46 protein-coding genes and 2 pseudogenes (1 of these 48 only partly in view) are annotated in these 57,671 nt (G+C 45.4%); 27 read left to right on the top strand and 21 right to left on the bottom strand.

From position 1 onward, the window contains the following. Positions 1-84: 84 nt before the first annotated feature. The 7 genes and pseudogenes from BIZ39_RS02505 to BIZ39_RS02475 form a co-directional block, all read right to left on the bottom strand. Positions 85-414, bottom strand: a pseudogene (locus BIZ39_RS02505) (helix-turn-helix domain-containing protein); the annotation flags it as partial. 127 nt (positions 415-541) lie between these two features. Next, positions 542-1,912 (bottom strand): tyrosine-type recombinase/integrase, encoded by a 1,371-nt coding sequence (locus tag BIZ39_RS02500; protein WP_222936428.1) that lies wholly within the window; start codon positions 1,910-1,912, stop codon positions 542-544. Then, on the bottom strand, positions 1,909-2,439 hold the full coding sequence (locus BIZ39_RS02495; protein WP_187446258.1) for a hypothetical protein: 531 nt from the start codon (positions 2,437-2,439) through the stop codon (positions 1,909-1,911). Before BIZ39_RS02495 ends, BIZ39_RS02500 begins: the two co-directional genes overlap by 4 nt. A gap of 11 nt (positions 2,440-2,450) precedes the next feature. Then, positions 2,451-4,862 carry an integrase gene (locus tag BIZ39_RS02490; protein WP_187446257.1) on the bottom strand — a complete coding sequence of 804 codons (2,412 nt, stop codon included), beginning with the start codon at positions 4,860-4,862 and terminating at the stop codon, positions 2,451-2,453. Beyond that, positions 4,856-7,198: a hypothetical protein gene (locus tag BIZ39_RS02485; protein WP_187446256.1), complete on the bottom strand. Its 2,343-nt coding sequence runs from the start codon at positions 7,196-7,198 to the stop codon at positions 4,856-4,858. The genes BIZ39_RS02490 and BIZ39_RS02485 overlap by 7 nt, the downstream gene beginning before the upstream one ends. Before the next feature lie 150 nt (positions 7,199-7,348). Further along, positions 7,349-8,260: pseudogene (locus tag BIZ39_RS02480) on the bottom strand (YifB family Mg chelatase-like AAA ATPase); the annotation flags it as partial. A gap of 226 nt (positions 8,261-8,486) precedes the next feature. Then, the gene (locus tag BIZ39_RS02475; RefSeq protein WP_014951393.1) at positions 8,487-9,104 is read right to left on the bottom strand and encodes a trimeric intracellular cation channel family protein; all 618 of its coding nucleotides are present in this window, start codon (positions 9,102-9,104) and stop codon (positions 8,487-8,489) included. A gap of 442 nt (positions 9,105-9,546) precedes the next feature. On the opposite strand from BIZ39_RS02475, the gene ilvD reads away from it, so the two are divergent. Beyond that, positions 9,547-11,397 carry a dihydroxy-acid dehydratase gene (gene ilvD, locus BIZ39_RS02470; RefSeq protein ID WP_014977810.1) on the top strand — a complete coding sequence of 617 codons (1,851 nt, stop codon included), beginning with the start codon at positions 9,547-9,549 and terminating at the stop codon, positions 11,395-11,397. Then, positions 11,397-12,950: a threonine ammonia-lyase, biosynthetic gene (ilvA, locus tag BIZ39_RS02465; RefSeq protein WP_014977809.1), complete on the top strand. Its 1,554-nt coding sequence runs from the start codon at positions 11,397-11,399 to the stop codon at positions 12,948-12,950. The genes ilvD and ilvA overlap by 1 nt, the downstream gene beginning before the upstream one ends. Positions 12,951-13,195: 245 nt before the next feature. On the opposite strand, the gene plsB is transcribed toward ilvA, so the two are convergent. Next, positions 13,196-15,649 (bottom strand): glycerol-3-phosphate 1-O-acyltransferase PlsB, encoded by a 2,454-nt coding sequence (gene plsB / locus BIZ39_RS02460; protein ID WP_014951390.1) that lies wholly within the window; start codon positions 15,647-15,649, stop codon positions 13,196-13,198. Between the two features lie 267 nt (positions 15,650-15,916). On the opposite strand from plsB, the gene BIZ39_RS02455 reads away from it, so the two are divergent. The 7 genes from BIZ39_RS02455 to BIZ39_RS02425 all read left to right on the top strand — a co-directional run bounded on the left by BIZ39_RS02455 (position 15,917) and on the right by BIZ39_RS02425 (position 27,710). Then, on the top strand, positions 15,917-18,202 hold the full coding sequence (locus tag BIZ39_RS02455) for a diguanylate cyclase (RefSeq protein WP_187446255.1): 2,286 nt from the start codon (positions 15,917-15,919) through the stop codon (positions 18,200-18,202). Positions 18,203-18,374: 172 nt separating this feature from the next. Beyond that, positions 18,375-21,935: a hypothetical protein gene (locus BIZ39_RS02450; RefSeq protein ID WP_187446254.1), complete on the top strand. Its 3,561-nt coding sequence runs from the start codon at positions 18,375-18,377 to the stop codon at positions 21,933-21,935. Positions 21,936-22,047: 112 nt separating this feature from the next. Further along, on the top strand, positions 22,048-22,674 hold the full coding sequence (gene lexA / locus BIZ39_RS02445; protein WP_014951387.1) for a transcriptional repressor LexA: 627 nt from the start codon (positions 22,048-22,050) through the stop codon (positions 22,672-22,674). A gap of 582 nt (positions 22,675-23,256) precedes the next feature. Then, positions 23,257-24,420 (top strand): cytochrome c oxidase subunit II, encoded by a 1,164-nt coding sequence (coxB, locus tag BIZ39_RS02440; RefSeq protein WP_014951386.1) that lies wholly within the window; start codon positions 23,257-23,259, stop codon positions 24,418-24,420. Between the two features lie 9 nt (positions 24,421-24,429). Continuing rightward, the gene (ctaD, locus tag BIZ39_RS02435; protein ID WP_187446253.1) at positions 24,430-26,058 is read left to right on the top strand and encodes a cytochrome c oxidase subunit I; all 1,629 of its coding nucleotides are present in this window, start codon (positions 24,430-24,432) and stop codon (positions 26,056-26,058) included. Between the two features lie 147 nt (positions 26,059-26,205). After that, entirely contained in the window at positions 26,206-26,793 is a 588-nt protein-coding gene (locus BIZ39_RS02430) for a cytochrome c oxidase assembly protein (RefSeq protein WP_014951384.1), read from the top strand. 23 nt (positions 26,794-26,816) lie between these two features. After that, positions 26,817-27,710 carry a cytochrome c oxidase subunit 3 gene (locus BIZ39_RS02425; protein WP_014951383.1) on the top strand — a complete coding sequence of 298 codons (894 nt, stop codon included), beginning with the start codon at positions 26,817-26,819 and terminating at the stop codon, positions 27,708-27,710. Between the two features lie 15 nt (positions 27,711-27,725). Here the strand turns inward: BIZ39_RS02425 and BIZ39_RS02420 are convergent, their stop codons facing one another. Beyond that, positions 27,726-27,935 carry a DUF2909 domain-containing protein gene (locus BIZ39_RS02420; protein WP_039221374.1) on the bottom strand — a complete coding sequence of 70 codons (210 nt, stop codon included), beginning with the start codon at positions 27,933-27,935 and terminating at the stop codon, positions 27,726-27,728. Between the two features lie 45 nt (positions 27,936-27,980). On the opposite strand from BIZ39_RS02420, the gene BIZ39_RS02415 reads away from it, so the two are divergent. The 6 genes from BIZ39_RS02415 to BIZ39_RS02390 are packed head-to-tail and all read left to right on the top strand — an operon-like array spanning position 27,981 to position 32,580. Then, a complete protein-coding gene (locus tag BIZ39_RS02415; protein WP_061096216.1) occupies positions 27,981-28,685 on the top strand; it encodes an SURF1 family protein in 705 nt (234 codons plus the stop codon). After that, complete coding sequence (locus tag BIZ39_RS02410) at positions 28,678-29,217, top strand: hypothetical protein (RefSeq protein ID WP_187446252.1); 540 nt, start codon at positions 28,678-28,680, stop codon at positions 29,215-29,217. The genes BIZ39_RS02415 and BIZ39_RS02410 overlap by 8 nt, the downstream gene beginning before the upstream one ends. A gap of 5 nt (positions 29,218-29,222) precedes the next feature. Beyond that, positions 29,223-30,440, top strand: a complete 1,218-nt coding sequence (locus BIZ39_RS02405; protein WP_187446251.1) for a COX15/CtaA family protein — start codon at positions 29,223-29,225, stop codon at positions 30,438-30,440. Continuing rightward, a complete protein-coding gene (cyoE, locus tag BIZ39_RS02400) occupies positions 30,433-31,350 on the top strand; it encodes a heme o synthase (RefSeq protein ID WP_014980735.1) in 918 nt (305 codons plus the stop codon). Before BIZ39_RS02405 ends, cyoE begins: the two co-directional genes overlap by 8 nt. Continuing rightward, positions 31,347-31,991 (top strand): SCO family protein, encoded by a 645-nt coding sequence (locus tag BIZ39_RS02395; RefSeq protein WP_049588448.1) that lies wholly within the window; start codon positions 31,347-31,349, stop codon positions 31,989-31,991. The genes cyoE and BIZ39_RS02395 overlap by 4 nt, the downstream gene beginning before the upstream one ends. A 1-nt stretch (position 31,992) precedes the next feature. After that, positions 31,993-32,580 (top strand): GNAT family N-acetyltransferase, encoded by a 588-nt coding sequence (locus tag BIZ39_RS02390; protein WP_014951376.1) that lies wholly within the window; start codon positions 31,993-31,995, stop codon positions 32,578-32,580. A 79-nt stretch (positions 32,581-32,659) separates the two neighbouring features. On the opposite strand, the gene BIZ39_RS02385 is transcribed toward BIZ39_RS02390, so the two are convergent. After that, positions 32,660-33,886 (bottom strand): polysaccharide deacetylase family protein, encoded by a 1,227-nt coding sequence (locus BIZ39_RS02385; protein WP_187446250.1) that lies wholly within the window; start codon positions 33,884-33,886, stop codon positions 32,660-32,662. 121 nt (positions 33,887-34,007) lie between these two features. On the opposite strand from BIZ39_RS02385, the gene BIZ39_RS02380 reads away from it, so the two are divergent. After that, positions 34,008-35,354, top strand: a complete 1,347-nt coding sequence (locus BIZ39_RS02380) for an MATE family efflux transporter (protein WP_061096212.1) — start codon at positions 34,008-34,010, stop codon at positions 35,352-35,354. A 98-nt stretch (positions 35,355-35,452) separates the two neighbouring features. Here BIZ39_RS02380 and BIZ39_RS02375 read toward each other — a convergent pair whose 3' ends face one another. From BIZ39_RS02375 to nfuA, 4 genes are all read right to left on the bottom strand, one after another. Next, positions 35,453-36,151: a class I SAM-dependent DNA methyltransferase gene (locus BIZ39_RS02375; RefSeq protein ID WP_187446249.1), complete on the bottom strand. Its 699-nt coding sequence runs from the start codon at positions 36,149-36,151 to the stop codon at positions 35,453-35,455. Between the two features lie 271 nt (positions 36,152-36,422). Further along, positions 36,423-36,806: a VOC family protein gene (locus tag BIZ39_RS02370; RefSeq protein WP_014980729.1), complete on the bottom strand. Its 384-nt coding sequence runs from the start codon at positions 36,804-36,806 to the stop codon at positions 36,423-36,425. Between the two features lie 87 nt (positions 36,807-36,893). Then, positions 36,894-37,598 (bottom strand): aspartate/glutamate racemase family protein, encoded by a 705-nt coding sequence (locus tag BIZ39_RS02365; RefSeq protein WP_187446248.1) that lies wholly within the window; start codon positions 37,596-37,598, stop codon positions 36,894-36,896. Between the two features lie 473 nt (positions 37,599-38,071). Then, positions 38,072-38,650: a Fe-S biogenesis protein NfuA gene (nfuA, locus tag BIZ39_RS02360; protein WP_014951369.1), complete on the bottom strand. Its 579-nt coding sequence runs from the start codon at positions 38,648-38,650 to the stop codon at positions 38,072-38,074. A gap of 160 nt (positions 38,651-38,810) precedes the next feature. On the opposite strand from nfuA, the gene BIZ39_RS02355 reads away from it, so the two are divergent. Continuing rightward, positions 38,811-41,468, top strand: a complete 2,658-nt coding sequence (locus BIZ39_RS02355; RefSeq protein ID WP_187446247.1) for a M14 family zinc carboxypeptidase — start codon at positions 38,811-38,813, stop codon at positions 41,466-41,468. Between the two features lie 56 nt (positions 41,469-41,524). On the opposite strand, the gene BIZ39_RS02350 is transcribed toward BIZ39_RS02355, so the two are convergent. Continuing rightward, the gene (locus BIZ39_RS02350; RefSeq protein ID WP_014980725.1) at positions 41,525-42,238 is read right to left on the bottom strand and encodes a ComF family protein; all 714 of its coding nucleotides are present in this window, start codon (positions 42,236-42,238) and stop codon (positions 41,525-41,527) included. A 98-nt stretch (positions 42,239-42,336) separates the two neighbouring features. Here BIZ39_RS02350 and bioH point away from each other — a divergent pair, with 98 nt between their 5' ends. From bioH to BIZ39_RS02335, 3 genes are all read left to right on the top strand, one after another. After that, positions 42,337-43,146: a pimeloyl-ACP methyl ester esterase BioH gene (gene bioH / locus BIZ39_RS02345; protein WP_014980724.1), complete on the top strand. Its 810-nt coding sequence runs from the start codon at positions 42,337-42,339 to the stop codon at positions 43,144-43,146. A gap of 177 nt (positions 43,147-43,323) precedes the next feature. Then, complete coding sequence (locus tag BIZ39_RS02340) at positions 43,324-43,641, top strand: hypothetical protein (RefSeq protein WP_014980723.1); 318 nt, start codon at positions 43,324-43,326, stop codon at positions 43,639-43,641. A 14-nt stretch (positions 43,642-43,655) separates the two neighbouring features. Next, positions 43,656-44,582, top strand: coding sequence for a putative metalloprotease CJM1_0395 family protein (locus tag BIZ39_RS02335; RefSeq protein WP_187446246.1), 927 nt, complete (start codon positions 43,656-43,658; stop codon positions 44,580-44,582). Between the two features lie 121 nt (positions 44,583-44,703). Here BIZ39_RS02335 and BIZ39_RS02330 read toward each other — a convergent pair whose 3' ends face one another. The 3 genes from BIZ39_RS02330 to greB form a co-directional block, all read right to left on the bottom strand. Beyond that, positions 44,704-46,482 (bottom strand): C1 family peptidase, encoded by a 1,779-nt coding sequence (locus BIZ39_RS02330; protein WP_187446245.1) that lies wholly within the window; start codon positions 46,480-46,482, stop codon positions 44,704-44,706. 436 nt (positions 46,483-46,918) lie between these two features. Further along, the gene (locus BIZ39_RS02325; protein WP_187446244.1) at positions 46,919-49,267 is read right to left on the bottom strand and encodes a Tex family protein; all 2,349 of its coding nucleotides are present in this window, start codon (positions 49,265-49,267) and stop codon (positions 46,919-46,921) included. A 178-nt stretch (positions 49,268-49,445) separates the two neighbouring features. Continuing rightward, positions 49,446-49,931 carry a transcription elongation factor GreB gene (gene greB, locus BIZ39_RS02320; protein ID WP_187446243.1) on the bottom strand — a complete coding sequence of 162 codons (486 nt, stop codon included), beginning with the start codon at positions 49,929-49,931 and terminating at the stop codon, positions 49,446-49,448. A gap of 174 nt (positions 49,932-50,105) precedes the next feature. On the opposite strand from greB, the gene BIZ39_RS02315 reads away from it, so the two are divergent. Beyond that, complete coding sequence (locus BIZ39_RS02315; RefSeq protein WP_170826521.1) at positions 50,106-50,375, top strand: hypothetical protein; 270 nt, start codon at positions 50,106-50,108, stop codon at positions 50,373-50,375. A gap of 272 nt (positions 50,376-50,647) precedes the next feature. On the opposite strand, the gene fkpA is transcribed toward BIZ39_RS02315, so the two are convergent. Then, entirely contained in the window at positions 50,648-51,433 is a 786-nt protein-coding gene (fkpA, locus tag BIZ39_RS02310; RefSeq protein WP_014951335.1) for an FKBP-type peptidyl-prolyl cis-trans isomerase, read from the bottom strand. Between the two features lie 197 nt (positions 51,434-51,630). Here fkpA and BIZ39_RS02305 point away from each other — a divergent pair, with 197 nt between their 5' ends. The 3 genes from BIZ39_RS02305 (at position 51,631) to BIZ39_RS02295 (ending at position 53,263) form a co-directional block, all read left to right on the top strand. Further along, positions 51,631-52,563 (top strand): WD40 repeat domain-containing protein, encoded by a 933-nt coding sequence (locus BIZ39_RS02305; RefSeq protein ID WP_187446260.1) that lies wholly within the window; start codon positions 51,631-51,633, stop codon positions 52,561-52,563. Positions 52,564-52,572: 9 nt separating this feature from the next. Next, the gene (locus tag BIZ39_RS02300; RefSeq protein WP_156079025.1) at positions 52,573-52,821 is read left to right on the top strand and encodes a SlyX family protein; all 249 of its coding nucleotides are present in this window, start codon (positions 52,573-52,575) and stop codon (positions 52,819-52,821) included. 283 nt (positions 52,822-53,104) lie between these two features. Next, complete coding sequence (locus BIZ39_RS02295) at positions 53,105-53,263, top strand: hypothetical protein (protein ID WP_012520154.1); 159 nt, start codon at positions 53,105-53,107, stop codon at positions 53,261-53,263. A gap of 22 nt (positions 53,264-53,285) precedes the next feature. Here BIZ39_RS02295 and BIZ39_RS02290 read toward each other — a convergent pair whose 3' ends face one another. Continuing rightward, on the bottom strand, positions 53,286-54,398 hold the full coding sequence (locus BIZ39_RS02290; RefSeq protein ID WP_187446242.1) for a DUF748 domain-containing protein: 1,113 nt from the start codon (positions 54,396-54,398) through the stop codon (positions 53,286-53,288). Positions 54,399-54,576: 178 nt separating this feature from the next. Then, complete coding sequence (locus BIZ39_RS02285) at positions 54,577-54,783, bottom strand: YheV family putative zinc ribbon protein (protein ID WP_012520152.1); 207 nt, start codon at positions 54,781-54,783, stop codon at positions 54,577-54,579. A gap of 118 nt (positions 54,784-54,901) precedes the next feature. On the opposite strand from BIZ39_RS02285, the gene BIZ39_RS02280 reads away from it, so the two are divergent. The 3 genes in view from BIZ39_RS02280 to BIZ39_RS02270 are tightly spaced (at most 20 nt apart) and all read left to right on the top strand, a layout consistent with a single transcriptional unit that may run on beyond the window. Next, entirely contained in the window at positions 54,902-56,854 is a 1,953-nt protein-coding gene (locus BIZ39_RS02280) for an ATP-binding cassette domain-containing protein (RefSeq protein ID WP_187446241.1), read from the top strand. Further along, entirely contained in the window at positions 56,835-57,344 is a 510-nt protein-coding gene (locus tag BIZ39_RS02275; RefSeq protein ID WP_231513130.1) for a TIGR02444 family protein, read from the top strand. Before BIZ39_RS02280 ends, BIZ39_RS02275 begins: the two co-directional genes overlap by 20 nt. Positions 57,345-57,364: 20 nt before the next feature. Next, positions 57,365-57,671, top strand: partial view of a hydrolase gene (locus BIZ39_RS02270; protein WP_014951329.1) — the beginning only. The gene runs 728 nt beyond the window's last position; 307 of the gene's 1,035 nt are visible here — the first part of the coding sequence; it begins with the start codon at positions 57,365-57,367; its stop codon lies beyond the right edge, outside the window.

The raw sequence follows: 57,671 nt of genomic DNA, 5'->3' as shown, positions 1-57,671 counted from the left end.
AAAACTGGCAGGGACGAAAAAGAAGATGAAAAAGTGATCGGATAAAACCGAAACGACCGATCGGATTCACCGAAATACGCATACGGCTCGGTAGTGCTTTAACCCACCATTTCTTTTTACTTCACGGCTAATTGTAGATGGTGCTCTGGACAAACGTCTGGCAATTTCTCGAATGGATTGTTTACCGACTAAGCATCTTGATATTTCTTCTCTTTCATCAAGCGAGAGAGACTGTGGATGTCTTTTTCGTTCTGGTGGCCGATACCCACCAGTTTGATAAATAGTTGGCATAATAGAAGAGTGAAAGCGATCAAACATTCTAGCGATATCATGCAGCGAATCACCTCGCTTATATCTGTCCCAAATAAGTGCTTTCTGTTCTGGTGAGTAATAGATACGTTTTCTTTGTTTCATGGCAACATTCCTCCTTTAATAAGGATAGCGTTGCACTCACCAATTGAACTCAAGGCACAGAGCCGACCTTCGGCTCTGAATTGTTTTTGTCCAAAAACGAGTTACATGAACGCTTGATGATGAGCTTTTACTGTGACGAAGATAAAATGCTTTTATCTATATTAGCTTGAAAAGCACCCAATAGTTTCTTCATTTCACCGAGCGCTGCGGTAGGTGTTAACTCCTTCTTTGCTATTTGTTCTTCTAACAACTCAATCTGACGTTTTGCCAAGTCAACACTCGACTTTAGGGATACTGCATTATAAACCTCTGTGTAGCCGTGGATATCTGCAAATGCAAGGTCAATATAAGTATCCAAAGAGCTAAGGTTTGTGTGACCAGACCATTGCTGTAACTGCATTTTAAACGTTTCTGTATGAAGTAGATGCTTTCGGAAGTCGTCCTTATCATTTACTTCTTTAGTGACAAGAATAAGCTCTTTAAGCTTATCTGTTATGAATGCGTGTCTCCACAAGTGTGGGTGCAATTCTCCCTCGATACCAAGCTCTTTTTTCCATGAGTTCATATACGTTGTCCATGAATCGGCAGATAGACGTAGACCTGTTTTTAAGCCGATAAATAGGTAATCATGCTGGACTTTTTTCTTTCTCATGACTTTTTTGCGAACTTTGATGTAATCCGCAATCACTGATAATAAAAGGTGTGAGACAGGTATTTTTCGAGTGGTGTTATCGTCTTTGCGTTTCAAATTGGTAAGAGTAAGCGAACTTGTGCGTCTAGCTTCCTCGTAATCGGACATTTTAATCAAATGAAGCTCGGTCACTCGACCACCTAACTGCTCCATTGCAGTATATAGCGCCATGTCTCTTCTGCGTTTATCTTTGTTTTGCTGGGTCTTTATGTGCTCCCACACACGCAATGCATTATCAGAAGAAACTGGGTGACGCTTCTTGATCTCATCTTTTGTCGGTATAGCAGTGTGCGTAATTTTAGTGCCTTCAATGAACCCTCTATAGCCTTCCTGTTTGCGCTTGTAATGTTTTTCAAGTATCTGAATTGAATTGCCTTTATCCTTGCCAATAAAAGAACTCAAATCATGAAAGTGTTGGATAAACTGCAAAAAATCTAGGCAGGTATGTGCAATCTTTATAACTGAGTTATTCTTGCGTTTTAGTTCGCCAAGCGGTGTTCTCTCTGCCTGTAGAGACTGAACGAAAAGGGTGAATGTTGCGTCGGTAAGCTGGTTGAATTGACTCAATAGTGGCTGTTTTTCAATAAAGTGAACCAAGTGGATGATATCGTGGGCATACCCTCGAATAGTGGCACTTTTTAAGTTTCTCGCCATCAAACTATGGATGTAAGCATTAGCTTCATAGCAAGGAGTATGATTACTGTAGGTGACGAAAGGAATATCCAGTGGTTTACGAAAGACAAGCTTGCCATCAAACCCAAGGTGACTCCATTGCTCAAAATCTTTAAGCTTTCGAACCGCCATCATACCTCTCCATTCAAAGTGAAATTCATCTGTGCTTCAATTTTCCGATTGTGCTCCCGATAAAGCTCCTGTCGCTCTTCTGTTGTTCCTTCATGGTTCGCAAGTTGCTTTAGTCTAGAGCGCAGCTCTGAGACCATAACGGTGAGTAAAGCATTGCTGCGCTGTGCTGCATTTAGCTCTGATTCGAGAGCGGCTACTTTGTGTTTTAAACCCGCTGAGGTTTGCTTGTTGCCTTTTGAAGCTTTTTCATCGAGATGTGCAGCCTCTATCGCCAATTTTGCGTTAATACGAAGTTCATCTAAGGATAAGAAGCCTCTTTCCAGAAGTGCTTCTGAGATGCTTTTGACTGTGTTTAATGAGCATGATGTGATATTACGCTCATGATCCTGATATTTAGCGATACCCGATTGTGATTTCAGGGCCTTCATAAGCACTTCATCATCTTTAAATTCATCAGGGGTGGTGATGATTTCCCTTAAAAGCTTCTCTGTTTCAAGTACCTTGGTTTGGTTTTTCTCTAAAACTTTCATTAGCATAATCCTCAATCAAGGTCTTTGATTTTTAAAATGAGATTAAAGGTTTGCGTTGTATTCCCATCATCATCTTCGATGGTAAAGAACTCTGGCTCAAGCGTGACTCGACCTTCTTCTAAAAGCTGAATAACCTCTGTTTCAATGCTCTGCTCTTTTTGAAGTTGGCTTATATGAGGGATGGTTAGATAAGACTCATCATCGTAATCTTCTGCCGCTTCACTCACAGATTCTATCGTGATTGGTGTTGAGTTATTACCTGTCAGACGTTCCGCAATGATTTTACGAACCTCTTCTATCCCTTCGAGCTTCGCAAGCTCAGAGGTAGAATCAACCACACCACGAACAATCACACTCGCTTTAGCCCCGTTTAGTACCGAACCAGTTTCCGATTCAGAGATATAGTGATATAGGTGTTCCATGTCTGAATGTCCGAGCATCCAGCGCAGTGAATCCATGCCATCAAAACCCTTAGACCAGAAAAATACCATAGCAAAGAAACGTCTCAATTGGTGTTGACGAACATAATTACGTCGGTACTCACCGTTGTCGTATTCTACCAAGTCCGTTTCTAAGTAATCACACACAGCATCAAGGTGCGCATTATAAACCTTGGAATTAACTTGACTTACCTGAATACGACTTGAGTTTAAATTGTTAAACAGAGACAATTCTCCTTTAGATAGATTTAACTCACTTGCTTTGATGTTAAATTGCTCCAGTTGCCAGATGAACCTTGCGATAGATAAGGGAATTGGTCTTTCTATTGTGGCGTTTACCCCTTTTGAGCCAGTTTTTTTTACCTTAAATATCAGGTTGTACTCTGTTTTTGCACCTTCTTCAGAAAAGGGGCTTACATTAGGTGATAGGTTTCCATGTGGCTTCAACTTGATTAATTCATCTTGTCTTCGAGCCATGATTGCACCCACCAAAACTTGTATTGCACCTTGCAGCACAGAGAACAAATCAAACAGGCTCTCATTAGCTCGAATCCTTTCGTGTCGATTTTCAATGCTATCAGCAAAGCCTTGAACCTGCTTTATCCCTTTTTTAAGGTATTCACTACTCAGGCAATTGATTGCATCCGTCTGAAGCCAATACCCGCGCTCAGAGCTAGACATATCTCGATGAAGTTCCTCATCCCACTTGGGACTATCTGGGTGTGGACGATTACTGTTGGAGTTTTTCAAAGTAGATTTGCTTGTTGCATTAGTCAGCAGCGTTAATGTTTCATTCAGTAAAGTAACAGCACCTTCCTCTGTAGGTAGATGCTCTTTGGTAAACTCATAGCACTGACGGATTAAATTAAACACGAACTTAGGCGGTAAAGTGCGAGTACGCCCTACTTTTTTTAAGCTAACTAACTGACTAATATGACTAGAGCTGACACGCTCGGACAATATTGAAGGACTTGCAGCATCTACATGTTCAAGGTTGGTATAAATCAATCGAATTGCTTCAATGTATTTCGAGATATTCTGTTGACTCGTGCCTGTTGAGGAGTCATTATTCTCAACCGCACGATACTCTGAGTTTCGCTTTGGTGCTTTGAGATGAAGTTCTGTGTAGTTGGGGAGGTTAAGGTCGTGATAAAGCATCTTACCTTTAAATAACAACTCACCTAGCATAGCACTTGTGCCAGTGTATTTTATGCGCTCTCCAATGTGATAATAGCCTTGCTCAAAGAGCCAAGCGCACGACTTTTCTCTCTCCGCCAATAATAAGAAACAATCATCTTGCGCAATGTCTCGTGTAACGTAGGGGAACTCCTCTTTAAACGTTTGTGCGTCTGTATCAGAAACACTCTGAGAAGCGTTATCAAGTAATGCCTGAGTACGCTTGTCAATTTCATACACACCTTGAAAATTTCCGTGCTCGGCGTATTTCGCCAAGATGTTCAACCAGAAGTCATCATTCACATTCAGAAGGTGGTATTTTGCCAGCTTTAGCCCCTTCGAGTGCAGCAAGATAGCATTGATGAGGGCGATAACTCTGATAACTTTGTGATAAGCCGTTATTGGACTAATAATCTTCCCACCGTTTTCAAGTGGGTTATCTGCCGCTGTGATCCAGTATTTGAAACTGTTTAATAATTTTTGATGTTTTGTGTCGGTGAGTTTCTTACCATCATCCAAGTAAACCGTATCCCAATGTATCGTTTTTGGGGCTTTACCAAATGTTAGTACCCATTTGTTTGCGGGAAAACTGGACTCTAACCATTCGGGCTGTCTGTCATCGTAACCGTAGATGCCTGTATGGATATTAGTGATGACATCTAAAGCTCGATAGTCATCATTTATTACTGAGAAATTGATAATTTCCTCAAGAGTATCGGCACTCAGACCATTCAAAATTGAGTGGTCTAGCACGATGCTTTCAATGAGATTAGCAATAGAGGAATTGTCGATAGCAACACTTAACATAGCAGCGCTCCTTTAACTAAATCAGCATCAAGCTTGTTATTAGTCGCAATATCAAGCATTTCCATCAAATCGTCATCCGCACTGTGCTTGTCTGAATTAAGGGTATCCAAGACAAACACTGCTGACTGATACCAGTGAGTCACAATATCTAAAAAAGATTCCCGATCACCACTGCTCTCAACAACAAGACGTATCGCCATTAATAACTGCAAAAGAGATGTCGAAATCGTGTATGTCAATTGATCAAATGCTAATGACTCAGAAACTTCATTATCATTAGTCGTCTGCTGAACAAAACCATGTTCGAAATACTCTGGTATGTTGCTTATGCCGTGGTTATTCAAGAACTCTTCAATGTCTTGAGCGCTCATGTTCACAGCATCAAGTCGATGCACTGAATCTTTCATGGCTTCGAGTAAAATAGCGTTCTGAAACTGACGTATCCAACGTGCATTAAAGAAGTCCATGAGTGGTTTAGGAAGGTAAGAGGTCAGTAAATTTACATCTTTCTTTTCATGTCCAAGCGCCTCGCTAACGGCATCCATTGAACGTGTTTCCAAGTAAATTTGAAAGCCTCTGTGCCGTCTGATTGAACGTAATGTATGAATTTCAGAAATGGCTTTGGCGTCTTTCAAGGTGATATCGCTGTTCATATCAAAGAGTGATTTATCCTGAAGCCAATCATAAAAATCATTTGCTGAGTGAAGAGTAGTATTGAGACTATCTGGGTGTCTCACATTGATACAGGTTGCAGTCAAAATCATCCTTCGCCAATTCACATCCCCTTTCTGCTTCAGGTGCTCACGGCTCATGCGAGTATGCTGTATCAGGAATTCAACTATAGATTTAGAAAATTCATTGAGCACCACTTCTTGCTGTGCATTGGTCGCTCCTTTGCGTGATTTGTAACTGACAGCAATGTGTTGATTACCAACTTGCTTATAGCCCACCATATTGCCATTTACATCAAATAAGTCCCATTTTGCCAACCAACTAGGCGTTATTAGAGGGTGTTCCATCACAAGAAGCGTCAAAAGAACATTCAGTGTTGATTTGGTTGGTAAGTTTAACTCTGTGATGAGTTGGTTAGCATTACCACTAAACCCCAAAAAATTTAAATAGGAAGTGTCTATTGCAGCGATGCCATGCGCATAAAAGGTTGCTACTGTATTGTCTAGCTTATCTGCACCGACAAAGTTTATATATTGTGTATAACCTCTCGTACCGCTCAATGGTTTAACTAAGCCTGCACTCTGAAAAGTTTTATTTCTATCCTCTCGCCCTAAAAGCTCCTCAAATTTCAAGAGACACACATGCTTGATATGCGCCATGTCTCTTTCTACACGTTGCTGAATAATTGAAACTGCCTCCTCATCTTTAATTTTAAGTGGGATGTTAGCAAACCATCTAAGGTTTTCTGACGGCGTAGTATTGCCGCTAATTGAAAAGGTGGGCGCTGCATCTTTTGGGTCTTTCCAGCTTGGAGCGATGAATGGTTTGTGAGGCTCAGCAAAAACACCTGGGTTGATAAAGCATTCGGTGTAATAGTTAATGGCAACTCGCCATTGAGTATGAAAACTCTTTGGGCAGTGCTGAGCGGCTTGGGAGCGCACAAATAGTGCTTTAAACACCTTGTGGAAGAATAACTGCACATGATTACGACTTAGAAGGGTTTCTATTGGTAGGCTATCTTTTTCGTTATAAACAGTGGAGATACCCACAAAAAGTTTTCTGAGCCCTTGTAATGCCTGAATCAGAGATGATGATTTTTGTGTATTAGCATAATTTTTTAGAGCAAGATGAACCTTGTTTGTAAACGCTTCGCCAAAATTAACATAAAGCGTATCAATATGAACCTCATATTCTTTGCCTTCTTTTGATACCACCTGCCAACCATTAAGGTAGTCAGCTTTTGTTTTATCTATATTAAGCTTTCGGAATTGGGCTAGACAGTTCGAAACATTTACTGTGATTTTATTGTGCGAAAGCTTTACTTCAGTGAGGATTAAATGCTTATCTTGCGCAATGTAACGAAAAAGGGTTTTGAGTTGATGACCTAAACCTCGTTTGTTCGAGATAGTGATATAATTCCTGCTATAAACAAAGCCAATGAGCGACTGGAAGTGTGCATTAAGTGAATTTGAATCATTTAGTATTTCCAGTGCACTGTAGTTGCCTTGTCCAACTAGGTAGCAGTAGGCTGCATAAAAATTTAATACGGACTGTATTTTTTCGGGGTGGATTGAGGATTCAGCAGCAAGGGTTATGTAGTTAGAGTATTCCGCTGACAGTGCAGTTTTTAGTAAAGAAAGTTTATTTAATGATTTAATATTCACAACCAAGCCTCGTACACTGACAACCAATAACTACCTTAGTTATCATAGTGATAGTTGTCAATGTTGCTTGGTGGTGTTGGGAAGAGCCAAGTCACCATTGTATATAGCATTGCTCCATTGTTGATAAATTATCATTGTTAGGATTAGTACAAGTTCGTCTAGAAACAAAATACCATTATGAGCCAGCGATATTTCACCCGGTACAGGGTTTGAGCCACCGCCAGTAAGCGCCACCGCAGAGCTAGTATGATGGGGCGAGCGGAGGTGGCGAGTTAGAAAACGCTCTGCATGCAGTTTTTCGCCTTTCACAGAGTGAATGGCAGCCACTTCCAACGCTTCTTCCTCGCTCATATCGGGTAATAGCGATAGCATTCGGCTGGCGAGCAGGCTTTTACCTGTGCCAGGAGGGCCCACCATAAGTAAATTGTGTGCTCCACTTGCTGCGATAACAAGCGCTCGTTTGGCTTGCTCTTGGCCGATAATGTCATCCCACCCTGAAAGGGGGCTGTTAAGTGCTCGCGAGGTAAACGGTTGGCCTTTAGCAAGTTTTTTGTTGCCGGCAAGGTGTTCATAAACAGACTGTAAATCGAAAGCAGGATAGCGTGTTGCGTGAGAAACCAATGCAGCCTCTACGTCATTATCACCCGGGTATACGAGCGCAATGTCTTCGTGTGCAGCTGCCATTACCACAGGAATTAGCCCGTTTACTGGTTTTATTTCGCCGTTTAATGCAAGCTCGCCCACAAAGGCAATGTTGAGCAGGCTAATGTCTGAGATGTAGCCCGACGCAGCTAAAATGCCTACGGCGATGGGAAGGTCGAACCGCCCGCCAAACTTGGGAATATCTGCCGGCGCTAAATTAACGGTTATTCGTTTTGCGGGAAACTCAAAACCACTGTTAATGAGGGCGCTGCGTACCCGCTCTCGCGCTTCTTTAACGCTGGTTTCTGCCATACCGACCAGTTGAAAAGCAGGTAAACCATTAGCTAGGTGAATCTCTACACTTACCTCTGGCGCTGCCACGCCCTGCCCTGCAAAGGTTTTAACAACAGCCATTCCCATAATCTAAACAACCTCCTTTCGCTGAATACTTATGATTCGTGGTTTTGAAACGCAAACGTGTCAGCGCGGTAAAAATGTAAGCCTACGCAGTCGGCGTAAACTTTAGAGAGAGTCGGGATAAGATGTAACTGTACTAACGATGGGATCTACTGAGAGTGCATAAAACGCTTGGCATGTAATGATCCTGCTCAGCAAACTTAGGCTAGTGCTAGTGCTAGTGCTAGTGCTAGTGGTGGTCGTTGTAGAAAACAGGCAGCTGCCAATGCCAGCGCATGGCGCCAAGCCTAAACAGTACGGTTGTGACAAGGGCCGCAATACCACACCACTGTGTGGCGAGTTCCATTTGCATGCCTATTCCATAAACCACGCCCCCTGCAATACAGGTCATTGCATACAGTTCGCCGTTGAGTACCAGCGGTACCTCTCGGCAAATAACGTCCCGTAACAGACCGCCAAACACGCCGGTAATGGTGCCCATGGCAACCGCCACGGCCATGCCTGTGTCGTTGGCTAAGGCTTTCTCTATGCCAACTACGTTAAAAAGCGCGAGCCCGAAAGCATCGGCGATCAATAAATAGTGAAAAGGAAAGCGTGGGCTAATACGCAGCCAGATAATGGGTATAAAGGCGGCTATCAGTGTGGTGTATAAATAATCGGTATCGGCAATCCAGAAGACCGGGACATCTAACATGACATCACGTAGTGTTCCGCCGCCAATGGCGGTAGCGCTGGCAAGCACGACCACGCCAAATCCATCCATACGCTTTTGATAGGCCATCAGGGTGCCGGAAATTGCGCACACTGCAACCCCCGCTAAGTTTAACCAATGAAACCAATCAAACATCTTCTTGTACCCTTTTACTACCCTTAAAAACTCGCCATTCCTACCGCAAAATACTTGATCAGGCCTTATGTTTCATGCTATTTCTTTGCCCAATATCGAAACGTACTGTTGAGATTACGGTTCGTGATATTGAGTGATGAGGTAAAGCCATAACCTCTAACGAACAACATTTCATAACTACAATGCCAATGGATATAGGTATTGTATGTCAAATATATCATATAAAACAAAGCGCTACTGATGTGTTAGCAGTTAGGCTTTGTTGCTCCTCGCTTTGAACGACCTTAGATGATGTGTTACATCATCAGTATGACATGCAATTTTGAGTAAAACAGCGCGTATTGGAAGTTGAGCCAAAGCATTACTGGTTTACCACTGTTTTTTAGTTTCACAAAAAGGTCTAGCGCCTAAACCTAGAACCTTAAATTAACGGGAAGGATTTATGCCCAAGTTACGTTCAGCAACTACCACCCAAGGTAGAAATATGGCGGGAGCTCGCGCGTTATGGCGAGCAACTGGAATGAAAGACTCTGATTTCGGCAAGCCTATTATTGCTATTGCGAACTCATTTACGCAGTTCGTACCTGGGCATGTTCACCTAAAAGATCTCGGCCAATTAGTGGCACGCAGCGTTGAAGAAGCGGGTGGTGTGGCGAAAGAATTCAACACTATCGCAGTGGATGACGGTATCGCCATGGGGCACAGCGGTATGCTGTATAGCTTACCATCTCGAGAAATTATTGCTGATGCAGTGGAATACATGGTGAACGCACATTGCGCCGATGCCATCGTTTGTATTTCTAACTGCGACAAGATTACCCCGGGAATGCTAATGGCGTCTATGCGCTTGAACGTACCGGTCATTTTTGTGTCTGGGGGCCCAATGGAAGCGGGTAAAACCAAGCTTTCAGACCAGCTTATTAAACTAGACTTGGTTGACGCCATGGTAGCGGCTGCTGACGACAAAGTTAGCGATGCTGATACCGACGAAATTGAGCGCTCAGCCTGCCCTACCTGCGGCTCATGTTCAGGGATGTTCACCGCGAACTCCATGAACTGTCTAACCGAAGCGTTAGGTTTATCCTTGCCGGGCAACGGCTCTATGCTGGCTACCCACGCCGACCGTGAAGGTTTATTTAAACAAGCGGGCAAACAAATCGTTGAGCTGTGCAAGCGTTACTACGGCGACGATGATGACAGTGTATTACCACGTAATATCGCTAACTTTAAGGCTTTTGAGAATGCTATGAGCTTGGATATTGCCATGGGGGGGTCGACCAATACCATTTTGCATCTGTTAGCAGCGGCAATGGAAGGCGAAGTGCCGTTTACTATGGCAGACATCGACAGATTGTCTCGCAAAGTCCCTCACCTATGCAAAGTGGCACCTTCAACACCCAAATATCACATGGAAGACGTACACCGAGCGGGTGGCGTTTTGGGTATTTTGAACGAGCTAAATAAGGCTGGCTTGCTGAACACCGATGTTAATCATGTTTTAGGAAAACCGCTTACCGACGTTATCAGCGAGTGGGACATCACTAACCCTGAAAACGAAGACGCTATTACCTTTTATCGCGCTGGTCCTGCGGGTATTCGCACGACAAAAGCATTTAGCCAAGATTGTCGCTGGGACGAAGCCGATGACGACCGCGAAAACGGCTGCATTCGCTCTATCGACCATGCGTTCAGTCAAGAAGGTGGCCTAGCCGTGCTATACGGTAATGTGGCTGAAGATGGCTGTATTGTAAAAACGGCTGGCGTAGATGAGTCTATTTTAAAATTCAACGGAACTGCGAGAATCTACGAAAGCCAAGATGATGCGGTAGCAGGTATCTTGGGCGATGAAGTAAAAGCCGGTGATGTGGTCTTCATTCGCTACGAAGGTCCCCGCGGCGGCCCGGGTATGCAAGAAATGCTGTACCCAACGTCTTACTTGAAATCTAAAGGGTTAGGCAAGCACTGCGCTTTGGTAACAGACGGACGCTTTAGTGGCGGTACCAGTGGGTTGTCTATAGGTCACTGCTCACCTGAAGCCGCCAGTGGTGGTGGCATTGGCCTAGTGGAAGATGGCGATAAAATTGAAATAGATATCCCCAATAGAAGTATCAATATTGCTATTAGCGATGAAGAACTAGCAGAACGCCGCGCGAAAATGGAAGCCAGTGATAAGCCTTGGAAGCCGAAAGATCGCGTTCGTGAAGTCTCCACATCACTTAAAACCTTTGCGGCGTTAGCAACCAGTGCCGATAAAGGTGCAGTGCGTGATGTGACTAAGCTGGAAAATCTGTAATGGCAGCCGAACACGTTAGCGATCATGAATATTTGAAGAAGATCTTACTTGCCCCTGTTTACGATGTAGCAGTGGCAAGTGAACTTTCCTATATGTCTTTGCTTTCAGCCGAGCTTGGCAATGAAATTTTTCTGAAACGCGAAGATCAGCAGCCGGTAAAAAGCTTTAAGCTGCGCGGTGCCTATAACCGTATTTGCTCACTAAGCGACGAGCAATTGCAAGCTGGCGTAATTGGCGCCTCTGCGGGTAATCATGCGCAAGGCTTAGCGTACAGTGCAAAAATGAAAGGTATTCAGGCGACTATAGTCATGCCTGAAACCACGCCTGATATCAAGGTAGACGCAGTACGACGCTTCGGCGGTGAAAACGTGAATGTGGTATTGCATGGCACCAGCTTTGATCAAGCAAGTAGCCATGCAAAAGCATTATGTGAGACCCACGGTTATACCTTTGTTCCGCCCTTTGACGACCCCGATGTCATTGCAGGGCAAGGTACAGTCGCGCGAGAGTTGCTAGAGCAAAACCCACACCTCGATATCTTATTTATTGCTGTGGGCGGCGGTGGTTTAGCCGCTGGTATTGCGGTTTACTTAAAGCAACTAAAACCAAGCATAAAAATCGTTGCGGTAGAGTCGGAAGAATCGGCCTGTTTCATTAAAGCAAAGGCGCAAGGCGCGCCTACCGAGCTTGAAAGCGTCGGCATTTTTGCTGATGGCGTTGCTGTTAAAGTGATGGGGCAGGAAACTTTCCGTCTGTGTAATCGTTTAATTGATGAAACCATTACGGTTACTAATGATGAAATATGCGGAGCAATTAAGGATATCTTTGATGATACCCGTGTTATTGCAGAGCCTGCGGGCGCATTGTCGGTGGCGGCAATTCGCAAGTACGCTAAGCAACACGACCTCAAAGGTAAGAAGTTAGGCGGCATTCTGTGTGGCGCAAACATCAACTTTCATACCCTTCGCTATGTGTCTGAACGCTGTGAATTAGGTGAGCAGAAAGAAGCGGTCTTTGCGGTTAAAATTCCTGAAAACAAAGGTGCGTTTAAACAGTTTTGCGAGTGCGTTGGGGCAAAAGCAATCACCGAATTTAACTATCGCTATGCCAGTGAGAGCGAAGCACATATTTTCGTGGGCGTTAAGCTTAAAGGCGGGCAGCAAGAGTTTGCTGCACTGCAAAGCGACCTTGAAAGCAAAGGGTATGACTGCGTTAACTTAACCGATAATGAGTTAGCGAAGCTCCATGTTCGTCACATGGTTGGTGGCCGTCCGCCAACTATTCTCAATGAGCAAGTCTTCAGCTTTGAATTTCCTGAGCGTCCGGGTGCGCTACTGAACTTCTTAAATACCTTAGGTGAACAGTGGAATATTACCCTATTTCACTATCGCAACCATGGCGCAGCAGAAGGTTTGGTATTGGCAGGCTTTGATATCGCACCAGAAAGTAGAGATGACTTTAACCAGCATGTTGCAGAGTTAGGCTATAAGGTTGAAGAAGTAACAGACAACCCCGCCTATCGTTTTTTCCTATCGCAACCAGCGAAGGTTTAAATAGCGAAACAGGCGAAACGAGCCTATCTTCCGTTTTCGCTTTGTATTGCTTCGCGTTAAGCGCAGGTTTACCGGGGAGCGATACGAAGCGGCACTATCTAGCGTCTATCTATCAATGAAGTATGGGGATTTTCAATGCCTGCCAAGATAGATTGACGCGCAATAAAAAGCCCATGCTATAGCATGGGCTTTATCTTTTTACCTAAGCTCCGTAGTTCTGGCAAATTCAGCCAGCTAGCGTCGCCTTAATTCGAAGCGTTTAGTGTAACGTTCTCCAAATGCTGCATCATTTCTGGCCAAATCAGGGCCATAACGTCAGCACGTAAGGCTTCACACTCTTCTGAGTACTTCAAGCTGCCATCTTTTTCAGAGTCCAGCCAGTGGTTTTCTTTCAATGCACTGATAAAGCTAGACAACACATTCTTATCGTAAAACTCTGGTGAGCTTAGTCCATAGAGTGCAGATAAGCGTTCAGCCACTTGCTTACTTTCACGCTCAAGCGCACTTCGGCTAATCACTTTTTCTTTATCAAGAATGGTCAATACCACCGCGTAACGCTGAAGCGTTTCCTGCATGCATCGGCTTAACAGCCATGCTGAGTGGAATTGTTTGCAGTGTGCATCTGGCGGCAACAGTTCATCGCCTTCCTGACGCAACAATCCTTTGTTTAGTAGCGCTGTTATAAGCGCATCAGTATGCGCAAGCGCTTCATCTTGGGTAAGGTGCAAGAACAGCTCTTTTTGCAGCAACGGATAAAGCGCAGCAATAAGCTGAAAAATACTGTTCTTCGTGGTGCCTTTCTTCGCGAAGATAGATGCCATAATAAGACCTGGGATCGCGAATAAATGCAAAATGTTGTTGCGATAATAAGTAAGGTATACCGCTGATTTTGGTTGAGGACTGATCAAACGCCCATAATCGTCTTCTTTTACGTCAAAGCGGCCTAATTTCAGCGTATCGCGCAGTAGCTCTTCCGCTGATGAATCTGGAATGGTGGCATCATCGCTGAACGGTACCGCTTTAAACAAGTCCATGAAATCGCCCATTGCTTGTTTTAACTCAGCTTCACTCATGGTCTGTCGTTTAGAAGACAGTAAGCATAACGACGCTAACGCCATACCATTTAATGCCGCTGCGCGGTTAATTCGCGTCATGACATTATTGGCCAGTTCGTTAACCGCAGGTGTCAGCCACGCTGGTTTTTTCTCTGGCTCGGCATCGCGACAATCTCGCCAGTTAGGCACATGATTTTCAAGAAACTGGTTAAGCGCAATGGGTTCGCCAAAATTCACGTATCCGTGACCATAATTCTTGAGTTTACGAATAGCCGAGAACACCTGAAGGTTAGATTCTTTTTTCTTCTTAGAGCCTTTGAGTTCGTTCAAATAGCTTTTCACTTCCATCACGTTCTCATAGCCAATATAGACAGGCACGATACTAACTGGACGGTTAACGCCTTTGAGCATGGCTTGGATAGTCATGGCTAGCATGCCCGTTTTCGGTGGGATCAAACGGCCGGTTCGGCTGCGGCCACCTTCGGGATAGTATTTTACCGAATAGCCTTTGTTAAACAGCAGCTCTAGATATTCTCTGAAAACAGCTGTGTAGAGCTTGTTGCCTGCAAAACTGCGGCGTAAGAAAAAAGCACCGCCACGACGGAACATTTTTCCAACCGGCCAAAAGTTCAGATTGATACCTGCAGCGATATGTGGCGTAACCATACCTTCGTGATAAATCACGTAAGTCAATAATAGGTAATCCATGTGACTACGGTGGCACGGTACGTAGATGATTTCATGACCATTAGCCGCCAATTCACGAATGCGATCGGCATGACCTACACTAATACCGTTATAAATTTTGTTCCAGATACGGGTAAGTAGCCTGTCGCCAAAACGAATTAGCCCTTCGCGGTAGTCTGCCGCGATTTCTGTGATGTAGGTTTGGGCAGTCTCTTTCGCTTTTTCATGAGACACTTTCTTGCTTCTTGATTCCTCAGCAATAGCGCGACGCACTGCATCAGAGCCCAACACACTATTATTGAGTTCTTGGCGCTCTAACAGCGTAGGGCCAGTCATGCTTTGGCGCTTTCTTTGAAAGTGAGTGCTTGCTACGCGCACAAGCTTATGTGCAATACTTTGGTCACTACCATGTTGATTGGACATCGCGCGTGCAGAAACGGCTTTAGAATAGTTAATAAAGTTGTCGCGGCCCAAAAACAGCACAATGAACAACTTACGAAGCCAACTTGGCGCCGCTTTATCAGCAATGAGATCGCTTAAGCCTGGCTTACCACGACCCGGGGCACGGCCCCACGTCACATAGACAGGAACAACTTGTAAATCTAGGTTTTCATGGTCTCTATGCAAATGAAAGAGGTCAGTAAAAACGTCTTCAATTCCCGTATCTTTAGCCGACGAACGGAAAAGAGGCTGGGTTTTGCGTAAAAATAAGGTCGACGAATACTCTCGCCCCGCTAATGTGAGGGTTTCTGTAGGACTAGGTAAACCTAGCGCTTTAGTCGACATTCTCAGTGCAAGTTGGTCTGTCACTGAGTTGGTGGGGAGTAGATAAACGATAGGTTTACTTTTATCTATTCCTAATTCGGTTTCAACGTTAACTGGAATGCTGTGGGCTTTAACCAGTAACTTAACAGGATAATGAAATACCGACAGAAGGGCTTTTCGCATCCACGACATGAATTATGTAATCCTATGAAATAAAAACGGGTGAAGTGTAACACAAACGCGTCACAATCTCGCGACAAGCCAATTTCATCGCTTCTCATGCTGTAATGACTACCCATAACATGGGAAGTTCAAAAGCGCCCTTCTCCTTTTCTTGTGAGTCACAGCCATTTCTATAATGGGTTCGAATACAGAGAACGTAACATTAGCTGTATTTAATTGCGGTACAGCCGGACTGTTACTACTTTTATAAGGGCAAATGAATATGAGCAAGCAGTAGTGGATGATCAAAGCCGGTTAAAGACAATTGATGACTTTATGCTCAATAGCGAAGTGCCGTTAGATCTTGATGATTTAATGATGGTGCTCGCAGAGGCATACAAGGTGCCGATCGCACTCATTGGCGTCGTCGGAGAGTTTGAAGAAACCTTTAAAGCACACTACGGAACCACTCTTTCTAAAGTCACTCGTGAACATGCGTTTTGTAGTCACGTCGTTGAAGAGCGCAAGCAGGTGGTTGTTAGCAACGCGCAAGAAGATCCACGGTTTATGCATAATCCTCTCGTCACCGGAGAACCTCACATTTGTTTCTACTCAGGAACGCCGATCGAGATAAATGATCAGGTAATCGGTGCCGTATGTTTAATTGATACCGTGCCAAGAGAAATAGACGCAAAACACTTAGAAGTTTTAGAGAGAATAGGTGCTTTGGTTAGTCAGCATATTTCGCTTTCAAGAGAACACGAAGCGCTTAAACGCGAGCATGGGCTTATTGAGAAGTCTCCTATTGTGTTGGCAACGTGGCGCTATGATACGTCGTTGAGGCTGGTGTATATCTCGAAAAATAGTGAGCGTGTATTGGGAGTTTCACCCCAAGATTTGCTCACTGGAACGGTGGCATTGAGTGAGGTGCTGTCTGAGGAGGCGGAGGGTGATTTTACCTTTGCTATGCAGGCCCACATGGAAGGTGTTGAAACGCACACCTGCCGTCTTCAGATAAGGACGCCAACGCGTACTATTTGGGTGAGCATGATATCAACGGCAAATTTTCGCGAAGACGGCATGTTGTACTCGGTTCAAGCATTTTTGTTTGACACTAGTGACCAAAAGTATGTGGAAGACAAGCTCAATAAAACCAATCAGCGGATGCGTTTATTACTCGAGGCTTCTGAGTTAGGAACATGGGACTGGAACTTGGCCGCCGATGTTAATCAAGTCAACAAGCGCTGGTGCGACATTGTTGGTCTTGAGTATGAATACTATGACAGTGGCTCCCGCTTTTTTAGACAGCTCATTCATCCCGCGGATTACGTCAAAGTTGAAAAGCAGCTCAACATGCATCTAATTGGTAAGAGCAAAGTCTTTAACACCACATTTCGCATGAAACACACTGATGGCTCTTGGGTTTGGGTTGAAAGTTATGGGAAAACCGTTGAGACAGATGCCCAAGGTAAGCCGGTTCGTATAGCAGGTATTCACAGAGATATAACGCAGCGAATGGAAAGCGAACTGCATGAGAGAAAGAAAACCCAGCTCCTTCAATTTATCAATAAAACCCGGGCATCATATCTGCAAAACAATGACTTGACGATGGCGTGTCAGTCCGTATTGGCCGAACTCATAGATATCTCAGATAGCCAGTTTGCCTTTGTCGGCCAAATGAAAGGAGACGGTAGCTCCTCTAGACTTTTCATTCATGCGATTTCTGAAATTGTTTGGGATAACAGTAGCTTTTCTCAATATGCAGAATACAAAAAACGAAACCTCTACTTTAGTAACTTCGATAACCTTTTTGGAACCTCAATTTTAACGGGAGAAGTTACCATTAGTAATGCGCCAAACAGTCACCCTAATTCCAAAGGTGTTCCGCACGGTCATCCGCGCATTAGCCGATTTTTAGGCCTACCAATAAAAGTGAAAGATAAAGTAGTGGGAATGGTCGGTTTAGCGAATAAGTTTGATACCTACACTGACGAAGATGCTGAGTTTCTACAGCCCTTTTTAGATGCTTTGGCTGGCTTGTTCTACGCAGTAGAGCTTGAGGAAGCCCGAGCCGTTGCTGAAGAGAAGCTTAGGCATTTGGCGATGACTGATTCTTTAACGGGCCTTTATAACCGACGCGCGTTCCTTGACGAGTGCATCTCATTTTCAAAACAACATTGTCGAGGATGTGTTGCTATTGTCGATATTGATCACTTCAAAAAAGTAAACGATACCTACGGTCACGATGCTGGAGATCAGGCGCTTATTGCTGTTGCGAGAAAAATAGCTAAACATAATCAAGCGCCAAATGTCGTGGCTCGATTAGGAGGAGAAGAGTTTGCAATAGTCATGATAGGTGACAAGAAAGAAGAGATCCATAGGCAGCTAGAAGCACTGCGCATTGCTGTTGAAGAAGGAAGGGTGACCTACAAGACAGACACGATGAATTTATCGATCAGTATCGGCGCAACATTTATCAAAGACACCTTTGAGGCGGATTTCAGCGCCCTCTTATCGCTTGCTGACAAGGCGCTGTACAGAGCCAAGGAGCAGGGCAGAAACCAAGTCGTATGGGATGAGTAATAATAGTACGTGGCTTCGCCTACATTAAATATAAGCGTATACGCCCAAGGCGCTGTTGCTAGATTGATAAAGTTAAGTTATAAAAAACGAATATTTTATTAAACTTAATAATTAGGCTTGTTTTGAGCTTTTAACTAAAAAGCCGACATGCCTTTTAAATCAGGGACGATGTATGAAAACTTCGCGCTTGGGTTTTTCTGGCCTTTTTTCTCTTTTAGCTCTAACTGCGTGTGGTGGTGGAGGTGGCTCTGATTCTTCTCCACCTACAAACCCACCACCTCCACCTGAGCCGACAGCACTAGAAATTTTATCAAATCCTTTAGATTACTCAGAGTCACGACTAAACTCAGCGGCAACCACCTATGCTGATGCGAACTACAGTGGAGAAACGAAAGTCTCTACTGTGGATATCAGCGCAGTACAAGAGGTTTACATCACGCTCTTTGGTGACAATACAAGTGGCTCACCCTATGTAGATCAATATGATATCTACACCTTCCTAGATGAGAACGGCAACGTTGAAGGTACGACCGAGTGCTATGAATCAGGATCAGTAACATACTCAGGTAAGCTTGATGAAGACACGGGTAAAGGAACGATTACTGTAGACTATGATCAGTGCATTCAATATTACGACTCCACTCGGTATGACGGACAATTTTCGCTAGTTATTACTGACGCAGGTGAAAACAGCTCCGAAGTAACGTCTTATTTCACTACTTTGTCTATGCTAGACGGTGGCGTGCGCACAACATTAAAAGGCTACTTAAGTGTTGATTTTCGCTACCGCCCACAAACAGGTACGTTTTATGAAGAGACGAGGCAGTATCTTACTGTCACGCACAATGGTGAAACTTACAAGGTCAGTGGCACATCAGCAGAAGGGGTGACAAACAACACCTTCGTGTCTGAACTTAATGGTTCAATCTACATTGCGTCTAAAGGCAAATTGGACTTTGCATATTCTTCTGATCAGGGCGACCTTCCCTATTCGTCATCTGGCTCGCTGGTCGTAAAAGGAGATAAAACGGCTGGAATTGACGTTATTGATGGTGCAGTTCGCTATGGCGAAGATAACAACGGCGATGATATTTACGATGTAGGTGTATACTTTAATAATTTAACAGCGTTTGCCAGCGGAAATCATACTGGCCTTGCGCTTTCAGATATCGATGCGATATCCGTACCTCCTGTAGTGAATCAGCCTTATTACTATGCCTATGAGACTGTCTATACCACAGATGAAGTCACCGTTGAGCCTGGCTACTATCATGATTCAGATACTCCCGACTCAGAGCTGGTGATTTCGTTTCGCTGGTATGTAAATGGTGTAGTCCTTGACGATGTTAATGGTACCACGCTGCCACCTTACAGCGCAGTCTTCGGTGATGAAGTTAAAGTTACCATGGTGGTGTCAGACGGTATTAACGTTGTTGAATCCCAGCCTACTTTCGTTGAGATCGGCAATTCTCCTATGACGCTCACTGCATCGAATATGCCTGAAGTAGTAACTGCGGGCGGATACGTAGAGTTTACCGTATCGATGAGTGACCCAGACAGAGTTGACGATGACGTCGCGGGAGAGCTTATTTCAGCGCCTCCCGGTGCTTCGTTAAATGCGGAAGGTCTGATGACCTGGAATGTACCTGCGAATCAACTTTTCAACGCTCAAACTTATATGTTTAGTTTCGCTAGCTTAGACGGAACTGAATCCCAACAAACGCTCGAAATCACTTCTTATGCGGACAAGGCCCCGGCTTATGCTCGTACTACTGTGATGACACCAATTTATAATCACGGCTTTGCTATTGCTTCGACCAATGGTGTAAGTGAACTTATCACGGTAAATGCTCGCAACGTGGGCGCATTTTCGCTAGAAGGCAATACGCTTAAAAATACCTATGTGTATCCGTATAAACTGCCAACTAAAGGCGAAATTAGAAGCGTGCATACCCAAGATGTTGATGGTGACAATAATGATGAAATCTACCTTCTTACTCAACAGGGATTGTCTGTAATAAAAGACCGCGAAAGTAACGCAGAAGCGGTGTTTATTATTGAAGATAGTATTATTTCTGGCTTATTTTACGACATCAATGGTGACGGAGTTGATGAAGTTGCTTATTTATATGGGAGCGAATATTACAATGCGACTTCTATTGCCATTGTAGATGTTCGCACAGGTGAGCAGTTGCAACAGTACGATATTGACGGCGTCAATAACCTTGCTTTTGGTAACGTAGATGATGACGCATCGATAGAAATGGTAACGAACAATGGTTATGTATTTGATATCGAAAGCGGTGCCAACCAATGGCTATACGGTAGCGGGTTCAGCGACGCATTTGTTGTGCTGGGTGATATGAATAACGATGGTGTAGATGAAATCATCGGTGCCGATAGTTGGAATGATATCTCAATCTACTCAGCAGTATCGAAAAGCAGTTTGGCAACGGCGGAACATGGTGACATTTGTGATATCGCCTATAGTAAAGAAAGCCCAGCTACAGAAGGAATAGTGGTTGTCTCCGAGTGTCAGTGGGGACAAGTTAGAGGTTTTGCATTAGAAGCGGGACAAATCTCTGAGCAGTGGGCTCTAAACCACAACACTTACAGTGGCATGTCACTTCTCATTGACGATTTAGACAATGACAATGTGGACGACATTATTTGGACTGGTGAGAATCAAATTTTAGTAGCGCAACAAGATGCCAACGGTGAATATGCCTTGTCAGATATAAAAGGTGCGCCGCGCGCGAGTAGATATCATGCCGCGGGTTGGGCACCTTATGGCGATAATGATGAAAGAGCCGTCTTTGTTAGCGATACAAGTAGTTACGAATCATCTATTCAGATTTTATCGGTAGATAAAGAGGATAACTTTGCGATAAGTGCTGAGGTTGGCGAAGATGTCTATAACTATAGCAAACCGGTCGTTACAGACTACAACAATGACGGTGTGGGTGAGTTACTAATAGGGGCACTGGATTATAGTTCGTCGTTTAATGTCGTGAGACTTACTGATAACGCTATTCAGTGGACACTGAACAATAATCAGAATAGTGAAATTTCGTTTATTGAAGCCATTGACGTAAATAACGATAGTTACGCCGATGCAGTTATTATTGAGAACAATCGACTTAAAGCGTTTGATATCGAGAATCAAGTGCTTATCGACTCAATCATTAACGATTTTTCAATTAATGCGCTTGCTGCCTCTGAAAAAGACGGTGTGCATTATTTTGCTGTTGGGGGCTATAGTTCGCTCAAGCTCTATAAAATGCAGGATGGTGAATTTGTTGGATTGAATGAATTGGAAACCAATTGTGACCAATTGCTCACGGTAAATTTTGATAGTGATAGCGAACTTGAATTTGCGTGTTTAAATAGAAACTACAACACCATCAATGTTTATGACGTGGCGAGCGATGCATTAGAACTCAAAGACGCTATAGCACCGTCATTCTACCCTCAGTATATAGCGGCTGTTCCAACGACGTCGTCTAATCAGTCGATTCTCGCTATCTACCAGCCTAACGAGAATGACTATTCGTACAATTATTATGACAGCATCGCATATCGCGTGGTTGAGGTTGATAATAAAGGCAATGTGGTGTGGCAAAGCCCTGGACTTGGGCTCGATAATGTTGAAGGCATGCGCACACGTCAAAATAGTGATGGGGAGCTGGAGTTACAAATTAGTAACCCGAACATGGCTCTTCTCGTAAAATAAGAGGAAAGCACTTGTCGTAGGCTATTGCAGATCGCAAAAGACGCGGCAAGTGCTTGTTATTTAGTTTTAGGTGTATATACTTACAGGAACTGTATGAACAGACAGGTCTTTTATGCGCCCACTCACAGCTCGACAAACCGAAGTTTTAGAACTTATTAAAACAACCATGTTAGAAACGGGAATGCCGCCTACTCGTGCGGAAATAGCCCGTCAGCTTGGCTTTCGTTCTGCTAATGCAGCAGAGGAACATTTGAAAGCATTGGCGCGTAAAGGCGTGATTGAAATTTTGCCTGGTACGTCTCGTGGCATTAAGCTCAATATCCCTCTTGATAACGACGCACAAGAAGAAGAAGGCCTACCGTTAATTGGGCGTGTTGCAGCCGGTGAGCCGATCTTGGCGCAAGAGCATGTTGAATCGCACTACAAAGTCGATCCTGCACTGTTTCAACCCCATGCCGACTTTTTGCTACGCGTTAACGGTATGAGCATGAAAGACATTGGTATTTTAGACGGTGATCTTCTCGCTGTTCATCGCACCACTGATGTACACAACGGTCAGGTGGTTGTGGCGCGTGTAGATGAAGACGTCACCGTAAAGCGTCTAGAGAAACGCGGGCGTGAAGTATTGCTTCATGCTGAGAATGATGAATTTGCACCAATAAAAGTTGATTTGGCGACTGAACATTTTGCGATAGAAGGCATTGCGGTGGGTGTGATCAGAAACGCTGACTGGATGTAGTATTTTAGCTTGTTTGTATAAAAGCGGCGCGTTAGCCGCTTTTTTTATGTCTTTTGTTCCTGTTTTTTTCTTCAATCTGCCAACTTAGGTTTTATCCTGCCCAGCAAACCTGTTGGTTTTCTGCGCGCTTATTTTTATCATTACTCAGGTTATTCTTTCTATGAATGCTTCAAGTATTTTCCATTTTTTATTGTGAATTTTGTTTGAAATCGACATTGAGTCATCGATTACTTATTGATTTCTTAACTAGTTAGTCGAGCATTTACTTTAACCCCGTGTTCAAAATGCCTGTTTGATTCCAAGGGCGTCCCACAGCAATGGCTTTCTCTTTTTGCACGTGAAATCCCCCGCGACCATTTTAGTTAATGATTAAAAATTAACCACTTCGTTAAATTTTTAATAGAAAAGACTAGACGGCACGACATTATTGCGCAATTCTTATACAGAGATTAACAAAATAATAACAATGGCTCTAAATTTGTTTTGCAAGTTGAGGTTATGGGTCAATCGTTCGCAAACCATTTGGTAGGGCATCGCGCAAATTAATCAGCGTCTTTGACCACGCCATTACGGAGGTGCTGAGTGAAACAACTAACGACCGTTTTCGCAAAATGGTGTTCTAGTATACCAATTTTGCTTTTTTCCCCTTTGCTTTTTGCGCAAGAAGCAAGCGAAGAAGCCTCTTCGCTTAATTTGAGACGCGGTGCTACCGACATCAGTGGGCAGGTATACGACCTCCATATGTTGATGTTCTTCATTTGTGTAGGTATCGCGGTTGTAGTTTTTGGCGTGATGTTCGCCTCAATGTATCTACATAGAAAGTCCCGTGGTGCCAAGCCAGCTAATTTTCACGAAAACGTGAAGGTCGAAATTGCTTGGACCGTTATTCCTTTCCTTATTCTTATTTTCATGGCGGTACCCGCAGCGAATACTCTAATTGCTATGGAAGACACGTCTGAGCCTGACATGACGGTGTTAGTAACAGGCTCTCAATGGAAATGGCATTACAAGTACATGGATAGCGATGTAGAGTTTTATTCTTTACTCGCCACTCAGCGCGAGCAAATAGAAAACAAATTTCAGAAAACAGATAACTACCTGCTGGAAGTTGACCGCCCTCTGGTTATTCCTACTGGGAAAAAAGTACGCTTTCTTATTACTTCTGACGACGTTATCCACTCTTGGTGGGTTCCTGACTTTGCCGTGAAAAAAGATGCCAACCCCGGCTTTATTAACGAGTCTTGGGCCAAGGTGAATGAGCCGGGTATTTATCGCGGACAGTGCGCAGAGCTTTGTGGTAAAGACCATGGCTATATGCCGGTTGTGGTAATTGCTAAAGAACCCGCCGAGTTTGAAAAGTGGATGGGCGAACAAGAAGAGATTGTTCGTAAAGCAAAAGAAGAAGAACAGCGTCTACTTTCTATGAATATGTCTATGGATGAACTGATGAAAGAGGGCGAGCGAGTATACAACGCAACGTGCGCTGCTTGCCATATGCCAAATGGTGAAGGTTTACCTGGCGTGTTCCCGGCATTAAAAGGCAGCAAGATGGCACTAGAAGATCAGCAGGGTCACATTGACATCGTGCTGCATGGAAAGTCAGGAACAGCCATGCAAGCGTTTGGAAAAATGCTAAGTCTTAAGGAAATTGCCGCCGTAGTCACTTACGAGCGAAATGCCTGGGGCAATAAAACTGGCGATATGGTTCAAGCCAAAGATGTCAACGCAGTGGCAAACGGAAACTAGGAGCAGACAATGAGCAAAGCAACTGAAGTTATTTCGCCAGATACCTCTGCGCCTGATGACGGTCACCTACATGATGACCATGAACACCACGATCATATTCCTAAAGGGATAACGCGTTGGTTGTTTACCACTAACCATAAAGACATAGGCACACTGTACCTGTGGTTTGCCTTTATTATGTTTTTAGTTGGTGGTGCGATGGCCATGGTGATCCGCGCTGAACTATTCCAACCCGGTCTACAAATTGTAGAGCCAAACTTCTTTAACCAAATGACTACGGTACACGGGCTTATCATGGTATTTGGTGCAGTAATGCCAGCCTTTACTGGGCTCGCAAACTGGCTTATTCCCATGATGATCGGCGCCCCTGACATGGCGTTACCGCGCATGAATAACTGGAGCTTCTGGATTTTACCAGGTGCCTTTCTCATTCTATTGAGCTCGCTCTTTATGGAAGGCGGTGGCCCTGCTTTTGGATGGACTTTCTACGCGCCCCTTTCAACGACTTACAGTGGCGATTCGACAGCGTTGTTTGTGTTCTCTGTTCACATCATGGGTATTTCATCCATTATGGGTGCGATTAACGTGATTGTGACCATCTTTAATATGCGTGCGCCAGGCATGACTTGGATGAAAATGCCGCTGTTTGTATGGACGTGGCTTATCACGGCATTCTTGCTGATTGCGGTAATGCCAGTGCTCGCCGGTGCGGTTACCATGGTGTTAACTGATAAGTTCTTTGGCACGAGCTTTTTTGATGCTGCTGGTGGCGGCGACCCGGTTATGTTCCAGCATATTTTCTGGTTCTTCGGGCACCCTGAAGTGTACATTATGATCTTGCCCGCTTTCGGCATTATCTCGCAAATTGTTCCTACCTTCTCTCGAAAGCAGCTGTTTGGATACGCGTCTATGGTTTACGCCACGGCGTCGATTGCGCTGCTCTCTTTTGTTGTATGGGCTCACCATATGTTCACCACGGGCATGCCGGTGTACATGGAAATGTTCTTCATGTTTGCCACCATGCTTATCTCGGTGCCCACTGGCGTTAAAGTGTTTAACTGGGTAGCAACCATGTGGCGCGGCTCACTGAGCTTCGAAATGCCAATGATGTTCGCTATTGCCTTTATTGTGCTGTTCACCATTGGTGGGTTGTCAGGGCTAATGTTGGCGATCACGCCCGTGGACTTCCAATATCACGACACTTACTTCGTTGTAGCCCATTTCCACTATGTACTGGTAACTGGCGCGGTCTTTTCCATCATGGCAGCGGTGTATTACTGGTTGCCTAAATGGACGGGAAAAATGTATGACACAACCTTAGCTAAATGGCATTTCTGGTGTTCATTGGTATCGGTCAATGTGTTGTTCTTCCCTATGCACTTTGTGGGTTTGGCTGGTATGCCACGCCGTATTCCTGACTATGCATTGCAGTTCGCTGATTTTAATAAATGGATAAGCCTGGGTGGTTTTGCATTCGGTTTATCTCAGCTCATCTTTCTTGCCCTGCTTATCAAGGCATGCAAAAAGCAAGGTGAGCCGGTATCAGCGCAAGTTTGGGACGGCGCAGAAGGACTGGAATGGGAAATTCCATCACCCGCTCCTTATCACACGTTTGAAACGCCACCTGTCGTTAAGTAACGGTAGGTGGCGTTGTGAATAGGTCATTCCTTTCAACCGGCAAAAGCCGATGGGAATGACATTCACACATTGCAGGTGGTGAGGGAGATAAACGACTAAGCAAGCGTTTACCAACCTTCATCTATGGATTTACCCGGAGGTCACGTGATGTCACAGCAAAGCGCAAACAACAAGATGGTTATTAAACTTGTTGCTATTGTCATTGGCATGTTTGGCTTCGGCTTTGCCCTTGTTCCCTTGTACGACGTATTTTGCGACGTTACGGGAATTAACGGAAAAACCGAAGGCACGGCTGCGGTTTATCAATCGGTTGAGATTGATGAGTCGCGAGAAGTGACCGTCGAGTTTATTACTCGCACAAATACCGGTATGCCGTGGGAGTTTCGTGCTGAAACCAAGCGCGTGAAAGTGCACCCTGGCGAACTTAATACGGTGTCGTTTTATGTGAGAAACCCTGCATCAAGTAATATCGTAGCTCAGGCCATTCCCTCTGTATCCCCCGGAACGGCAGCACTGTACCTGAACAAGACTGAATGCTTCTGCTTCAATCAGCAGCCATTAGATGCGGGTAGTGAAGCCTATATGCCCATGCAGTTTTATGTAGACCCTCAGCTACCTGAAGAAATTACGTTTTTTACCTTGCAGTACACACTCTATGACGTCACAGCGCGAGCCAGTGACCTAACGACAACACCGAATCCCTTTATGGCTTCAACACCATCAAATGGCGAATAGGCCGAAGGGATAAGGAGAAGAAAATGCAACCCGAAGTACAGAATCACGAATACCAAAAATATTATGTACCCGCACAAAGTCCATGGCCCATCGTAGGGGCCGTTGCTCTATTTCTTATCGCCGTAGGTGCGGGCAATTATGTGGTGCAAGCAACCAAAGGTGAAACAGGCTATGGCGGTCATATCCTTTTAGCGGGGATAGCAGTATTGCTCGTTATGCTTGTAGGTTGGTTTAAAAATCAAATAGACGAATCTATGGCAGGGCTTTACAGCGATCAGCTGGGGCGTTCATATCGACAAGGTATGAGCTGGTTTATCTTTTCAGAGGTGATGTTTTTCGCTGCGTTTTTCGGCGCCCTCTACTACGCGAGATTTATTTCCGTTCCGTGGCTGGGCGGCGCATCGAATAACGCTATGACCAATGAGGTCTTATGGCCGACCTTTGAGGCCATGTGGCCGCTGGTGTCAACGCCAGGCGGCACTACCACACAGGAAATGAGTGCTGCGGGTTTGCCCACAATCAACACGGTTATCTTGCTTATCTCATCTATTACACTGCACTTCGCTCATGTGGGACTAGAGCAAAACAAACGCAAACAGCTAACCCTAATGCTGGGTATCACTATCTTACTTGGATGTGGGTTCTTGTTCCTACAGGTAGAAGAGTACATACATGCGTATCGCGACTTGGGGCTTACGCTTCAGTCAGGCATTTACGGCAATACCTTCTTTATGCTCACAGGGTTTCACGGCATGCATGTGACCCTTGGCACCATCATTCTAATTGTACTGTTTTTTAGGGTCTTGAAAGGCCATTTCACGCCTGAAAACCACTTCGCGTTTCAGGCGGGGAGCTGGTACTGGCACTTTGTAGATGTAGTGTGGGTCATGCTCTACATCTTTGTTTACGTACTTTAAAAGGGAGCCCCAAACTCAGTAAGGCCTTGGGTTTGGGGTAATTAAACCGGTACCAATAGCGATAAGAATAATAATAACAATGACGGCAGAAGTGAGCACGCGTCGACCAATGTACTTACTCATAGGCCCTTTTGATGTGTCATTTTTCATCATGATTCGCATCGCCATGAACAAATTCACAATCATGTACAGCACCAACGCAACAAGGACTATTTTTATCAACATATTCACCTCTGTTTTTATTCTAATTTTGCATGGTGCGAAATAATCATGTTTTCTCGCACTCGCCACGTTATTCCTTGGTTACTCACGGGCTTTAGTGTGGCGATTATGTGCGGTTTAGGGTACTGGCAACTTGATCGCATGGTCCAAAAGCAACAACGCTTAGCTAGCATAGCGCAAAAGCAAAGTAATGGAACCTTGAGTTTAGAAGAGGCGTTGTCTCATGATGATCCTCGGGATATTACCGTATCGTTCAGCGGCGCAATAGACGCTAACCATGTGTTGCTATTAGATAATCAGATTCACAATCAGCGGGTGGGTTTCGATGTCATCGTACCGGTAAATACCAATGTCGGGTGGCTCTTGGTTAACTTTGGCTGGGTGCCTGCGCCAGACTTAACGCGCACGCTACCGGATATAAGTTTTACAAGCCAAACGCGCGAATTAATCGGCGTGCTTAGCGTGCCGGGTAACAACCCCTTAGTGAAAGAAACCAACATGGCTTTGTCGCAAAGCCCCGCGCTGGTACAACATATAGAATTCCCTGCACTAAGCAACGCCTTAGAGCGCAAACTTTTACCCTTTATTCTTCACCTTACTACGCCTGACCCTGCGTTTATTCGTGAACATCAGGCCGTCGTAATGTCTCCTGAAAAGCACCTTGGCTATGCAGTTCAATGGTTTGGTTTAGCCATTGCCGCTGCTGCCATTGGCGGCTTTGCAATTAGTAAGAAAGGACGTAGTTATGAGTAATGCTGCTTCGAAAAAAACATTAATTATTATGGTAGCCGTGTTTGTTTTACCTGTTGTTCTGGCAAAGCTCGCACTTGATAACGAATGGTTTACTAAAGGCGCGACAAATAAAGGTCAGCTGCTCGCGCCGACCATCGACATGAGTGCGCTTTTAGAAAACGCGGAACCTAAATGGCGTTTGTTGTATGTGATGCCAAGTAAATGTGACGCAGTGTGCGAGAACGCACTTTTTAGCATTAACCAAGTGTGGCTTGCGCTAGGTAAAGAATCGGACCGTGCCCAAGCAGTGGTCGTTACTACCGCTTCAAGCGACCAAAGTGCGATAGCCGCGCTAGAAGACTACCCTTTTGTCGAAACCTTACCCGTTACTACACCAACGGCGCTTGCCTCTAGCAGTGTTTATATTGTTGATACGCAAAATAACGCCATGCTCTTTTACGACATTAAAGACGATAGAAAAGACGCCGTGATGGAAAGCCGCAACATGCTGGCAGATATGAGAAAGCTTCTTAAATTATCGCGTATAGGATAATGGCCATGAAAAAATTAACCCTATTCAGTATTTTTCTGGCGGCAGTCGTTATTATTCTCGGTGCGTATACGCGTTTGACCGACGCTGGGCTAGGATGTCCCGACTGGCCTGGATGCTACGGTAACCTAACCGTGCCTTTGAGTGAGGAAAAAGTGGCACAAGCTAACGCCGCTTTTCCTGAACGTCCAGTTGAGGCATTTAAGGCGTGGAATGAAATGATTCACCGCTATTTTGCAGGAACGCTGGGGCTGTGTGTACTGGCTATTGCCATTATTGCTATTCGGCAGCGCGACAAAGGCACGCCCGTTAAACTACCTCTGTTACTGCTGGGACTCATTATCTTCCAGGCAGCACTTGGTATGTGGACCGTGACGCTCAATCTCCTTCCCGTTGTAGTTATGGGGCATTTGCTGGGGGGCTTCTCTGTACTCTCTTGCCTGTTTATTCTCTACCTCCGCTTGCGCAACACCGCAGGCGATGCATCGAAAACTAAACAAGCGCCCATAGCGTCAGCTATGCATGATCAGGATATTACCGACTTACCTCAAGCCAAAGTCTTTCAGCGAAACCTTAAACTTTTCGCCTTCATTGGGCTTGGCGTGCTTGTTACCCAGATTGCTCTTGGTGGATGGACTTCTGCCAATTATGCTGCGTTGGCCTGTACGGAAATGCCGGTCTGTGAAAGCGGTTGGCAGGAAAGAATTGATTTGGCAGGTGCATTCAGTGTGCCTGATGCAGACAACTATGAGTTTGGTGCTCACGATTACGGCGAACGAGTTACCATGCACATAGTGCATAGGTTCGGCGCGGTCATCACGTTTTTATACTTGCTAGCACTAGGTATAAGTGTGTTGGTAAGCCGCTACACCACAAGTAAACAAAAATATGTGGGTGCGTTTATGTTGGTAGCATTGTGCACGCAAGTGGCATTAGGACTTAGCAACATTATCTTTATGCTGCCACTGGCTGTCGCTGTAATGCATAACGCGGTCGCAGCCGTGTTACTTCTCTCCCTACTCAACCTCATTTTTACCGTATTTTTGGCACTAGAAAACGATAACGTCTTCGGTACAGAAAAACGAAATACAGGCTCATTCTCAAGTTCGAAACCACTGCAGGGTGCAGGTGCATTTAGCATCCACGAAGCGCCTTTGCACGACCCTTTAAACGCGTCAACGTCTTCTCATATTCTCCCTAAAGCTCCAGGAGGTTTCCATGGCTAAATCGGTCTCTTTACATGCGCGCACTTCACGTCAGCACAATGTAGTCACGTGGCGAGATTACTATGAAATGACTAAGCCTAATGTCGTCATGTTGTTGCTGTTAACCGCGTTAGTAGGCATGTGTTTAGCTACGCCTTCGTGGGTAAACGCAACCGTACTTATCTGTGGCTTATTGGGTATTGGTATGTTGTCTGCGTCTGCTGCCGTTATTAATCACGTTGTCGACCATAAGATAGATAGTGTGATGGCGCGTACTTTTAATCGCCCCGTCGCAAAAGGCAAGGTTAGCGTAAACAACGCGCTGTGGTTCGCAGGCGTTTTAGGTGTGGTTGGATTTGTAGTGTTGGCTCTTTTTGTGAATATGCTAACCGCGTGGTTAACCTTAGCAAGTCTAGTAGGCTACGCGTTTATCTACACGATGTATTTAAAGCGAGCGACACCGCAAAACATCGTGATTGGCGGTTTAGCAGGGGCTGCTCCACCGCTTCTAGGTTGGACCGCGGTTACAGGGGAAATACATGCCCATGCCCTGCTTTTAGTGCTGATTATCTTTACCTGGACGCCACCGCATTTTTGGGCGCTCGCTATTCATAGAGAAAAAGATTACGCCAAAGCGAAGGTGCCCATGCTGCCGGTAACCCACGGTGTGTCATTTACGAAAACGTCAGTGTTGCTGTATACAGTATTGTTGGGGCTTGTATGTTTGCTGCCCTACCTTACAGGCATGAGCGATCTCATTTATTTGATTGGCTCAAGTGTGCTTAACATTGGGTTTTTATACTATGCATTAAAGTTAAAATTCGATGCAGAGCCACAAACTGCAATGAAAACTTTTAGGTTTTCAATTATTCATCTCATGGTATTGTTTGTCGTATTACTCTTAGATCACTACATACCACTGAGTTTATGAATCAACGAACTACCGTCGGCCTTGTTGCATTTTTAGCGCTATGTGCAGGCATCGTAGGGGCGCTGTATATCGCGCCCCCAAATGTTGAAAGTCAGCCTGAATACTTTCAGACTTACCCAGAGCCGAGAGCATTATCACCGTTTTCACTTACATCTCATCAAGGTGAAGTGTTTGATAATTCGTCGCTTGAAGGGCAGTGGAGCTTAGTATTTGTGGGCTATACCTTCTGCCCCGATATTTGTCCAACTACCATGGCTGAATTGAACGGTATATATCCTGAACTAAAAGCATTAAATAGTGTCGAACCTATTCGAATTGTTTTTGTATCCGTTGATCCAAATCGCGATTCAATTGAAAGACTTTCAGAGTATGTGAGCTATTTTAATGAGGAGTTCATTGCCGTAACTGGAGAGCACAAGGCGCTATTCCCGTTTGTACGTAATTTAGGAATGATGTATGCCATTGCTGAAAGTACCGATAACCCCAACTATTTAGTTGATCACAGTGCATCTGTCGTACTTGTCGACCCTGAAGCTAGGGTGATAGGAAGATTCAAACCAAAAAGAGAGCCAGGAAAGCTATCGATAAGTGATTCCCAGCAAATATTGGCTGATATGCCAATAATAATCTCGAAGCAGTAATATGGAAATCAAAATAAGGCAAGGTGTGGCATCTGATGCTGCGCAAACTACGCCGCTTATATTGAATGCGGCGCAGTCTTTGTTAACGTCTATTTTTGGACAAAATAAAAATAAAACAGCTGAGGGCTACCTGTCTCATGCATGGGAGCTCGGTGGCGGGCAATATGGCTTTAAGAATCATTGGGTGGCGTGTAGCGGCGACGAAGTACTCGGTGTTGTGACCTCTTGGCACAGCAAACTTGGTGCAACATTTGATAGGGCGACCCTTGATAGCATCACATCGTACTTTACCCTCGATGAGGCTATGACAGTGCTCATGCGCAATCAGACCGTGGCCATCAATCTTACGCCGCCTACTAATACCGAACTCATGATAGGCCATCTCTCTGTTGAAGAAAGTGCCCGTCGAACGGGCGTGGGAACGATACTGGTAGATGCTATGCAAGCGCGAGCAGAAAAACTGAACAAACGTAAAGTGGTACTAGATGTTGAAGTGTCGAACGTGCCAGCCATTCGTTTCTATCAGCGTCATAGTTTTGTGGAAGAGTCGATAAATAAAGGTTTTATTCGATTTTCTAAACCTGTATAGGTAAACGTTTCCTTATATAAGCGCGAGCCCAATCGATATGCGCTCGCGCTCAAGCATAGATGTGCCTTATCGGCATGCCCTAGTCTGGGTAATTGCCGTCTTCATCTGCCACAAAGAAGGGCGTAGAGTACCAATAATAACGCCCTGATTGCGCATTAGACGGTGCTGTACAATTCACACGTGAACGTCCTATTGGAAGTGTTTCATCAAGGGTAAACGTAAGCACATTTTCTTCTAGGCTAGTCTCGATAGGGTCGCCGCCGAAAAAACAATTTACTTGTGTAAGGCGAACATCGTCACTGTCTATCGTTAAACTAATGGGCGATGACAGGTTTCGCGTTGTCATACGAGGGTCTTTATGTGAACTTTGCGTCACTGGCATGGCAAGACTATTAAGCTTGGTCTTTAGCGTTGCCAAATTGGCGTAAGGACCGGCCGCGGGGAAGCGCGGTAGTGCCTGCATGTCGCTAGATGGGCCCACAGCCCCGGAATGCTGCCCGAATCCTATGTAACCTTCAGCTTTGAGCTTATTAGCGAGCGCCGTGTTGTATTCACCAAACGGGTACGCTAAATATTTAAGGCTAATATCCAGTTTATCTTCAATCTTCTTTTCAGCACTTTCTACGTTCTGCCAAACTTTCTCCAGCCATGCGCGCTCGCCCATTGCTTGCTCACCGTTTAGCATATGAAGGTGGTCTAGCGTGTGGTTGGCAAAAACAACGCCATCGTTATGCATAGCAATAACTTGCTCCCATGTTAGCTGCTTAGGACCTACGCCAATTTCATCAGGGTTGATAAACACGGTATAGGGAAACCCTAGGTCAGCCAGTATTGGGTGAGCATTGTCTAAAATGTTTGCGTAGCCATCGTCAAACGTAATCGCAACCGCATTTTCTGGCAGTGTAGTGTTGTGTTGTATCGCAGAAACAACGTCCTGAAGCGAAACAACAGTGTGGTGTGCGTCCAAATATTCCATGTGCGATTTAAAGGCTTCAGGCGAAATACTGGTACTGGCTGGTGTTGAAGACGACACATGGTGATAAAGCAAAATGGCGGCGTTAGGCGTGGTGCTAAGACTAGAGTCGATGTTACTACCACTTTGTTCCTTTGTAGTGGAAGTCGCATCAGCAACAGGGTTTGCATCTGAGCCTGAAGCAATGCTAGGTGAGACCAACAAAACATTGAAAATTCCCGCAAGCATTGAAGATAAGATCTTCAAACGCGTACGACTCGTCGTTCTATTTTGAATTACATTGTTGGTTTTCATATCATCATCCACTGAGTGCCTAATCAAATTCAATAGCATGGTAAACTCCAAATAATGCGACTTGGCCAATCTTATACATGGTCAAGCTGGTACGCATTTCACTTATGCCGCTGCATAGGTTGATAGTATATAGCGAAATTAACCCCTACTGAGATCATTTATGTCCCCTGCCCAACTAACTCAGCGCTCCTTTTTTGACGACCATTCCCGTCTGTTGGCGTTAGCGCTTCCCATGATCTTAGCGAATATTACTACGCCTCTATTAGGTTTGGTGGATACCGCGGTTTTGGGACACATGTCTTTACCAGCCATGCTTGCAGGGGCTTCGGTGGGCGCACTTATCTTAACGCAAATATACTGGGTGTGCGGGTTTCTTCGCATGTCATCAACAGGCTTGAGTGCACAAGCTAAAGGCTCACCGAACAATACATTAGAGTCAGCAAAAGTGCTGTGGCAAACAGTGGCGGTTGCTCTAGTGTTGGGGGCTGTGGTACTTGCTCTTCAATCTCCTATCTTGTCTATAGGCTTAGCTTTAACTCAGCCAAACAGTGAAGTTGCCCTGCATCTTCAAGACTATTTTTCGACGCGGGTATGGGGCGCACCAGCTGCCATGCTTAATCTGGCATTAGTTGGATGGTTAGTAGGGCAGCAAAAAACGCGCAGCGTCATGGCTATTCAAATTGTGGGAAATTTATTGAATGCGGGACTCGATGTAGTGTTTGTGTTCGGGCTTGGTTTGTCTGTAGCTGGCGTGGCGCTGGCCAGTGTTATTGCTGAGTATACCATGGCTATAATGGCGCTAGCGGTGGCGTTTAAGCGCGTTGGCGGTGTCGCGGTGAGTGCATCGTGGTTTAACCGTGCAGCTCGGAAGGTTCTGATGAAGCTTAACGGTGACATGCTATTGCGTAACTTAGCATTACAGGGCTGCTTAGCGTTTCTCACCATTCAAGGTGCCCGTTACGGCGAAACGTCGGCGGCTGTCAATGCCATACTCATGCAGTTCTTTGTTCTTATTGCATTGGGACTTGATGGCATAGCCTATGGTGTGGAAGCGCTGGTGGGTGAAGCCAAAGGGGCGTCTGACAGCAGTGAAGTGAAACGACGCACCTACCAAGGGTTAGTCTGGTCGAGTATTTTTGCCCTTATTTATAGCTTGATATTTTTCGCTGGCGGTGAGGCCATTATCGCGCTGCTTACCGAACATAGTGACATTGTAAAAGCTGCGTTACCTTATCTTGGTTTAATGGTATTACTTCCTCTATTAGCGCATTGGTGTTTTTTGTACGATGGCGTATTTGTTGGTCTTACCCGGGCTAGCGCAATGAGAAATACCATGATAATAAGTGCGTTAGGGGTGTATTTCCCCGTTTGGTATCTCACGCAAGATCAGGGTAACGTCAGCCTTTGGTATGCTCTCCTTGCCTTTTTACTCGCTCGCGGTGTGACATTGGCCTGGAGCTTTTATCGTTTAGATAAACGCGGTGAGCTAGCGACACCGCAAAGCTAGTGTTTTATAACGCTTCGCTGACCTTACTTAGGGACGGCGTGCTGAGCACGCTGACTCTCTCAGTTTTTCTAGGGCATCATCCAGTATTATTTTTTTTGCTACTGTGTTTTTTGCGCGGTTCTTTTTTGCACAATGACAATAGTGTGTAGTTCAGGGTGCTGATCGAATTCAACGTGACGAATAAACCCGCCTGCTTCTATCAATATTTCTATGTATCTATGTAGCCCCAGCGAGGCGTAGTAGACTTCTGGGCCCATCACTTCGTTTGTGTGTTGGCCGCTTTCATCTGTACCTCCACAGCTAAAAAGCAACACTCCGTCATCGTCTAAGTGATCCACTAGCTTCTTAAGCAAAGGCTCTTGCTGCGTTAGGGGAATATGCCAAAAGCTATCCCAAGCGCTAATAAACGAATAGTGCTTGGGGATAGTGAATGTACACACGTCGGCGCAATAGAAGGTATGAGCGGGTAATTGGGACGTCGCAATGGCCAGCATATCCTTGGAAACATCAATGCCTTCGTAAGCTAGCCCTGCGCTTTCGATAATCGGAACAAAACGATTGGTGCATCCGCAACCTATGTCTAGTGCGTAACCTCTTTTCTTTGGTTTGTCTTTATTGCTCGCTTCTCCCTTATCAAGCGCTTCGCTAGGCACCGTATCAGGCTCTTGTGATGGGGGGGCCGCTAAAAATGACAATGCTTTTTGGTAGGCGGTTAACCCATTTTTCTGATTAAATTCAGGACGAGTCCAAAGGTGTGTAATGGTGTCGTAGGCCTTGCCAGTTTCTTCAGGTGTCATATTCCCTCTGTTAGCTGCGCTTTTACTGGTTCAAGGTTAATTCATCTAGCAACAATGTATAGTGCAAAGAAGAGAAAAGGCGAAACCCGTTTAGGATACTGAGTGGTCAGACAGTAACGCCTATGCTGTATCGCTTGGTTAGGGCTTATATGTAGACTTAACTAGGCATTACCCAAAGCGCTATTATTAAAAGGGCTTTGGGCCAAATAGACAGCTAAAAGCGAATAGCCTGCAAAAAGAGCGTGATCATTTAAGCAGGCAGCACTTTCAGCTATTTTCTTACGATGTGCGTGGCACAGAGCTTGTTGCCCGCTGGGTCTCGCAGATAAGCAAGATACAGTTGGCGTTCACCAGTACCGCGAATACCCGGTGGGTCCTCGCACGGCACGCCCCCATTCTCGCTTCCTACTTTATGCCATTCATCAACGATGTCTGGTGTTCGAGCGGCAAGGCCGAGTGTGGTGCCATTACCGTGTGTGGCAGCCTCTCCGTTAATCGGCTTTGTTAGCGCTAAAATACCTTTCGGCGTATAGTAAAAAACCCGTCCGTATTCATCAAAAACGCCTGGTTCGTATCCTAATACTCCTAAAATAGCATCGTAGAATTTTTTTGATGCTTCAAGGTCGTTCGCACCAATCATTACGTGGCTAAACATAGCTGTGTCCTCTGAAAATAGTAGGGCCAATTCCCTTTTATCAATGTCAGGTTATGTGTGTTTCGCTACTTACCCTTTGCTAACGCTTTAGGGAGCTAATGCAAAATCTACCGCAGCTGAAGCATGGATAGCGGTAGTATCGTATAACTTAACTTTGGTGTGATGTTGTTGAACTAATAAGGCAATTTCTGTGCAGCCTAAAATGATGCCTTCAGCACCCTCGGCCGCCAGTTCATTTATAATGTCAATATACGCGTTACGGGATTCAACACAAATCACGCCCTTGCATAATTGTTCATAAATAATGTTATGAACCGTGTCTCGTTGTTGGGCATTTGGAGTAACAACCTCAATGCCAAAAATCTCTTTAAGGCGGGATGTATAAAAGGTTTGTTCCATGGTGAAGCGGGTGCCCAATAGCCCAACTTTCTTAACCTTATCTTGTTGCAACACGCACCCCGTAGCGTCGGCAATGTGAATAAGTGGGATGGTGATCTTCTGCTCTATGTCAGCTGCTACTTTGTGCATGGTATTGGTACAAATTAATATGGCTTTTGCACCCGCAGTTTCTAAGTGCTTCGCCTCGCGGATCAGTATATCGGCGGTATTATCCCATTCTCCTTTATGCTGAAGCTGCTCTATGTGGGCAAAGTCAACGCTGCTTATTATCAGCGGTGCGCTGTGAAGGCCGCCAAGTTGAGCGTTTACACCACGGTTTATGGCTTGATAGTAACTGACCGTTGATTCCCAACTCATTCCGCCAAGCAGGCCCAGCTTCTTTGTTGTATTCACCACAGCTCCCTTTTATTTTGTTCGGCACTTAGCGCAACCTCTAATCTACCTATAACCCGAGACGAGCGCTAGGCGAATATAAATAAACGGGAGACAGCTTCGCAATGTAGAGTATGGCGTATGGGTAAAACTGAATGCAATCAGACTGGCTTACATTAAGAATAGGGCAAGAAGGTATGGCGTAGAGCAGGAAGTAATCAGAATTTAGGCGGTGGCTTTTTGTTTTTTATAAACGAAAAACGCTGAATAAAAATTCCCCAGTAACCCAACATGGCGATAGCGAAACCGACAAATAATATAAGAAGGCTCAGGTAATGCAGCGTGATATGAAGTTCACTTAAGGTAAACAACAGCAAGACGCCGACAACGAAAATAGATAGACCTATTTTGAATCGTTGCCAGCTTTTGTGAATGTCTTGCTTTAGCATGAGATAGTTATCGAGATATACACTTAAGCAAGTGCAATATTACGCTTAGTAGTAAGAGTGCTCACCCGCTTGGTGCTCAGTCGCATCGCGCACGCCCTTAAGCTCGCCAGCGAATTGCTCAACCATTTGCTTCTCAATACCTTCTTTAAGCGTTACGTCTACCATTGAGCAACCATTGCAGCCGCCGCCGAACTGAAGTATGGCATAGCCATCGTCAGTCAGTTCTGTCAATACAACATTGCCACCATGGCTCGCTAACTGAGGATTGATTTCCGACTCAATCATATAGTTAATTCGCTCAATTAATGGTGCGTCGTCAGACACTTTACGCGCTTTTGCATTAGGTGCTTTTAAGGTTAACTGTGAGCCCATTTGATCGGTAACGTAATCAATTTCCGCTTCCTCTAAATAAGGCGCGCTTTCTTCATCTACGACCGCATCGAAACCATTAAATGGCAAACGGGTATCCGTTTCTTCAACCGCGTCTGGTGGGCAATAGGACACGCCACACTCAGCCGACGAAGTGCCTGGATTTACGACGAATACACGAATATTCGTGCCAGACTCTTGTTTACTCAACAGTTTTACGAAGTGAGCCTGGGCTTCTTCTGATATAGTTATCATCAGCAAGTCCTACATATTTTGAAATTTGGATTATTGTATCAAATTTACCTGAGTAAAACAGTCAGGTATTAATTAAATAAATTATTCCAGTGAATCGAATTTGTTGAGAGGCGTGCACGTCGACACTATTCTCAACCATAACAACAAGACGGGAAGCGCTATGTTCGCGAAATTGCATTACACCGCCAAAAAGAATCCATTCTCACTCGTTTCATTATTAGCCCTTGGCACCATCGCCTTTGGGGCAACAGCCAGTCAGAAATCATTAGCACAACCCGCCTCTGCTTCAACTGTTACTATTGCACCTGATGTAGGCGGGCAGCCGGTGACAGCATACTTACCTGACACGGTATCCTACAACCCAGCTATTCCCACGCCTGAATCGATACTAGGCGCCAACATTGGCGAGTGGCATGTGCGTCACGACCAAGTCGTCAATTATATGAAACTACTTGCCGAGAAGTCTGACCGTATCACCATTGAAGAAACCGGCCGTACTCACGAAAACCGCCCACTTCTGTTACTGACAATCACAGCGCCCTCAAATAGAAACAATATTGAGGCGATGAGGCAGCAACACATTGATGCAATGGAAAGCGGGAAGAAAGTAGGTAGCGATGCTCCCCTTATTTTCTACATGGGCTACAGTATTCACGGTAACGAGCCTTCCGGAACCAATGCTTCACTTGCGTTGGCTTATTATTTGGCCGCGGCTGAAGGTAAAGAAATTGATGCCTTGTTGAATAACAATATTGTGCTGTTTGATCCGTCTTTCAACCCCGACGGGCTTTCTCGATTTGCTCAGTGGGCAAATATGCACAAGGGCAAGCAGCTGGTTTCTGACAGTCGACATCGTGAACACGATGAGGGGTGGCCGTCAGGTAGAACAAATCATTACTGGTTTGATTTAAACCGCGACTGGCTATTGCTGGCGCACCCAGAGTCGCAGGCGCGAATTAAACAGTTTCATAAATGGCGCCCACATATCCTCACCGATTTTCATGAGATGGGGACAGACAGCACCTATTTTTTCCAGCCTGGTGTGCGCTCGCGTAAAAATCCACTGACGCCTGATGAGAACGTAACGCTAACTGAAGCGCTTGCCCAGTATCATGCTGCCGCGTTTGATGAGCAAGGGGAGCTCTATTTTACCCAAGAAGCGTTTGACGATTTCTACGCAGGCAAAGGCTCGACCTATCCTGATTTACACGGCAGTGTGGGTATTCTTTTTGAGCAAGCAAGCTCACGGGGCCACATTCAGGACTCTATTAATGGCAAGCTTGCCTTCAAAGACACCATAGCAAATCAAATTACTACGTCTTTAAGCACTTTTAGAGGCGCATTGGCAAATAAGGCTGCTATTCTCGATTATCAATCGGGTTTTGTTAAGAGCACACAGTCACTGGCTGAAAAGGATGAGCAGGTAGGTTTTGTTGTTAGTGCATCGAATGACACAGCTCGCTTTAACGCATTTGTTGCATTGCTTGAACAGCATCATATTAATTACGAGGTGTTAACGAAAGATGTTGAGGTAAGCAAAGTTCGCTATGGTGCAGGTCGCGCGATTTATATTCCTTCAAACCAGCCTCAATACCGTTTAGTAAAGTCAATTTTCTCTACCCAAACCTCGTTTGAGAACAACACGTTTTACGATGTATCAACGTGGAATTTGGCTTTGGCTTTCAATTTGGATTACGCGCCTCTAGATAGGGGCGATGCGCGAAGCCTAAAACTTAGCGACAACACCGCACTTGTGCAACCGGCACTTAACGATATTCACCCAGACGCATACGCGTATGCGTTTTCATGGCAGCAGTACTATGCGCCAGCCATGCTGCAAACGTTATTGGAAGCTGGCGTTAAGGTGCGTAGTAGTGAAGAAGCGTTTTCCGCTATTAAATACGATGGCAACAGCATTGAGCTTCAGCCTGGCAGCATAGTTGTACCAAAAGGACTGGGTCAGCCAGAAGACTTGGCGGCCATTTTGCGCGATGCGCAACAGCAACTTCAGGTGCCTGTGTTTAGTTTGCGCAGTGGGTTAACACCCACAGGGCACGATTTGGGTAGCCGGAGCATGGCACCTGTTACCTTGCCACAGGTGTTAATAGTGGGCGGCGAAGGCACCAGTGAATACGAAGCAGGTGAAATATGGCACTATTTCGACACAAAAGTGGGGCTGGCTGCCAGTATTGTTGAGCAACAACATCTGACAAGCGCGCTTAATGATCCGAGCGTTACTTATACGCACCTTCTATTCCCTAGCGGTGGATATCGCTTTACCGAAAGTGAAAGAACTCAAATTGAACAGTGGGTGAAAGCCGGTGGCGTGATCGTGGGGCAGAAATCCGCGTTGCGTTATTTCGCTCAACATAAATGGTTAGACGTAGAAATTGTTAGTCGAGAGAGTATTGATAACGCGTTCGATGAAAGCGAACTCAGCTATAAAGATGGCGCATCGTTGTACGCCAGAAAGTTGGTGGCTGGCGCTGTGTTTGAAGCCAATATCGACAATACTCATCCATTGTTCTACGGCTATGATGACGACACACTGCCCATGTTTAAAACCAATAATATGATAGTGGAAGCCAGTAGCTCACCCTTTATAACACCTGCACGCTACACTGATGAGCCTCTCATGGCTGGATTTAGTGACAAACGAATGGTTGCGCTAATGGCTGAATCAACTGCTGTGACGACTCAAAAAATGGGTCGCGGCGTTGTCATTGGCTTTACCGACAATACGCAGTTTAGAGGGTACTGGTATGGCACGAACAAGATGCTGGCCAATGCAATCTACCAATCGCACTTTATCCGCTAAATCAGTTTGAAAGGCGCGGCGAATGCCGCGCTTTTCAGTATCACCGCTCTTGATCACTAGGCTTTCTGATACAGACTGCTTTTAGGCGGTGGCGTAAATGCCGCTACCCACACCTGAATGTGTAAATTTGGGTAGCGTTTTTTGAGCCTTTTACTCAATGTATTCACGGTCACGCCGGTGGTGAGTACGTCATCGACGATTGCAACGCTGAAGTTGCTGCCATCTTTAATGCCTTGCGCTATCGCTATCTCATCATCGATACACTGCGTCGATAGGCTAAATACACGGCTTGCGTTTTCGGCTCTCGCCATTTTGGATAAGTGATGCTGCACGCTAAAGCCCCGTCGTTTGGCCCACGACTGGTTAACTGGAATATTCAGCTCACTGCTTATGCTTTCACACAGAAGCGTAGCCTGATTGTAGTGCCGTGTAGCAAGTCGCCATGCACTAATTGGCACCGGAAGCAGCACATTGGGCACTGATAAAGTGCACTGTCGCATTTTATGGACAAACCAGTTACTTAATACTTTTCCTGCCGTAAGGGAATGCGTAAACTTTAACTGGTGAACCAGCGATGACATTGGCCACGTATGAAGTCCCAAAACGCGTAACGCGTCATAGTGGCTATGCTTGACGTGGCCTGCCACAGGGCCATATTGAAGTAAGTTACTTCCGTGCAACGTGGCATCGAAAAAAAATATGTCATCTTCACACCAGTGACATACTGGCGTAGGACTTGCCTGATAACATAGCAAGCATGAAAGGTTCATAGTGTTGATTCCATCAACTTCCTTGAATTGTCGAACGTCGACCTGTTTTCATTATTTCGTGTTGCCTCAAAAACACGTGACTGCCTAAGGAGGTGTAAATGGAAAGTTTGCATACAAACGGCGAGCTTGTCACCCGTACTCAGGGTACAGGCGTAGATGTGGTATTTCTTCATGGTTGGGGTATGAACAGCGGAGCGTTCACATCCTTTATCCCTTATTTAAGCGATAATTTTCGCGTCACCACCATAGATCTTCCTGGGTTTGGAGAAAATGCGGAGTTCGTTCCGTCACCGTATAACGTGGAAACATTGGCTCAATCCATTGTGAACCAACTGCCAGACCAGTGTGTGTTGGTTGGGTGGTCATTAGGAGGCCTAGTTGCGCAAAAGTTAGCGCTGTTAGCACCAGAAAAACTTACCGGACTGGTAACGATTGCTTCAACACCTCGATTTATAGCAGGGCCTTGTTGGCCGGGGATTGCTGCCGATTTACTTTCAATGTTCGAGACTCAGCTTGAAAAGAACTATCAGAAAACACTGGAACGTTTTTTGGCAATTCAAGCGATGGGCAGCGAAACGGCAAAGCAGGATATTAAGGCGATCAGAGAACAGGTAACCCAATTCCCAGATCCGGCCGAGGAAGCGCTTAAGAAAGGTTTACGCATTTTGTCTACTGAAGATATGCGTCAAGACGTGGGGCGAATAACTACACCCACATTAAGATTGTATGGCAGGTTAGATAGTCTAGTGCCGACCAGCGGAATAGATCGTATATGTGAGCTACATCCGCAGGCTGATACCGTTGTTCTGCCTCATGCGTCGCATGCGCCGTTTATTTCACATCCTCAGCAAACTGCTGACATTTTATTTCGCTTTGCCGCTGGCGTTTACCAGCAAAAGGCGTCTTAATAGAGCGATGACATGAAGCTTCAAACCGCGGCTTGCCGATAGTTTGAAGCTTTTCTTATCTTTGACAGCTTAATAAAAATCGCCTGCTTACAATAAGTTAATGACAGGGTGTGATACATGTCTTTCCATTTGTGCGAAATTGGTTAATAATTGCACATGAGAGGTTAGGGGTAGTGTATGACAAGTATTGATGGTTTAAGTGCAGGCTCTGCATTTGCAGCGGCTCAATATGGTTTACAAAATGCCAGCGATGGAATTTCGCAGGCAGCATCAAATATTGCTCAGCGAACTGCTGAGGATGCGGTAGCTCCCGCTCAACCTATTGCGACCAATACCGACACTATAAACACGTCATCGAATTCAACGCCTACCTCCACGCGTCTTACTGACGACTTAATCGCGCTCAATGTAAACGAACGTAATGCCCAAGCCTCTGCCAAAGTACTAGGTGTTGCCGATGAGATGCTTGGTACCATTATAGACGTGCTTGCGTAGGTGGAGCAGTTACGGTGAATATCGTTACACCAATCCTTAACGCCATTGCTTATCCCACGGCGAACATAAATACAGAGTCTGCACGTAGAGATAACGTGCAGCGTGAAACTATTCCCCAAGCGTCAGATTCCCAGCAAGGGGCTTCTCAAAAAGGCTTGGGGTCAGAAGCCGATAAAGCGAAGAGTCCCGGCCAGCCGCCAGCGCCGGTTACTTACGAGCGCCCTCAGGTACAAACAGAACTTCAAGCTGCCTTTCAAAACGTATTTGGGCAACAGAAAGATAATGCGCAAGATGAGAGTGCAGGCAAGCAGGGCGCGCAAGACAGGCAACAAGAACAGCAAGAGAAACAAGACGCTGCTGAAATTGAGCAGTTAAAAGCCCGCGATCAGGAAGTGAGGGTTCACGAGCAAGCGCATGCTTCAACAGGCGGTCAGTACGCCGGTGCTCCGCAGTATGAATACACTACAGGCCCTGACAATAAACGCTATGTGACCGATGGCGAAGTGTCGATTGATGTTTCAGAAGAAAAAACGCCAGAGGAAACGCTGAAAAAAATGGAGCAAGTGCGCGCAGCCGCCCTCGCACCAGCTGAACCTTCATCACAAGATTTAAAAGTGGCTGCAGAGGCTTCTCAAAAAGCCACAGAGGCCCGTAGCGAGATTGCCAAAGGCCAAACAGAAACGGCTTCAACAGGTTCTACCTCAGCACAAAGCAATGGCATTGTTGCAGACACTGGGGCAGCCGTGCAGCCCGATACAAATATAGGCACCGCAACCGATTCTATTGCGGATATGGTGTTAGATAATCAATCTTCATCAGCAGACACACAAGGCTTTCAGGCATATGAGTCTAATGTGATGCAAACACGAATTGGCCGCATTCAAAATGCTTATTTGCAAGCTTACACCCCCTCTAGAGAAGGTTTATCGCTTCAAGCATGATAACCTGCAATTAACGCTAACTGCTTAACATTGCACGAACGATTTAGCCCGTCATAGCTAAGGGCTAAATCGCGAAAAAAGCACTTTCACTTCCCTTGCATTGCCTTCAAACCAGCAGGGATTAATAATCCAGTATTGCCTTTGTAAACGGATATTTAGGTGAGCCGCCAGTGATGTCTGAAAGCACCGAGTTCATGGTATCTACGTCGCTATCGAAGCCACCGTGGGACGTGGCGGCGGTGGCATCACCTTCTTTCCCCTCACTGTACTTAAACGTCACGTTAGGCAGAGGCTGATTAAACACAGCCATACCTAACAAGGGCATCTCTGGTTTGGATTCAAACGCATTTGATACTAAATAGAGCAACGACTTCTGGTAAATGCGCGCCACGTGGTCATCTTTTTCTAACGCTTCAGATAAGTTGTAAACCATGGTCGATTCAATGTGTTTACCTTCTATAAGCGCAGAGAGCTTTTCGTTGAACAAGGGGGAGCTAATGGCTGGAGCCAGTAAATGCAGACTCTTAATCGTTATGTTTTCATCAACTTTACACAGCCTAGATAGGCTGTGAGCATGAAAAATAGAGCCTGCCGAATGACCGACGACATGCAGCTTAATATCTGAATTGTCTTTCAAGTAGGCGGCCAATTGCGTTAGGAAATACGTACCATCTGATGTGGTACGGGTAAAGGGCGTGCAAGCATCTGATTTCATTTCTCGCCACAGTGCGCCGCCTACTTTATGTGTTGCCCATTCTAGTATGCGGTCGGTGTAGTCGGTGAAGGCCCCAACTTTGTTGCTAATCTCTTTATTCTTAAAGCCCAGAATATCCTTGAGTTCTTCTAGCATACCCGTGTCGTACATGAAGTGAATGGGGTAAATATCGTTTTTAAGAAAGGTGTCTTTCATGGCAGCAATGCGTTTAGCCGAAGCTTTTATGCTATTTAAGCCGCCGTGAGCATACAGCATTACGTGGCGATGGTTACTGTCAGAAAGTTTTTCAATAATGGCATCGACGTGGTTTTTATTGCTCCAATATTTACTTCTGGTATCAAAGTGTCCGTCGTCGAAATGAACGAAGTGATCTTGAATGCTCACCCGTGGTGTGGAGCGAGAAAACAAACCCTGTGCAATAGAGCGCGTAGCTTGGTGGTAAGTGCCTGTGCCTGAAATAGGAAGTGCGAGTTGAACGACCCAAGCATCCATAACATTTAACGCCCAGTCATCGTAACGCCAAAGTGCCAGCCCTGACTTTTTCCAATCCGTCCCCCAGGAGTTTTGGATCCAGAAGCCTTCATCGTTATAGCCAACAATGGCAAACGCGTGGCCACCCATGGGTTCAGGCCTTAAGCTTATTACATCACCTTCGCTATCTTTCCAGCCTTCATGAATTCTGGCAGAAACAAAGATTACGCCCACTTCGTTAAGCGCCGCATGAAAATCGCTAATTTCTCGTTCAATACGGTAGTACGCACCTAGCCTGTGATTGCTTGCATTGTTAGCAATAGCTAGGGTCATTTCAAATTCGTTGCTGTGCTTAATATCTTCAGTTAGTGACTCGTTACATACGCCACTGTTGTACCACCCCTTAATTGCACCGCGGCAGCTAGAGCCTTCATACGCTTCACCTAACCACTCATCATGACGTTTGGCCATGGCATAAAGCATCCACGGGCTAACAGTATGTTTTCGGCCTTGCTGACGGTAAATGAAATTAATGGTAGCGGCCAATGCAAAGCCGGTACACGCTCCATCTTTTCCTTGGTCTAAAATAACCAAATTGCCTGGCGGGTCGATAAAAGGCTTAAGTGGAGTAAGATTTGGCTGGTAATAACGATCCCGAAGGTCGGGGTAATCGGCGCTGACATTCAGCATGTTTTTTGAGACAGGCGAGTTCATAAAATCATCCTTTGATGAGGGCAGATAATCTTTGCTGTACCGTTGGATGATTACGCTCGTACACCAAAGGTTAGTGGCCCTTAGCTCATTATGGTTGTCCGAAAGTGCTGCCTAGAAAAAGGCTGTGGTCAAATGAGCAACATTACCTTCGTTAAACGTTAAGGCTCTAAAAGCATGTCAACGGCCTTGCTAAACGCTACCAATATACGAACTTCGGTTTCGGTGTGACCTACACCTCTTCATTATTTCGGTATTCTCTATTTTGGTGCTTTTGGCTAAAGAGTTTTTGGGCACATAAAATTTCTATGCGCCCGAACTAATGTACCACAATCTAATGTAGCAAAAACGGCAGGCTAAATGGAAGCGTGATAGAAAAAAGGCCTGTCAGTGACAGGCCCTCTATAAGCAACAGTAAATTATGGTGAATCGCTACTGTTTACTTTTTTGCTTTAGCAAATGCATCAGCAAAGGCGTTGCCCATGGCGCTGTTTTGAGGCTGGCTGTTGCGATTGCTGCCACCCTGATTTGAACGAGGGTTTGCTTTTGCGTTAGCACGCCCAGCCCCTTTACTTTGTGGTTTTCCTGCTGCTGGTTTGCCGCCTGCATTATTGCTTTGACTCGGTGTATCGTCTAAGCGCATGGTGAAGGAGATACGCTTGCGCGGTACGTCTACTTCAAGCACTTTTACTTTGACGATATCGCCTGCTTTAACTACCTCGCGTGGGTCTGAGATAAACTTGTTAGTCAGTGCTGAAATATGCACCAGTCCATCCTGATGTACGCCTACATCAACGAACGCGCCAAAATTGGCTACGTTGCTCACCACACCCTCTAAAATCATGCCTGGTTTAAGATCGTTAATGGTTTCAACGCCTTCTTTAAACGCGGCAGTTTTAAATTCTGGACGAGGATCACGGCCTGGTTTATCCAACTCTTTTAGAATGTCTTTAACTGTTGGCAAACCGAATGTGTCGCTGGTAAAGGTATCTGGCGACAGGCTTTTTAGAAGCTCGGTATTGCCGATGATGTCGTTAACCGCGACAGCGGTCGTATCTACAATTTTATCTACCACTGGGTACGCTTCGGGGTGAACCGCAGAGGCATCAAGTGGATTTGTGCCGTTTACAATGCGAAGGAAGCCTGCCGCTTGCTCAAAGGCTTTAGGCCCTAAACGTTCGACTTTCAATAGCGCGTTACGGTCTGGGAAAGCGCCATTAGTGTCTCTGAAATTTACAATGTTATGCGCTAGGGTTTTGTTTAAGCCCGATACATAGCTCAAAAGCGCGGGCGATGCCGTGTTTAAGTCAACGCCAACGGCGTTTACACAGTCTTCAATAACACGGTCTAGCGACTTGCCTAACTGGCTTTGGCTTACGTCATGCTGATATTGGCCTACACCAATAGCTTTAGGTTCAATTTTAACCAGCTCTGCCAGCGGGTCTTGCAAGCGTCGAGCGATAGACACTGCGCCGCGGATTGACACGTCAAGGTCAGGCAATTCTTTTGAAGCAAGCTCAGAGGCTGAATACACCGATGCACCCGCTTCACTGACCATAATTTTTTGTGCAGTAAGCTCGCTGTTGCTCTTGAGCATTTCGCCAACGAGTTTGTCTGTCTCGCGCGAGCCAGTACCGTTGCCAATGCTGATTAAATCTACTTTGTATTGCTTGCACAACGTGGTGAGCGTGCGAATAGATTTATCCCACTGGTTTTGTGGCGCATGCGGGAATATGGTGTTGGTTGCGACCACTTTTCCTGTGCTGTCTACGACCGCTACCTTAACGCCGGTTCTCAAACCTGGATCTAGGCCCATAGTGGTTTTTGCACCTGCAGGTGCAGCCATCAACAGGTCGTTTAGGTTTTTAGCAAATACCTCAATGGCTTCTTCTTCTGCGCGTTCTCTAAGGGCGCTGAATAGCTCAGTTTCCATGTGTAAACCAATTTTGATTTTCCACGTCCACTGTACAACTTGAGCTAAGAAGTCATCTGCGCCTCGACCACGGTGCATAATATCGTAGTGGCTTGCAATGATGTGTTCGCAATGCGATGGGCCGTTGTCTTCTGACTGCGGGTCGGCATCTAGCTGAATGTGTAGCATGCCTTCGTTGCGGCCTCTAAACATCGCCAGCGCGCGGTGAGATGGTACGTTCTTGTACTTTTCACTGTGTTCGAAATAGTCTTTATATTTGGCGGCTTCTTGCTCTTTACCTGATACAACCGTGCTTTTCACATAAGCATTTTCAGTTAAGTACTTGCGCACTTTTGCCAGCAGTGTAGCGTCTTCGGCGAAGCGCTCCATTAAGATATAGCGGGCGCCTTCTAATGCTGCTTTAGTATCAGCAATGCCACTATCTGCGTTAACGTATTCGCTTGCTGCACTTTCAGCATCGGTATCTGGGGTAGAGAATAAGGTATCAGCTAAAGGTTCAAGGCCTGCTTCAATCGCTATTTGGCCTTTAGTGCGTCGGCGAGGCTTGTACGGTAAGTACAAATCTTCCAAGGTAGTTTTGCTGTCAGCACTGGTGATACTGCTTTTAAGCTCGTCGGTTAGTTTGCCCTGTTCCTCGATAGATTTAAGGATTACATCGCGGCGCTCTTCAAGCTCTCGCAGGTAGGTTAAGCGCTGCTCCAAGGTACGCAGCTGTGTGTCATCAAGGCCTTGTGTCACTTCTTTTCGGTAGCGCGCGATAAAAGGTACGGTAGACCCTTCATCAAGAAGTTTAACAGCGGCAGTTACTTGCGAAGGTTGAACGCTAAGTTCATCTGCAATTTTATTGATAATCATAAGTCGCTCTAAGATACTAATAATTCGCGTCAGGCAATGGCGAATAAACGGTGTGTGAAAGGCTTATATACACAGCGTCGGTAGTGAAAATAGGAGCGGTGAGTATATCACCGCGGTGTAGGGGAAGTCGTCTGATCATTGTGTTACAAATGGGTGATTAAATAGGGCATATTAGTGCTCACAGTTTGTCTGTTGCGTCGTACCAAATACGGTTTATCCACCACTCTTTCGTGCCCGTTTCGGTTTTTACAACAAACTCATCGTCTTCTTCTTTGCCAAGCAGTGCTCGCGCCATCGGAGAGTCGATAGAAATGTAATCCTTTCGGCCGAAAATTTCGTCGTAGCCCACGAGCCTAAGTTCCATCACCTTGCCCGCTTCGTTTTCAATTTCAACCCAGGCACCAAAGAAGACCTTACCCTCTTGCTGTGAATCGTAGTCCACAACCTTTAGGTTTTCCAAGCACTTGCGAAGGTAGCGTACGCGGCGATCAATTTCCCGTAGCTTCTTCTTATTGTACTGATAGTCGGCATTCTCGCTTCTGTCACCAAGGCTCGCTGCCCAGGTTACCTTGCGAGTAGTTTCAGGTCGTTCTTCACGCCACAAGAAATCCAGTTCTTGTTTAAGCTTTAAGTAGCCCTTTCGAGTGATAAGCGGTGTTTTCACAATGTCCTATAAATAATCCAGCTAATTACCCCTACTTTATGTGGGTAATAAGGCAAAACGCAATCTTTCTGTACGTCAAAAAGTGACAAAAGAGACAGATTGAATAATTATTGAACATAAACCTTTCGTTTAGTGTCGTAGTATAAATAATAGTCAAATCATTAGGGGAAATGAATGCGTAACAGGATACCAATGTTGAACCGTCGAAGGTCGGGGAACGATCCGTTCCAAACCAGCGGTACTATCATCGGTTTTATGCTGTTTTTAAGCGGCGCGCTGTTATTGTTGTATGCCTTGCTTGATATCGTTGTTCGCTTAAATAGTATGCAAACCGTGATATATCTTATTTTAGGTTGTGCTATGTATAAGGTGGGTCAGTCTCTGTTAAATCATTTTGCTACGTTTAAGGTACATACAGAAAGGCGGCGCGCCCCTCAGCGTTAAAACCTTTTGTTTTAAGCACCAAGTTTTAAGGCGAAATTGTTCCAAAAAGGCTTGGAATAGACCGTGAAATTTGGTCGATTTAGACTAAGCTTAATAGTGTAATTCGAGGCACCAAGCATATTGAATAACCCACTTTACTATTTGGGTACGCGCGTGGTGAAAACCCACTGGCTCGTAGGGAAAAGGTAAGCAAGGATCACGCTGACTCACTAAAACAAAAAAGCCGACGCTATGCGTCGGCTTTCTCTTTATCTTTTTCTTAAAGCACTAACTTATTCCGTTGGCGCTTCTGCTTCAGGCTTAACCACTTCTAGCAACTCAACGTCAAAGATAAGCGTCGAGTTTGGCGTGATTGCGCCAGTAGAACGCGCACCATAAGCAAGTTCAGATGGGATATGGAAGCGATACTTTGCGCCTTCTTTCATCAATTGGACGCCTTCAGTCCAACCAGAAATAACGCGATTAAGTGGAAATTCTGCTGGCTCGCCACGCTTGTAAGATGAGTCGAACTCCGTACCATCTAACAAGGTGCCACGGTAGTGAACTTTAACCATGTCTGTCGCTTCTGGGCTTGCACCCTCGCCTTCTTCAAGTACTTCGTACTGAAGACCAGACTCGGTAGTTACCACACCTTCTTTCTTACCGTTTTCTTCTAGGTAAGCTAGGCCTGCTTCAATATTTTTTTCAGCGGCTTGTTCCGCCATCTCTTGCTGCTTAGCGCGAAGTACTTCTTCGCCTTGTTGAGCGATTTGCTGAATCTGCTCTGGCGTAAACTTAAGGGTGTCGTTTAGACCGTCTTTAAAGCCTTGTTGTAGCGCATCTTGGTCTAATGTTAAACCCAGTTGCTCTTGTTGTTCGGCACGGTTGCTAACGAACAAACCCATGCTTGCGCCCATGGCGTAAGCTTGCTTTTGTGTATCTGTCATTTCTTCTGCTGAAACAGAAGTTGTTTTTGCACTATCAGCGCTTGTAGAAGCGGCCTCATCAGATGTATTTGGCTGGCAAGCGAAAAGGCCTAGCGCAGCGATAGTAGATAAGGCAACGAGCGACTTCTGCATAAAAACGTCTCCATAAATTTTTATCATCATGCGTCTATGTCTATACTGCTGCATCCAAGGCAGTGTGCACGATAGTTAAAGATGCGTGATCCATGCTATGTTAAACCTAGCGTTTACAAAGCGAAACCCATTTGATTATGTTTAGGCCTCAAATGTTCCATAGAATAGCGTTACTCATCGTACTTATAGGTAATTCCATGGGATGCTCTGTCCCTGATACTACGCCAATACAGCAGTGGCGTCATGTAGAAGAAGGCGCCTATGCCGCAGATATTTCTACCGACGGCACGTTAGCGGTGGTTTCAGGTGTGAATAATGGGGTAAACGTATGGCGAATTGGACAAAGTGAGCCCCTTTATCACTGGAGCCACCAAGGTGAAGGTGACAACCTGGTCATGTCAGTGCACATTAGCGCCGACAAACGCTATGTTGTGACCGCTGACCGCGAGGCGTTTGCCTTATGGAGTTTGGAGACCGGCGAGCCTGAAGGTTTTTGGCGCATTGACGAGTCATCAATTAGAGATGTGGTGGTTACCAATAATGGTAACGGCATATTGGTGGCGCGCTCAAATGGCAAAGTGATGTACTTTGAACCTCGTACTTCTCGTCGACTGGAGTTTTTAGGGCATCAGGAAAAGGTTAACTCCATTGATATTTCCCCTAACGGTAAGTTCGCATTGACGGGGGGCAACGATTACATAGCGTATTTATGGAGCACTGACACTGGGCAAATAATTCATACATTCACCCACCCCACGCGAGTAACAAAAGTAGCGCTTGATGATGAAGGCCGCTTTGCTTTTACTGCGGACAGCCAGAGCAAGTCGCAAGTGTGGAACGTGCAAACTGGGCAGCCTGTGGCATCCCTCAAATATGCAGCGCGTCAGAAAATCTTCACAGACGTTGAGTTTTCCAAAGACGGTCAGTTTTTACTAACAGGCTCTCCCGCCAGAAAAGTATACCTGTGGGATTTGAAAACTGGCGAGCAAGTGCAGTCCATTCAGGTTGCTTCACGAGAGTCAGTTTCACCACCGACCGCAGTTGTGTATGGCGTCGCCTTCCTTCCCAATGATAATATATTGTCTATAAGCAGTAGTGGCCTTGCCGAAGAATGGCAACGAGAGAGATAGAGAATTTACATGACAGAGAAAAGCGCTGAGCATTTACAACAGCAAATAGATAGCGCGAATAGCTATATCGAAGAGCTTCAAACCAAAGTTGCGTTTCAGGAGCACACCATTGAGGCGCTAAACGATGCGCTGTCTTCGCAACAAAAGCAGCTTGACGATTTAGCCTTTAAAGTACGCCATGTCGTTGACCGCGTTAAGTCTATCGAGCCGTCTAATATTGCTAAGCAGTCAGAAGAAACCCCGCCTCCGCATTACTAGAACAATTGAAGCGCACTAGTAATTGCAACGCGGTATTTATTTGGATCGCGTCTATTGGCGATGACACCGTTTGCGGGGGGCTCATCGTGGGGAGAGGCCTGTGAAGACATCAAAGGCGCTTCGTTGATGTGCAGTAGTGTTTAAAAAACATCACGCTAGTTCATCTTGTTATGAGTTAGGCGAAGTCTTCATTTAGCCAGAATATACATTTGAATTACACTTGCGCCCCGATACAAAGGCTTCAGCAAAGAGAAGCCTTTTTTACTATTTGAGAGAGTGAGTTATGAGCGATTTTGATATGGATGCGTTTGATAGCATCGATTTTGACTCTGTTGAGCAGTCAGTAGCAGAGAAACAGGCTGAAAAAGACAAGCAAGAGAGTCAAGAGATTGAAGGTATGCGCGACGGCGCCAACGACTGTGGCGATAGCTGTACTATTTAAGCGCGTTCAGCGGCGAGGGCTCTTAATTTTCAGAGCCTTCCGGCGCTTCCAACTTATCCAGATCGAGTCTATCCAACTCTATACTTTTCTCCACATCGCCGTTAAAAGCTTCGATAAATGCATTTTTTAAAATCGCGGTAAATGCCTCCCATGTTTGGGTGTCAGGGCTTGATAAATCGCCTTCAACAGGAATGCGTGTGGCAATTTGGTCTTCGCTTTGGTTTTCAAACAGTTCGGTGACAAACGCGGAAATGGCTTCGATACTGCCTTCAATAAAACCATCGCCGTCACGTTCAATGTCACCCTTCCAAGAAAATACCTCCACATTATGCAAAATGGGTTTGATATAGCCTTTTACTTTCCCTTCATTAGACGCCACTTCAGCCGCAAGCGTGAGGGTACCGGCTTCCAGATCAAACGGTGCGTAGGTATCAAGTAGGTTCTTAAAGTTCACTAGTCCAACGTTGTCAGCTTGAATATCAACGTCAAATGTGGGGGCTGTTGTTGCGGGGTTAAGTTTAGCGTTTAAGGATATCGTGCCCTGCTGAGCCGTTTGTCCTTGCGCTTTGGCAGTTGCTACACGTGAGTCTGACAAGTTATCGCTATTCACCAAGTTATTCACTTCAAGCTGAATATCATGAAGCGCAATGTCGATAGCCGGAGAAGTATCGGGGTTGTGGAAAGCGACTTTTCCTTGGTTAATAGTTAGCTTATCGATGCGTAACGGGAAGAGTTGGTCGGCGATAGATAACCAGTTTTCATCCTTACCAGACTGGCTTCTCTCCTCCGTGGTGCCGTCTACAAAATTAATCTCGGGGGAATTAACAATGACTTTTCCTACCGCTGCACCTTTGAAAAGTTGTGACCATGAAAGCGTAAACTCCACATAGTCAGCTTTAAACAGCGGCCTATCTACTTGCCCGTTCGCCTTATAAAGCAAAACATGTTCTAAACTGTATGCGCCACGCCATAGCATTAAATCTACATCGCCCACGCGGCCGTTATACTCTTTTGACTGACTCAGCGTCGTGTTGATGTATGACGCTGCGGCGTAAGGCAAGTAAAGTCTTATGGCAATAAGCGCAAGCAACAAGGCTATAAGGACATAGCAGACACGTTTTTTAGCATGTTTCATATTTCACTCCTTTGCAAAGGAAATACAAAAATTATGCCTGAGCAACCTCTTTCGTTAGGTAACGAGGATACCCAGTGTTGGCGTGGCATGAAGAGAAGTTTGCAAAAAGCCTGAGCACAGCGTTGTAAGGTGTTACACAGGCTTAACGGTAAGATTTACTGAGACGTGGGTAGGAATGTTAGTGCGGTTTAAAGATGCCAATCACATTTTCGTTTGAGCGTGTGGCGGCACTCACCTTTTCGTCAGTTTGCGCTTCATTGTATCCACACGCAACGCACTCCAACTTTTCTACGTTATTTTCAAAATATAACGAAATCGTATCTAGCTCTTGGCATTTTGGGCACGTAGCCCCTGCAACAAAGCGGCGTTTTACACGTTTTGACATACATACACCTTTGGAGAATTTCGCGATTATTATACCTTGAAATGGTAAGTGTTGATCAGCTTTTACCTTAAGTTTTTGATATTATACGCGCCCTAGTTTGTTCCATCACAGGTTACTCATGATAAAGCTTTCAAATGTATCGCTACTTCGCGGTCGCAAAATGTTGCTAGAAGAGGCGTCGGCGCAGGTTTTTCCAGGCCACAAAGTAGCGCTGATTGGCAGCAACGGCTGCGGAAAGTCCACGCTTTTTGCACTGCTGAGAAGTGAGTTAAGTGTCGATGCTGGCGACTGCAGCGTGCCGAATGACTGGCGAATTGTGAGCGTGGCACAGGAAACGCCAGCAACTGACCGGACTGCGATAGACTATGTGGTGGACGGTGACAAACATTTACGTAATCTACAGGCGCAATTAGAAGCCGCTGAAAAAAGCGGCGACGGTGTAAAGATTGGCCAAATTCACGGGCAGCTCGAGCAAGCGGGAGCATACGACGTGGAAGCTCGCGCAGCGACCATTCTGTCGGGTCTTGGGTTTACCAATGTGCAGTTAAGCGCACCAGTTAGCGATTTTTCAGGTGGCTGGCGTATGCGCCTAAACCTAGCTCAAGCGCTGCTTTGTCCTTCAGACTTACTGTTGCTTGATGAACCTACTAACCACTTAGACTTAGACGCCGTTATTTGGCTAGAGAAATGGCTTCAACGCTATGCGGGAACGCTATTGCTGATTTCTCACGATAAAGCTTTTATCGACAACACGGTTGCGCAAATTATCAGTGTTGAACAACAGAAACTTATCACCTACACCGGTAACTACTCGTCTTACGAAACCCAGCGCGCTGAACGTATTCGCTTGCAAAACATTGAATATGAAAAGCAGCAGCAAAAAGTAGCGCACCTCAATTCGTTTATTACCCGGTTTAAAGCTAAAGCGAGTAAAGCTAAGCAAGCGCAAAGTCGTATTAAGCAGTTGGAGAAAATGGAAACCTTGTTGCCAGCCCATATGGCAAGCCCATTTAGCTTTTCTTTTGCGCCGCCGTCGGCACTGCCTAACCCGCTTGTGCAAATGGAGAAGATTCAGTTGGGTTACGACGACCATATTGTGCTGCAACAGGTGAAACTCAATTTAGTACCTGGTAGCCGAATAGGTCTTCTAGGTCGAAACGGGCAGGGTAAATCTACGCTAATCAAACTGTTGGCGGGTGTACATGCGCCAAAGCAAGGTATTTTTAATACGGCTAAAGGCCTTAAGATTGGTTATTTTGCTCAGCATCAGTTAGAAACATTAGATGCTGACGCTACTCCGCTTCTTCATTTGCAGCGCATTGACGAAAAAGCCACCGAGCAGCAACTTCGCGACTACCTGGGCGGTTTTGGATTTAATGGCGATGAAGCGTTAGCGCCCGTGGCACCTATGTCGGGCGGTGAAAAGGCGCGCTTAGTATTGGCGTTAATTGTTTATCAGAAGCCTAATTTATTGCTGCTGGATGAGCCTACCAACCACTTAGATTTGGAAATGCGCCATGCGCTAAATATCGCGCTTCAAGGTTTTGAAGGCGCCATGGTACTGGTCTCGCACGACCGCTTCTTACTCTCCTCGGTATGTGAAGATTTCTATTTGGTAGACAGTGGCGAAGTTGAACCATTTAAAGGCGACTTGGACGACTATCGCGACTGGATTTTAAAACAGCAGGCAGCGGAAAAAGCCAAGGCCAACAGCGACGCCAAAAACGAAGAGCAACAAGAGACTGGCGCGCAGAGTAAGCCGGAACGCAAATTAGATCGTAAAGAAGAAAAACGCCGTGAAGCCGAGTTTAGGCAAAGGGTTGCGCCACTTAAAAAAGCCATTGAAAAACACGAAAAAGCCATGGAAAAATGTAGTGCTGCTTTGGCTGAGGTGGAAGCGTCCCTTGCCGATACTTCGCTTTACAGCGAAGACAAAAAGGCGCAGCTTATGGGCCTACTCGACAAGCAAACTCAGCTTAAGCAACAGCTTGAAGAAGAAGAGATGGCATGGCTAGATGCCCAAGAGCAAATTGAGCTAAAACGAGAAGAGTATGACAATGCCAACGCCTAATATCGAAAACCGCGCGTTTTGGGAGTATAGCGTTTCTCGCTATACCAAAGGTGATATGGCTCCCCTTGCGCTTTTACTGCAAGACAACCACAAGGTTAATGTAAACGTTCTCTTGCTGATTTGCTGGTGTTTAGAGAATAATGTCATCATTAATTTGCCACAGCTTAAGGCAGTGATTGCGGCATCCAATGCGACCGAAGAAAAGTTACAGTATCACCGTGCAAGGCGAAAGGCTGCGAGCCCCGAAAAAGGCGGAGACCAAGCAGAATATGACGCACTCAAAGCACAAGAGCTAGAGCTTGAAAGACAGCAGCAGCACGATATTGTTGCGTCGTTCAATGAGCAGCCAGTCACGCATCTGGGTCAGGGGCAATCTGTATCGTCTAACGTATTTAACGCGTCTATCGCTGCGTTTATAAATGCATACGGACTGCGAGACAACAACGAGGCGCGCCAACTAGTGAGCCTAGTGGTTAACCAACTATCGTAAAAACACAATAAGAAAACAAAATGAGTAAATCAGCGCTATCGCATGGAAAGATAATAAAAAGCAGCTTTAAGGTGCCAGGGTGGGCGAAAAACCGTCATGTGCAAACCATATGGCCGCGTTTTATTCAAAAGCGGTTGCCTTTGTCTTACGACATGGAGCGTCTCACATTACCCGATGACGATTTCGTCGATGTGGCGTGGGGGCCAAAACCGCAGGAAACATCGGGTATCGTGGTGATGTTTCACGGTTTAGAAGGCAGTATTAAGTCGCATTACGCGAACGATATGATGGCTCAATTGTCAGTGAATGGTTGGCAGGTGGTGATGA

This window comes from Alteromonas sp. BZK5 (assembly GCF_014349115.1).
Lineage (GTDB): Bacteria > Pseudomonadota > Gammaproteobacteria > Enterobacterales > Alteromonadaceae > Alteromonas > Alteromonas macleodii.
The sequence above is the reverse complement of the archived record's forward strand: the minus strand, read 5'-3'. Positions and strand labels throughout refer to the sequence as shown.

What these genes read in the sequence shown, in the direction of transcription:
- BIZ39_RS02370 (WP_014980729.1), bottom strand. Translation starts at nt 36,806, where the DNA reads ATGTTTAGCCACGTAATGATTGGTGCGAACGACCTTGAAGCATCAAAA.
- plsB (WP_014951390.1), bottom strand. Translation starts at nt 15,649, where the DNA reads ATGTCGTGGATGCGAAAAGCCCTTCTGTCGGTATTTCATTATCCTGTT.
- BIZ39_RS02395 (WP_049588448.1), top strand. Translation starts at nt 31,347, where the DNA reads ATGAATCAACGAACTACCGTCGGCCTTGTTGCATTTTTAGCGCTATGT.
- BIZ39_RS02280 (WP_187446241.1), top strand. Translation starts at nt 54,902, where the DNA reads ATGATAAAGCTTTCAAATGTATCGCTACTTCGCGGTCGCAAAATGTTG.
- BIZ39_RS02450 (WP_187446254.1), top strand. Translation starts at nt 18,375, where the DNA reads ATGAAAACTTCGCGCTTGGGTTTTTCTGGCCTTTTTTCTCTTTTAGCT.
- BIZ39_RS02330 (WP_187446245.1), bottom strand. Translation starts at nt 46,482, where the DNA reads ATGAACTCGCCTGTCTCAAAAAACATGCTGAATGTCAGCGCCGATTAC.
- ilvA (WP_014977809.1), top strand. Translation starts at nt 11,397, where the DNA reads ATGGCAGCCGAACACGTTAGCGATCATGAATATTTGAAGAAGATCTTA.
- BIZ39_RS02390 (WP_014951376.1), top strand. Translation starts at nt 31,993, where the DNA reads ATGGAAATCAAAATAAGGCAAGGTGTGGCATCTGATGCTGCGCAAACT.
- BIZ39_RS02490 (WP_187446257.1), bottom strand. Translation starts at nt 4,862, where the DNA reads ATGTTAAGTGTTGCTATCGACAATTCCTCTATTGCTAATCTCATTGAA.
- BIZ39_RS02350 (WP_014980725.1), bottom strand. Translation starts at nt 42,238, where the DNA reads ATGAACCTTTCATGCTTGCTATGTTATCAGGCAAGTCCTACGCCAGTA.
- BIZ39_RS02380 (WP_061096212.1), top strand. Translation starts at nt 34,008, where the DNA reads ATGTCCCCTGCCCAACTAACTCAGCGCTCCTTTTTTGACGACCATTCC.
- BIZ39_RS02495 (WP_187446258.1), bottom strand. Translation starts at nt 2,439, where the DNA reads ATGAAAGTTTTAGAGAAAAACCAAACCAAGGTACTTGAAACAGAGAAG.
- BIZ39_RS02475 (WP_014951393.1), bottom strand. Translation starts at nt 9,104, where the DNA reads ATGTTTGATTGGTTTCATTGGTTAAACTTAGCGGGGGTTGCAGTGTGC.
- bioH (WP_014980724.1), top strand. Translation starts at nt 42,337, where the DNA reads ATGGAAAGTTTGCATACAAACGGCGAGCTTGTCACCCGTACTCAGGGT.
- fkpA (WP_014951335.1), bottom strand. Translation starts at nt 51,433, where the DNA reads ATGCAGAAGTCGCTCGTTGCCTTATCTACTATCGCTGCGCTAGGCCTT.
- BIZ39_RS02375 (WP_187446249.1), bottom strand. Translation starts at nt 36,151, where the DNA reads ATGACACCTGAAGAAACTGGCAAGGCCTACGACACCATTACACACCTT.
- BIZ39_RS02315 (WP_170826521.1), top strand. Translation starts at nt 50,106, where the DNA reads ATGCGTAACAGGATACCAATGTTGAACCGTCGAAGGTCGGGGAACGAT.
- ctaD (WP_187446253.1), top strand. Translation starts at nt 24,430, where the DNA reads ATGAGCAAAGCAACTGAAGTTATTTCGCCAGATACCTCTGCGCCTGAT.
- BIZ39_RS02410 (WP_187446252.1), top strand. Translation starts at nt 28,678, where the DNA reads ATGAGTAATGCTGCTTCGAAAAAAACATTAATTATTATGGTAGCCGTG.
- BIZ39_RS02355 (WP_187446247.1), top strand. Translation starts at nt 38,811, where the DNA reads ATGTTCGCGAAATTGCATTACACCGCCAAAAAGAATCCATTCTCACTC.
- BIZ39_RS02305 (WP_187446260.1), top strand. Translation starts at nt 51,631, where the DNA reads ATGGGATGCTCTGTCCCTGATACTACGCCAATACAGCAGTGGCGTCAT.
- BIZ39_RS02420 (WP_039221374.1), bottom strand. Translation starts at nt 27,935, where the DNA reads ATGTTGATAAAAATAGTCCTTGTTGCGTTGGTGCTGTACATGATTGTG.
- BIZ39_RS02300 (WP_156079025.1), top strand. Translation starts at nt 52,573, where the DNA reads ATGACAGAGAAAAGCGCTGAGCATTTACAACAGCAAATAGATAGCGCG.
- BIZ39_RS02430 (WP_014951384.1), top strand. Translation starts at nt 26,206, where the DNA reads ATGTCACAGCAAAGCGCAAACAACAAGATGGTTATTAAACTTGTTGCT.
- BIZ39_RS02325 (WP_187446244.1), bottom strand. Translation starts at nt 49,267, where the DNA reads ATGATTATCAATAAAATTGCAGATGAACTTAGCGTTCAACCTTCGCAA.
- BIZ39_RS02275 (WP_231513130.1), top strand. Translation starts at nt 56,835, where the DNA reads ATGACAATGCCAACGCCTAATATCGAAAACCGCGCGTTTTGGGAGTAT.
- BIZ39_RS02415 (WP_061096216.1), top strand. Translation starts at nt 27,981, where the DNA reads ATGTTTTCTCGCACTCGCCACGTTATTCCTTGGTTACTCACGGGCTTT.
- BIZ39_RS02385 (WP_187446250.1), bottom strand. Translation starts at nt 33,886, where the DNA reads ATGCTATTGAATTTGATTAGGCACTCAGTGGATGATGATATGAAAACC.
- BIZ39_RS02295 (WP_012520154.1), top strand. Translation starts at nt 53,105, where the DNA reads ATGAGCGATTTTGATATGGATGCGTTTGATAGCATCGATTTTGACTCT.
- BIZ39_RS02290 (WP_187446242.1), bottom strand. Translation starts at nt 54,398, where the DNA reads ATGAAACATGCTAAAAAACGTGTCTGCTATGTCCTTATAGCCTTGTTG.
- BIZ39_RS02340 (WP_014980723.1), top strand. Translation starts at nt 43,324, where the DNA reads ATGACAAGTATTGATGGTTTAAGTGCAGGCTCTGCATTTGCAGCGGCT.
- nfuA (WP_014951369.1), bottom strand. Translation starts at nt 38,650, where the DNA reads ATGATAACTATATCAGAAGAAGCCCAGGCTCACTTCGTAAAACTGTTG.
- ilvD (WP_014977810.1), top strand. Translation starts at nt 9,547, where the DNA reads ATGCCCAAGTTACGTTCAGCAACTACCACCCAAGGTAGAAATATGGCG.
- BIZ39_RS02500 (WP_222936428.1), bottom strand. Translation starts at nt 1,912, where the DNA reads ATGATGGCGGTTCGAAAGCTTAAAGATTTTGAGCAATGGAGTCACCTT.
- BIZ39_RS02405 (WP_187446251.1), top strand. Translation starts at nt 29,223, where the DNA reads ATGAAAAAATTAACCCTATTCAGTATTTTTCTGGCGGCAGTCGTTATT.
- lexA (WP_014951387.1), top strand. Translation starts at nt 22,048, where the DNA reads ATGCGCCCACTCACAGCTCGACAAACCGAAGTTTTAGAACTTATTAAA.
- BIZ39_RS02425 (WP_014951383.1), top strand. Translation starts at nt 26,817, where the DNA reads ATGCAACCCGAAGTACAGAATCACGAATACCAAAAATATTATGTACCC.
- BIZ39_RS02285 (WP_012520152.1), bottom strand. Translation starts at nt 54,783, where the DNA reads ATGTCAAAACGTGTAAAACGCCGCTTTGTTGCAGGGGCTACGTGCCCA.
- cyoE (WP_014980735.1), top strand. Translation starts at nt 30,433, where the DNA reads ATGGCTAAATCGGTCTCTTTACATGCGCGCACTTCACGTCAGCACAAT.